Source organism: Sphingopyxis sp. H073, assembly GCF_001468395.1.
In the GTDB taxonomy this organism is placed as follows: Bacteria; Pseudomonadota; Alphaproteobacteria; order Sphingomonadales; family Sphingomonadaceae; genus Sphingopyxis.
On sequence record NZ_LNSG01000005.1, the window covers coordinates 112,087 to 168,306 of the forward strand.

The following is a 56,220-nucleotide window of genomic DNA, read 5'->3' on the forward strand; positions in this document are numbered from 1 at the left end:
TCGTCTGGGCGCGCGACATCAAGTTCGACGATACGCCCGAAGATACGCTCAACTACGACATCCGCTTGCTCGGACGCGAAGGTGTGCTGAGCATGAACATCCTCGCAAGCATGAGTCAGCTCGACGATGTGCGCCAGGCGGCAAAGACCTTCGCCAGCGTCGGCAGCTTCCATACCGGGGCGCGCTATGCCGATTATAACGCGTCGACCGACAAGAAGGCCGAATATGGCCTCGCAGGGCTCGTCGCGGCCGGTGGCGCGGCGGCGGTCGCGAAGAAGGTCGGGTTGCTGGCGATCCTCGCCAAGTTCGGCAAATTCCTGCTGATTGGCCTCGTCGCGCTTTTCGCTGGCTTCCGCAATTTCATCGGCGGACTGTTCGGCCGCAAGCCCGCGATGGACGCCTCCGAATGGGAAGCGCTCGCCGACGAGGACAAGCGCGACTGACCTTCCTCGTCATGCCGGACTTGATCCGGCATCCACCGCCGCGTTCGACCGCTTGGACCCCGGATCGAGTCCGGGGTGACGAGGCAAGGACGTTGGGCGATAGCTACCGCCCGATACTGAGCCGAGCGAACACGGTCGCGCCGATCGGGTTCTTGCCATAAGCGGCATCGAGCAGTCGCGGCTTGTCGAACGCCGCGACGCTGCCGCCGAGCGCGAGGTTCAGCGGCCCGGTGAGCGGAATGCGATAGGCATAGCCCGCCTGGAATTTGGTTACGCGGAACGGCACATCGTGAAGCGGGTCGTCATGGTCCGAAAACAGTTCGTCATTTTTCACGTTCTCGATCCGTCCGAACAGCGTGTGATGATCGTCGATGTCCCAATTCACCTCGACGAGATATGCGGTGAGCGTGTCGCCGGGGTCGCGGTTCTTGGCGCTGAACGCTGCGGTCGCCGACAGGCCCCGGCCGTTCGCATATTGGATGCTCGCGGTCGTCCTATGCTCATTCTCGCCCGGATGCTGCGCCTCGGGTTGCTTGAGGCGCGCATGGCTGACCTGCAGCGCCCAGTCGGGCGTTGGGGTCCACGTGCCACGCACTGCCCAACTGTCGAAGCGCGGCGTTTCGATGTTCCAGCGCTTCTCGTCAGGCTCGCGGCCGGTGAAGAGCGAGCCCTCGAGTTGAAACGCCCGCGTCTGATAGCCCAGCGTCGCGACGCCATAGGTGATGTGCGTCGAATCGAACCAGTGGTGGGTGATCGGCGCCTCGGGATTATAGCGGGCGCTGCCGCGGTGCATGAAGGCGCTCGGCCCGATGGCTGGCTCGCCGACGGGACCGCCATAGAGGAAGATGCGTTCGCCATTGTCGCCGACATCGATGTCCACCCGAGCCGCCAGTTCCATGAACAGGTCGTGCGGATGTTGGCGATCGACGAGCGGCTCGCCGCCTGCGGTCTCGCCGGTCGCGAACAGGTTGGGGTAGCCGCGGTTCGACATCAGCGGCTCGAGGCTCATCATCGATTTGAGCTGGATGCGGCCCCATCCGGTGTCCTTTTCGCCCGACAGCATCAGCATCGACTGGATAGTGGCCTTGTCGTCGCCGCGCGGCCCCGACTGGTCCGAATAGACGCCCCAGGCGAAGCCGTGCGCCATGACCATCCAGTCATCGCCGGCGTCGATATGCAGCCCGGTGTGGCCGCCTTCGTTGGCGGGCAGGCGCGCGGTTCCCGACCCCTCGGCGGGGCTCGCCGGATCGCCGTGGCTCACCGCCGAATGGTCCATCGCCGAATGATCCATCCGCGCATGATCCATCGGTTCGTCGCCTGAGGCCGCTCCGGCGGACATGTCATGTCCTCCATGATCCTGCGCGGCTGCGGATGGGGAAAAGAAGGCAAGCGCCGCGGCGCCCGCCAGAAAAGGCAGTTTCGACATATAAATTTCCTGACAAAGAACGGGAATGGGGTTTCCGTCTTCGTCAGATGCGGGGGGGCGGGGTGCTCGGCGGCGCATTGGCGCCCGCGAGCGCCGTCATCGGCTGCGCAACGGGCGCGGCAGCGGGAAGGGGAAGCGGCGCTTCCGCGGCTGGCAGCGCCGGATTGGCGACGCAGCCGATGCAGAAATGGCCCACTTTGCCGGCATTGCCGTCAGGCTTGTGCGTGGGTTGCGTGCCATGACAATCGACCGGCGCGCTCTGCCCCCGCGCCGGCAGCGCCATCGCGGGCAGCGACAAGCCGATCAGGAACAGCGCGAGGAGCAAATGCCGCAACATCGCGCCGCCCATAGCACGGCCGAACGGGAAGAGAAAAGGCGGGGCCGTCAAAACCAAATCCGCATCATCCAGAACGCCATCGCGACCATCATGACATTTTCGGTCAGCGAGACGAAGCCCAGCGGCACCTTGCTGCTGCCACCGACGCACGCGCATTTGATGTCGCGTCTGTCGATATAGACGGCTTTTAACACGGATGCCGCGCCGATGCCGCCGATGAAAAGCGCGATCGGGATCGACAGTCCGGGCAGCGCGTGCGCGGTCATCAGCACGCCAGCGAGACCTTCGGCAAACGGATAGATGCTGGCATAGGGCACCCAGCGCCTGGCGAGCAGGTCGTAGTTCAGAAACATCGTCGCAAACCGGTCGACGTCCTGTAGCTTGAGCAGCGCCAGCACGACCATGCTGAACGAGATGAACCATTCGGCGGCGCGGAGCGTGAAGGCGCTGCCCTCGACCGCGAAGCTCGCCGCCAGCGCCATCAGCCCGGTCATCGTGAACAGCGCGATGACCGGGGTATAGCTGGTGGCGTTCGCGTCGGCGACTTTCAGTCCGAAATGATGACGGAGATCGTCGTAGCCTCCGACGCGGACGCCATCGATGAAGGTTTGCGGCGTTGTCTTGACGCCATGTTTCGCCTTGAAAGCGTCGGTTTCTGTGCGCGTCGTCAGCCAACGGTCATCGACGGTATAGCCCCGGCGTTCGAGTAGATGCTTCGCCTTTAGGCCAAAGGGGCAGATGTGGTCGGGAAAGACCATGCGATGGAGGGTTGCTTGCTTCGTCATGCGACCCATATAGCTTCTGTACCATGGTACGGAGTCAAGCGATGCAACTCACGATCGGTAAATTGGCGGCTGCGGGCGGCGTCGGGGTCGAAACGATCCGCTATTATCAGCGGCGCGGGCTGATGGGCACGCCCGCGCGCAGCGGCGGCGACGGCTGGGGTGGCGGCATCAGGCGCTACGATGCGGACGATGTGCGCCGCCTTAAGTTCATCCGCTCGGCGCAGACCTCGGGCTTCACGCTCGACGAGATTTCCGAACTGCTCGAGCTCGATCAGAGCGACGATCGGCCGCGCGTGCGTGCGCTGGCGCGCCAGCGGATCGAGGTGCTCGATGAGAAGATTTCGCAGATGACCGAAACTCGGGCTGCTCTCGCGCGCCTCGCTGATCAGTGCGCGAAGAGCGACAAGGGGCCGTGCCCGATTCTGGCCGCGTTCGACCCGGCCTAGCTATGCAGGAAGTGCATCACGTCGCCGTCGTGGACGACATAGGCCTTGCCCTCGGCGCGTAGCTTGCCGGCTTCGCGCGCCTTCGCCTCGCCGCCGAGCGTGACATAATCGTCATAGGCGATCGTCTCGGCGCGGATGAAGCCCTTCTGGAAATCGCTGTGGATCTCGCCCGCGGCTTCGGGCGCGGTCGCGCCGGTGCGGACGGTCCACGCGCGCGCTTCCTGCGGGCCGACGGTGAAGAAGGTGATGAGGTGGAGCAGCTCGTAGCCGGCCCGGATGACGCGCGCGAGGCCGGTTTCGTGCAGGCCCATCTCTTCGAGGAATTCGAGCCGGTCGGCCATGTCCATCGTCACCAGCTCGCTCTCGATCGCCGCCGAGACGACAACGGCCTGCGCGCCCTCGGCCGCGGCCTTGGCGAAGACCTTTTCCGAAAAGGCGTTGCCCTTCGCCGCGCTGCCTTCGTCGACGTTGCAGACGTATAGGACGGGCTTCGAGGTCAGCAGCTGTGCGGTCCGCAGCACACGGGCTTCCTCGTCATCCTTGGGTTCCACGAGGCGTGCGGGCTTGCCGTCACGCAAAAGGTCGAGCGCCTGGCCGAGGACCGACGCGGCGATCTTCGCCTCCTTGTCGCCCTGTGCGGCCTTCTTGGCAAAGGCGGGAACGCGCTTTTCGAGGCTTTCGAGGTCGGCGAGCAGCAGCTCGGTCTCGACCGTCTCGGCGTCGGCGACGGGATCGACGCGGTTTTCGACATGCTGGATGTCGTCATCTTCGAAACAGCGCAGGACATGGACGATCGCATCGACCTCGCGGATGTTGCCGAGGAACTGGTTGCCCAGCCCTTCGCCTTTCGACGCGCCGCGCACCAGCCCGGCGATGTCGACGAAGGCGAGCTGCGTCGCGATGATCTTCTTGCTGCTCGCGATGGCGGCCAGCTTTTCCAGCCGGTCGTCGGGCACCGCGACATTGCCGATGTTCGGCTCGATCGTGCAGAAGGGATAGTTTGCCGCCTGCGCCGCCGCGGTTTCGGTCAGCGCGTTGAACAGGGTGGACTTGCCGACGTTGGGCAGGCCGACGATCCCGCATTTGAAACCCATAAAAACTCCGTGAGGTTTGGCGCGCTGCTGGATGGAACGCCATGTCTTGCCCGCGCCCCTAGCGCCAAGTCGCGTCCGATGCCAGCCATATGGCGCGCCAGACCGGCTGGAGGGCGATGCACGTGGCCCGGCGACGATGGAGTTCGCGGTGCAATGGCGCGTGGGTGCGCCGAACCGAACGAGGGACTGGACGAAAGATGCAGGAAATTCAGACGCGGTGCGCTACGTCCCGGTTATGCGAAACCGATTCCTGATCGCGGGTCTCGCTGCGATGGCGGTGTCTGCCGCCGCCTCCGCCGCGCCCTCGGGCTTCGAGGCGGCGGTGTTCAAGGATCTCAACCATTTCCGCGACGATCCCGCGGCCTATGCCGATGACCTGACCGGCTATCGCGATCGCTTCGACGGCAAGCTGCTGATCGCCGAAGAGGGCGAGGACATCGACATCATGACGAACGAGGGCGTCGCCGCGGTCAATGAGGCGATCCGTGCGTTGCGATCGGAGGCGCCGCGACCGTCCTTCGTCTGGAGCGACCTGCTCCAGCGGGCTGCCGCCGACCATGTCGCGGTGCAATCGCGGTCGGGTGCCGTCGGCCATTATTCGAACAACAGCGATCCCGGCGTCAGGATGCGCGCGCGCGGCGGCGGCCCCTACGTCAGCGAGGTCATCACCTATGGCCATCAGACGCCGCCGGGGGTTATCCACCAGCTACTGATCGACGACGGCGTTCCGGGGCGCGGCCACCGCTTCAGTCTGCTGCGCAGCGACCTGCGCTATGCCGGCGTCGCCTGCGGGTCGCACCCGCATTATCGCCTGATGTGCGTGATCCTGATGTCTCCGACGCGCGACGGCTCGCCGCCACCTCCCCCGCAGCGATCGGCGCCATAGCCGCCTTGTCAACTGTATTGCCATAATATAACAGTGATCTCGCTGAAAACAGGAGCGATCATGATCCGACGTGCGAAAATGGCCCTGATCCTGCCGCTGCTTGCCGGGGCCATGCCAGCCGAAGCGAAGCCGCTCCCCGACAAGGCCGCGATTGCGTCGACCGCGCAAAAGGCGATGGCCGCGACGGGCGCGCGGGGCCTGGCAATTGCGGTGATCGATCGCGGGAAGGTCGTGTCGGTGCAGAGCTTCGGCGCGCGCAACGCCAAGGGCGATCCGTTGACGCCTGACACCGTCATGTACGGCGCCTCGATCACCAAGGCGCTCTTCGGCTATTTCGTGATGCGGCTGGTCGACGAAGGAAGGGTCGATCTCGACCGGCCGATCGCCGCGATGCTGCCGAAGCCGCTTCCCGATTACGGCAATCTCGACGCCTATGGCGCGTGGGGCGATCTGGCGGGCGACGATCGCTGGCGGGCGATCACGCCGCGGATGACGTTGCAGCACAGCACCGGCTTCGCCAATTTCTCCTTCCTCGAACCCGATGGCAAGCTCCGCATACATTTTGCGCCCGGCAGCCGCTACAGCTATTCGGGCGAGGGGATGATCCTGCTCCAGTTCGCGCTCGAGCAGGGACTTGGCCTCGACATGGACCACGAACTGCAGCGGCTCGTCTTCGATCCGCTCGACATGCCCAGGACCAGCCTGAAATGGCGCCCCGATTTCGCCGATAATCTGGCCGACGGCTGGCGGCTCGACGGCAGCGTCGAACCGCACGACGAGCGCAGCCGTATCCGCGTCGCAGGGTCGATGGATACGACGATCACCGATCTCGCCAATTTTGTTGCAGCCTTCGTGTCGGGAACCGGTCTGGGTGAAGCCGCGCGCGCCGAACTTGTGCGGCCGCAATTGCCGATCCGGTCGGCTACGCAATTTCCTGTCTTGCAGGAGGACGCGCCGGCGTCCGAACAGATCGAGGGTCTGTCGGCGGCGCTTGGTGTCGTGACCTTTGCCGGGCCGCAGGGGCCGGGTTTCTTCAAGGGTGGGTACAATGATTCCACCCGCAACATGCTCGTCTGCCTCGAACGCGGGCAGCGCTGCGTGCTGTTGCTGTCGAACGACGCGCGGGCGGAGGCGGCGTCGCCGATGATCCTGCGGTCGATCCTCGGCGAAACCGGAATGCCGTGGGGATGGATCTATCCCGGCGTCAAATTTCTCTGACGCCGGGACGCCCCTTTTTGATCAGTTGCCGACCGGCTGATTGTCGGTGCGGCGAACGACGATCGTCGACGAGCGCGGTTGCTCGCCCGCGACCGGCCAGTTTCCGGTCGGGTGCTGGATGTTGACGAAGAAGGTCGTCAGATCCGGCGTATAGGCGATGCCCGTGATCTCGCAGCCGACCGGGCCGACGAGGAAGCGTTTGGACTGCTTCGTGGTCTGATCGACGTAGAACATCGCGTTGTGGCCGAACGCCTGGTCGATCGTGCGGCCCGACACGCCCGAGTTGCCCGGCACGCTATGATCGGTCTGCACCCACAGGCGGCCCTGCGGGTCGATGCGGAGGCCGTCGGGGCTGGAGAAGGTGTCGCCGTTGATGTTGCCGACCAGGTTGGCGCCGCCCGACGACAGCGACGGGTCGCCGGCAAGGAGGAAAATCTCCCAGCTGAACTTCGTCGCCAGCGGCGAGTCGCCTTCCTCGCGGAACTTCAGGATGTGCCCGTGCAGGTTGGTCACGCGCGGGTTCATCGGATCGGTGACGCGGCGGCCGCTGTTATTGGTGAGCGTGACGAACACCGACTTGTTGTCGGGGGCGACGGTCAGCCACTCGGGGCGGTCCATCACGGTGCCGCCGGCGACGCGCGCCGCCGACTGGGTGTTGATCAGCACGTCGGCCTGGTTGTTGAAGTTGACCGTCGTCGGGGTCGGCGGCGTCGTGCTCTGGCTGACGTTGCCCGGATCCTGCGCGCCCGCGGTCAGGCCGTTCTGGCCTGCGACCAGCGCGCGCCATTCGCCGCTGCCATCGGCATTGAAGCGCGCGACGTAGAGCGTGCCATAGTCGAGCAGGTCGGCGTTCGCCGAACGGATCGTGCTGTACGCGCGGTCGGGGACGAATTTGTAGATGCAGCCCGGCGTCGAATCGTCACCCATATAGAAAGCGACGCGGCGGTCGCTGTTCTGCATGAAGGCGACATTTTCGTGGCTGAAACGGCCCATCGCGGTGCGTTTGGTCGGCGGCGACAGCTCGCGCAGCGGGTCGATTTCGACCACCCAGCCATAGTTGGTCGCGGGCTGCGTCGGGTCGAGGTAATTGTCGGTCGTCTCTTCGCACGTCAGATAGGTGTCCCACGGCGTCCGGCCGCTCGAGCAATTGTTGAGCATGCCCTTGATCGTACCCGACAGCAGGCCCGCGGCGGGGCCACCGGCGCGGTAGCTGCTGTTGCCGGTATAGCGCTTGTTGTAGGTCGATCCCGCGCGCACCGCCCATTTGCCGTCGCTGCCCTTGGCGATTTCGATCACCGCGATGCCGACTGCCGACAGCGCCAGCGCCTTCTGGTCGGCGGTCGCGGTCGCCGCGTTGTAACTTCCGGCCATCAGGATGTTGAAGTCGGGATATTCGAAATTGAGCGCGAGGAGCCCGCCAAGGTTCGGATCGGTGCCGGGCAGGCGGAAATATTCCATCCCGTCGTGATTGCCGCCGGCCCATTTCTCGGCGACGGCGGGGGTCGGGAAGCTGCCCGCATAAGCCGCGCCGGCCTCGACCGAATCGCCGGCTTTCAGCAGCACGTCGACCGTATATCCGGCGGGCACCGTCACGCCATCGTTCTGGTTCGCTGCGACCGACGCGAAATTGATCGCATAGCTCGCGGTCGGGGTAGGGGTCGGCGTCGGGGTCGGCGTCGGGGTCGGGTTCACCGTGACAGGCGGCGTGCCGTTATCGTCGCCGCAGGCGGCAAGCGCGGCGACGGGCAGCACCGACAGGCCGAACAGCCCGTTGCGAAGCAGCGAACGGCGCGACGGATTTTCGGCGACGATTGCTTCCAGGCTGTTCGGTCCGTGAAGGTCGTCGGTGTCGCGGCGATAAGGCGCGCGCGCTTCGTCGGTGAGATGTGACATGCAGTCCCCTTTTTCGGTTGAGCCCCGGGACCCGGCGTCCCGGCCTTTTCCAGGTAGCTCCCGATTGCAGAGGGAGGTGTCAGGGGTGTTGCGTCACCGTGTCGCGAAGAAAGGATTTATATTACAATGTTCTGACAATAGGTCAGTCAAGAATGGTGCGGACCGGCAGACCCGCCGCGCCGCCGGCCGGAACCCGGCGGTCGTGCACGTCTCACCCGTTCAGGCGCAAGGCAAGGTCGCTCTGAAAGCGGGCGTCGTCGCCGTCCGCGAGCCATGCCGCCTCGGCCGAAATCGCGCCGAGCAGATCGGTCAGCGGCTCGACTTCGCTCTTGTGATAATTGCCGAGGACATGGCCGGTGACGCGGTCCTTGTGTCCGGGGTGGCCGATGCCGATGCGCACGCGGCGGAAATCGTCGCCGATATGCTGGATCAGGCTGCGGATGCCGTTGTGGCCCGCCGCGCCGCCGCCCTGCTTTACCTTTACCTTCATCGGCGCGAGGTCGAGTTCGTCGTAGAAGACGGTGACGTCCTGCGGCGTCAGCTTGTAGAAATCCATCGCGGCGCGCACGCTGCGCCCGCTTTCGTTCATGAAGGTGCCCGGTTTGAGGAGCAGGATGCGGTGCCGTCCGATGCGGCCGTCTTGGAACCAGCCCTGGAATTTCTTTGCCGGGGCCGGAAAGCCATGCATGTCGGCGATGACGTCGACGGCCATGAAGCCGACATTGTGACGATGCATCGCATATTGGGGCCCGGGATTGCCGAGGCCGACCCAGAGCTGCATGGCGCTGACTTTCTGGGGAAAGAAGAAGCGCCCCTCCCATCGGGAAGGGCGCTCCCAAAAAGGGCTTAAGCTTCAGCCGTCGCTTCGCCGTCGTCCTTCGTCGTGTCGCCGTCGCTCGACTTGAGCGCCGACGGGGCGACGATGGTCGCGATGGTGAAATCGCGGTCGGTGATCGCGCTTTCGACGCCCTTGGGCAGGGTGACGTTGCTGATGTGGATCGAATCGCCGACGTCGAAGCCGGTAACGTCGATCGAGATTTCGTCGGGGATCTTGTCCGCCTCGCAGACCAGTTCCAGCTCGTGACGGACGATGTTCAGCACGCCGCCGCGCTTCAGGCCGGGCGAGGCTTCCTCGTTTGCGAACACGACCGGCACTTCGACATGGACCTTGGCGTCCTTCGAGATGCGCAGGAAGTCGGCGTGGATCGGACGATCCTTGACCGGGTGGAACGCAACGTCCTTGGGCAGGGTGCGAATGGTCTTGCCGCCCACTTCGATCATCACGACCGAGTTCATGAAGTGACCCGTCATCAGCTGCTTCATCAGCAGCTTTTCTTCGACGTGGATCATCAGGGGTTCTTCCTTGCCGCCATAGACGACGGCGGGGACACGACCGTTGCGACGCAGGTCACGCGAGGCTCCCTTGCCTCCGCGTTCGCGCGTCTCGGCCGTCAGCGTCAGCTGATCGCTCATAGTTTTTCTCCGAGTACGGTTACACAGTTCCGCCACGCCTCCAGGGATGACCATGACGGAAGCGCGGGCGCATAGCGGGGAAGCGGCGGAAATGCAAGCGCCGCGGCGGCTATTGGACGCGCCGGACCTTGTAGCCCTGCGCTTCCAGCATCGCCGGAACGCTGTCGCTGCCCACAAGATGTCCGGCGCCGACCGCCATCAGCACGGTGCCCGGCCGCTTCATCCGCCCCTCGATCCACGCGCTCCAGCGCCTGTTGCGGTCGGTGAGGATCGCCTTGCGCGCGGCGGGAACGCGGTCGACGTCCTCGTTGACGATCTTTGCCAGCGCATCGGCGTCGCCGCGCGACCAGTCGGCCGCCATCGCCTTGACATCGCGGACGGCGTCGCCCGCATGTTCCGCCGCGCGGACGAGCATCGCACGCTGCGCAGCAGGATCGAGCGTTTCGAACAGCATCAGCTGGATCTCGGCGCTTTCGAGGCCCGATATCGGTTTGCCTGCCTTGTCAAACGCCGCCGTCAGGCCGGCCTCGACGCCGTCGGATGGCGAGAGCGCGGCCTCGTCGGCGACGCGCTGTCCCATCAGGACGAGGATGGCCCAGTCGTCGAGCGCGTCGCCGCCGAAGTCGCGCCCGGCTTCGAGCTTGCGGTAAGCTGCGAGCGCGGTGGGAGGCAACCGTGCATCCATCGCGAGCGGCTTTTCGCGCGGTGCCAGTTGGCGGAAAACCCGCCCCGCCTCGGCAAGTTGCCGCGGCGAGAGTTCGAGCACAAGCTCGTCCGCCGCCGCGACAGCCGTTGCGACCTTGCCGCCGTCCCAGTCGGTCCCGGCGGGCAGCGCGTGCATCGTGCCGAGCATATAGATATGCGTGTCGCCGTCCTCGACGAGCCACATCGCCGGGCGAGCCTCGACAGCCGGCTGGCTGCCGCACGCTGCGAGCAGCAACGGGAAAAGGGCCGCCGCGATGCGGCGACCCCCGTGCCGGAAGGGGAAGACCCCGGCCCGCATCACTGGATGCGCTGCGCCTTGAGCCCGCGCTCCGCTAGATAGTCCTGCACGCTCTTCTCGCCCGCGAGATGACCCGCGCCGACCGCGACGAACACGGTGCCCGGCTTGTCCATCCGCGTCTTGATCTGGTCGGCCCAACGCGCATTGCGATCGAACAGCAGCGTCTTGGCGAGTTCGGGCGTCGCCTCCATGCTCTCGTTCATCGTCACGGCCAGTCCGTCGGGGTCGCCCTTGCCCCAGAGCAGGACCATCTTGTCGAGTTGCGGCCCCAGCTTGTCGATGTCCTTGACGACCGACTTCAGGAAGCTGACCTGCTCGACCTCGGGCAGCGTATCGAAGAATCCGAGCTGTTCGGTGAGCGTCTCGAACCCCGAAATCGGCTTGGCCCCCGCCTTGGCCTTTGCCGTGAGCTGCTTTTCGACGCCCTGATTGGGGTCATAGCCGTGCTTGGTCAGCGGCAGCACCGACAGGGTGACCCCCGCGAACCAGGGTTCGAAGGCGTCGAACGCGTTGGCGGGCAGGCCGAGCCCGGTGAGCGTCGCCTGATAGGCGGCGAGCGTTTCGGGATCGAGCTTCTGCGGCAGCGGCTTGCCGCTCTGGTCCATCGCCATCGGAAGGGTCGCCTTGGCAACCTCGGACTGATCGTCGGGCAGGACGAGTTCGAGCACCAGTTCGTCGGACTTGTCGAACGCCTTTTGCACCGCACCGTCGAACCAGCTGAGGCCTGGCTTCAGGACGTGGACAGTGCCGAACAGATAGACGGTGGTGTCGGCATCCTTCACCGCCCACAGGGCGGGCTTGACCTTGACGGTCGTTTCGGCGGCGGCGGGCTCCTTGGCCAGCGCGATGCTTGCGGGCTGCGCGGCATAGAAGGCGACGGGCAGGATCGCACAGGTCGCGGCAAGCGTCTTGAACCAGGTCTTCATCGAAAAACACCTTTCTTGATGGGCCTTATGGCCGGTGGAGTTGGGGAAGGGGAGAGGTGAGATCAGCGAAATTTGAACCAGAGATAGGCCAGCGCATTGGCGGTGAGCGACAGGGCGAAGAGCGGCATGGCCTCGACCGGCGGCGCGAGATCGGCTCGCGCCAGCACCCACCAGACGGGGCAGGGGAAAATGAAGGCGTAAAATCCAGCCAGGCCGCCTCGACAGTACGCCAGCATTTCATGGTCGTCGACATTGCGGTGATAGATTATCAGCGAGACCATCAGTCCGACGGTCCACAGCAGCGACAGGAGAATCGCGACCGCTGGGCTGATGGCCTCATCGTTGAAAAGTCCGCCCGTGCCCGTCGACTGCAACAGGATCGCGGTCACAAAGCCGAGCGCCCCGGCCAGGAGCAGGCTGATCCAGTACAGGCGCTTGCGCGGCGACCAGCTGCGCAGCCAATCGGCGTGACGCCGGAAATAATAGGCGATCGCCGCAGCCCCGATCGCGAGCGCGACCAATGGGCCGATCCATGTCGCGAGCGGCTTGCCGCCTGCCTCGACGGTCGATTCATTATATCCCGCGAAAGCTCCGGCGAGCATCGCGGTGCCGATGCCGATGGCGATCGGGATTCCCATGCCCGGGGCTCCGCCCTGCTTGCGATCATTCGCCATTTTCCGCTCCCTTGAAACCGTCATCGAAAATCTCCTCGATCGGCATCTCGAACAACCGCGCGAGCTTGAAGGCGAGCGGCAGCGACGGGTCGTATTTTCCCGTTTCGATTGCGTTGACCGCCTGCCGCGAAACGTCGAGCCGGTCGGCGAGTTCGGCCTGGCTCCAGTTTCGCATCGCCCGAAGCACCTTGAGCCGGTTCTCCATGCATCACCTTTAGTCATCCAAGCATGACATTGTGTCAGCTGTTATTGACTAAATGACATGATTCGCTGACTGTGTCAACAACGCCTTACATTTTGCAATGCGAGGGTGACATTGCCCACATCATGGACGCGCCGTCCCTTGACCCTGCGGCCCCGCTGCGCCAAGGGCGACGACACTTGTTGCACCTGCGAAAGACGGAAAAAAGGTGACCGAAGGGGCGGAAAAGAAAGTCCTGAGCTTTCAGGACATGATCCTGACGCTGCATGCCTATTGGAGCGCGCGCGGCTGCGCGATCCTGCAGCCCTATGACATGCGCGTGGGCGCGGGCACCTTCCACCCCGCGACGACCTTGCGCAGCCTCGGTCCCGAGCCGTGGAACGTCGCCTATGTCCAGCCGAGCCGCCGGCCGACCGACGGCCGCTATGGCGAGAACCCCAACCGCCTCCAGCATTATTACCAGTATCAGGTGATCCTGAAGCCGTCGCCCGCCGACCTGCAGGACCAATATCTGGGTAGCCTCGCCGCGATCGGCATCGACCCGCTGCTCCACGACATCCGCTTCGTCGAGGATGATTGGGAATCGCCCACTTTGGGAGCGTGGGGATTGGGCTGGGAAGTCTGGTGCGACGGGATGGAAGTCACCCAGTTCACATATTTCCAGCAGATGGGCGGCTTCGACTGCAAGCCCGTCGCGGGCGAGCTCACCTACGGCCTCGAACGCCTCGCCATGTACATCCAGAATGTCGACAATGTGTACGACCTGAAGTTTTCGGACGCGGTCGGCGATGTTGCGGCGGTCAGCTACGGCGATGTGTTTCTCGAAAACGAACGCCAATTCTCGAAATGGAATTTCGAGGTTGCCGACACCGATACGCTGTTCGCGGGTTTCAAGGCCGCCGAGGACGAGTGCAAGCGCGCGATCGACGCGGGCGTGCCGCTCGCGGCCTACGATCAGGCGATCGAGGCGAGCCACCTCTTCAACCTGCTCCAGGCGCGCGGCGTGATCAGCGTGCAGGAACGCGCCAATTACATGGCGCGCGTCCGCGACCTCGCGAAGGGCAGCTGCAAGGCGTGGATCGACAGCCAGTCCGAACGCTGGACCCAAAACTATCCGGGGTGGACGCTGTGAACGACTTTCTTCTCGAACTGCGCAGCGAGGAAATTCCGGCGCGGATGCAGGCCGGCGCGCGCGCCGAGCTTGAAAAACTGTTCCGCGCGCAATTGAGCGCCGCGGGCCTCGCAACGGGCGAGCTGACCGTCTGGTCGACGCCGCGGCGTCTGGCGCTAATCGCGCGCGACTTGCCCGAGGCGACCGCTGCGGTCAGCGAAGAACTCAAGGGGCCGCGCAGCAGCGCGCCGCCACAGGCACTCGAAGGCTTCCTTCGCAAGACCGGCCTTCGCCAAGACCAGCTCGAGGATCGCGACGGCGTCTGGTTCGCCGTGATCGACAAGCCCGGCCGCGCGACCGCCGAGGTGCTGGCCGAGGCGATCCCCGCGATCGTCCGCGGCTTTGCGTGGCCCAAGTCGATGCGCTGGGGCAAGGAAAGCGCGAGCAGCGAAAGCCTGCGCTGGGTGCGCCCGCTGTCGGGTATCGTCGCGATCTTCGGCGAGGAACTGGTGCCGTGCGAAATCGGAGGCATCGCGAGCGGCTTCGCGACGCGCGGCCATCGCTTCCACTGCCCGGGCGAGATCACCATCGGCTCGGCATCGGACTATGCCGAGAAGCTGCGCGCCTGCCACGTCATCGTCGACCATGAAGAACGGCAGGCGATCATTCGCGACGGCGCCGCCAAGGCCGCGGCCGATGCCGGGCTGAGCCTCGTCGAGGACGAGGGGCTGGTGATCGAGAATGCCGGGCTGACCGAATGGCCGGTTCCCTTGCTCGGCCGCTTCGACGAAGCGTTTCTGGAGGTGCCGCCCGAGGTCATTCAGCTCACCGCGCGCGTGAACCAGAAATATTTCGTCGTAAACGGGGCCGACGGGAGGCTTGCCAACGGCTTCGTCTGCACCGCGAACATCGACGCGGTCGACGGCGGCGCGGAGATCGTCGCGGGCAACCGCAAGGTGCTGGCGGCGCGACTTTCGGATGCGCGCTTCTTCTGGGAGCAGGACCAGAAAAAGACGCTTGCGCAGCATGGCGAAAAGCTCGCGAACATCACCTTTCATGAGAAGTTGGGGACGGTCGCGGACAAGGTCGAGCGCGTGGCGAAGCTGGCGCGCTGGTTGGTCGAAGAGGGGATCGTCACATCGTGCTCCCCGGCGAAAGCCGGGGCCCATGGCGACGGTGCAACTGGACCCCGGCTTTCGCCGGGGTGCACGGAGTTGGCCGACCAGGCCGAACTCGCCGCGCGGCTGGCAAAGGCCGACCTCGTCACCGAAATGGTCGGCGAATTTCCCGAATTGCAGGGCCTGATGGGCGGCTATTACGCCCGCGCCGAAGGCCTGCCCGATGCCGTCGCCGACGCGATCCGCGACCATTACAAGCCGGTCGGGCAGGGCGATGATGTGCCCACGGCGCCGGTGACGGTGGCCGTGGCATTGGCGGATAAGCTGGATACGCTGACTGGCTTCTTCCTTATTGATCAGCAGCCGAGTGGTTCGCGAGATCCCTTTGCGCTGCGAAGAGCGGCTCTCGCAATTGCAGCTCTACAGACGCGAGGCGAGTTTCGTCTGCCATTGCTGATTGTTTTTGCGAACGCGATCATTGGATACGCCGAGACCGCTATCAATTGGGCTGAGCGTGCTAAGCCACCAGCACAGCGCCAAACGGCCGCCCTTAATCGGTGGACTGCGGCGAGAGAGTTCGCGACGCAGGTTGGTTATTTGGACCAGTTCCCTCCGCAGCCGAAGGTCGAAACCGCCGAACTGCGCGCAGTATATGATCTGATGCAAGCTGTGAGGTTTGATACGCCGGAGGCGATGCTTTCACGTGCTCGTACTCTCGTGACGTTCATGTTCGACCGCCTCAAGGTCCAGCAACGCGAAGCCGGCGTCCGTCACGACCTGATCGACGCCGTATTCGCGCTCGGTGGCGAGGATGATCTAGTACGCCTGCTCGCGCGCGTGAAGGCTCTGCAGGCGTTCATGGCGACCGAGGACGGCACCAACCTGCTCGCGGGCTACAAGCGCGCGGCGAATATCCTGAAGCAGGCGGGCAAAGATATCGTCATCCCAGCGAAAGCTGGGATCGCTGGCGATCGTGCGCCGACGATGGCGGCCCCAGCTTTCGCTGGGGCGACGGAGATGGACAAGGCCCTCCTCGCCGCGCTCGACACCGCCGAACCCGCCGCCTCCGCCGCCGTCGCCGAGGAACGCTTCACCGACGCGATGGCCGCACTTGCATCGCTCCGGGCCCCGATCGACGCCTTTTTCGAGGGCGTAATGGTCAATGATCCCGATGAAGCGGTCCGCGCCTATCGCCTCGGCCTGCTGTCGCGCTTTACCGGCGCGGTGCATGGCGTCGCCGATTTCTCGAAGATCGAGGGCTGACGGCGGGCTATGCGCCGCAGCTTATAACGAACGAAGTAAAACTGAATCGACGAAGTGCGATTGCATACCTACCCAGCCGCAACCTCCTCCCCGGGGCAGCAGGAGCAAGACATGACGAAGTTGGTGCATTTGTTCGGCGGCGACGCGACGACGCGCGAGCGGTCGAAGGAATTGCTGGGCGGCAAGGGGTCGAACCTCGCCGAAATGGCCTCGATCGGCCTGCCGGTGCCCCCGGGCTTTACGATCACCACCGACGTCTGCACCCAATATTATGCCAATGGCGAGCAATTCCCGGCGGGTCTCGCCGCGGAAGTCGCCTCGGGCATCGCGCATATCGAGGGGATCACCGGCAAGAGGTTCGGCGACGCCGCCGATCCTTTGCTCGTCTCGGTCCGCTCGGGCGCGCGCGTGTCGATGCCGGGGATGATGGACACCGTCCTCAACCTGGGGCTCAACGATGCGACCGTCGTCGGCCTGGCGCAGGCGTCGGGCGACCCGCGCTTTGCGTGGGACAGCTATCGCCGCTTCGTCCAGATGTACGCCGACGTCGTCATGGGGCTCGACCATGCCGAGTTCGAGGAGGCGCTGGAAATCGCCAAGGAGGACCGCGGCTTCTATCTCGACACCGAAATGTCGGCTGAAGACTGGCAGGCGCTGGTCAAGGACTATCAGGCGATCGTCGAGCGCGAGACCGGCGCGCCCTTTCCGCAGGAGCCGAACGACCAGCTGTGGGGCGCGGTCGGCGCCGTCTTCGCGAGCTGGGAAAGCGACCGCGCGAAGGTCTATCGGCGCCTGAACTCGATCCCCGGCGAATGGGGTACCGCGGTCAATGTGCAGGCGATGGTGTTCGGCAATATGGGTGACACCTCGGCCACCGGCGTCGCCTTCACCCGCGACCCCGCGACCGGCGAGCGCGCCTGGTACGGCGAATGGCTGATCAATGCCCAAGGTGAAGATGTCGTCGCAGGCATCCGCACCCCGCAGTATCTGACGAGACAGGCGCGCGAAAAGGCGGGCGCCAAGCCGCTCAGCATGGAAGAGGCAATGCCCGAAACCTTCGCCGAGCTTGGCCGCGTCTTCGATACGCTCGAAACGCACTACCGCGACATGCAGGACATCGAGTTCACCGTCGAACGCGGGACGCTCTGGATGCTCCAGACGCGTAGCGGCAAGCGCACCGCCAAGGCGGCGCTTCGCATCGCGGTTGACATGGCGGCCGAGGGGCTGATCTCGGAAGAGGAGGCCGTCGGTCGCGTCGATCCCGGCGCGCTCGACCAGCTGCTCCACCCGACGCTCGACCCGAAGGCGCCGCGCGACGTGCTGACCAAGGGGCTCCCCGCAAGCCCCGGCGCCGCGTCGGGCAAGATCATGTTCGACGCCGACAGCGCGGAAAAAGCCGCGGCGATGGGCGAGGCGGTGATCCTCGTGCGCGTCGAAACCTCGCCCGAGGACATTCATGGGATGCACGCCGCGAAGGGCATATTGACCGCACGCGGCGGGATGACCAGCCATGCGGCGGTGGTCGCGCGCGGCATGGGCCGCCCCTGCGTCTCGGGCGCGGGCGGGCTGTCGATAGACGGTGCGGCGCGGGTGCTCCGCGTCGGCGGGCGAGAACTGCGCGAAGGCGATATCCTGACGCTCGACGGCTCGACCGGCGAAGTGATGGCGGGCGAGGTGCCGACGCTTTTGCCCGAACTGGTCGGCGATTTCGGCACCCTGATGAACTGGGCCGACAAGGTGCGCCGCATGAAGGTGCGCACCAACGCCGAGACGCCGCAGGACGCGCAGGTCGCGCGCGACTTCGGCGCCGAGGGCATCGGGTTGTGCCGCACCGAGCATATGTTCTTCGACGCGGCGCGTATCACTGCGGTGCGCGAGATGATCCTCGCTGACAGCGAGGACGGCCGCCGCGCCGCGCTCGCGAAACTGCTCCCCGAACAGCGCGGCGACTTTGCCGCCATCTTCCGCGTCATGGCGGGCCTCCCGGTCACCATCCGCCTGCTCGACCCGCCGCTGCATGAATTCCTGCCGACGCGCGAGGAGGATTTCGCCGACGTTGCCGAGGCTGCGGGCGTCGGGATCGAGGCGCTGAAGGCGCGCGCGAACGAGCTGCACGAATTCAACCCGATGCTCGGCCATCGCGGCTGCCGCCTCGGCGTGACCTATCCCGAAATCTACGAGATGCAGGCGCGCGCGATCTTCGAGGCGGCGTGCGACGTCGCCGCCGAAACCGGCGCCGCGCCGATCCCCGAGGTGATGATCCCGCTGGTCGCGACGCGGCGCGAGTTCGACCTGATGAAGGCGGTCGTGGATGCGCAGGCGAAGGCGGTGTTCGCCGAAAAGGGCCGCGAGATCGCCTATCTCGTCGGCACGATGATCGAACTGCCGCGCGCCGCGCTGATGGCGGGCGAGATCGCCGAAACCGCCGAATTCTTCTCGTTTGGCACCAACGATCTCACCCAGACGACGATCGGCATCAGCCGTGACGATGCAGGGCGCTTCCTGACGCAATATGTCGACAAGGGCATCTTCGTCACCGACCCGTTCGTCAGCCTTGATGTCGAAGGCGTCGGTCAGCTGATCGAACTCGCCGCCGAACGCGGCCGCGCGACGCGCAACGGCATCAAGCTCGGCATCTGCGGTGAGCACGGCGGCGACGCGCCCAGCATCCATTTCTGCGAAAAGACCGGCCTCGATTATGTCAGCGCCTCGCCCTACCGTGTGCCGATCGCACGGCTGGCGGCGGCCCAGGCGGCGCTGAAGAGGGGGTAGGAAGGCGCCACGACGAGCTGACGCAGCTCGCGCGTCCTCGCCCTCGATCCTCTATTGCCGAATCGGCTTGAGCGTCCCCTGCGGGGCGCTGCCGGCCTTCGATCCAACGAAATGTCGCTCCACAAGCGACCAGCTTAGCGCGCCTGCTATCATTGCGAGGACAAGCGACGCCGCCACATATGCCGGAAATGGTAGAGGCAGGGAGGTGACAAGCACCCGTTGGCATGGAAATGCGTAGAGGTAGGTGCCGTACGATATGTCGCCGTATCGAGCGGCGTCCGGCACCTTTATCGGGCTGAAGGCCATATAGAAAAGCGCATAGCCCATTGTCGGAATGAACAGTAAGTCGAATGGCACCCGGCTGGCGAATAGATGGGCGGTGGCGATCGTTGCCACGACGAGCCCGACCAGAATCCATCGCGATCGAGGGATGTGTTCGCCGAATTTGAGCGTCACGACACCGACCAGAAACGATGGAGCCATCGAAAACCAAAGATAGGGCCAGCCGAAGATCTTATGCACAAACGGGCCGCCTATCTCGCGACCCGTGGCGTCGAGCCATGCCTTGACGAGAATTATCGCGATGAGCGCGAAGAGCGGGAACCAGCCGCGGCCGATAAGCCGCGTCAGGCCTAGCGCCGCGACGGCAATGTAGCACCAGAACTCAAACGGGATGCTCCATAGCGAGCCGTTGATTGCAAAAAGCGGATCGCCCGGAAATGCGTCCGACGCCGGGATGAAGTTCCGCATCAGCAGATTCTTCCATGCCCACTCCCCGATAAGGTTCGGGGTGATGATAGAAAATCCCTGCGAAGAATATGCAGGAACGATCACGAACGAACAGATTGCCAGGGCGACAAGATAGCCGGGATATATTCTCTTCACGCGCTTTTCGAAGTACGAGCGGGGCGATGAGGTGCGTTCCCAGCTTTGAACGATCAGAAAACCGCTGATGGCGAAGAAGACGCGGACGCCTATGTTGCCCGCATTATATTTTCCGTCGAGCAAAAGAGAGACGGGTTCGAAATCCTCGGTTCCATAGTAGATCGCGAAGCTGTGCGACCAAACTACCAGCAACGCCATCGCAAGGCGAATCGTGTTGAAATGATTGGCCGAGGTCGTGCCGGTCGGGACAAGCTCTTGCCACACCGTACCATCCGCAGGCGTTGTCATGGGGCTTTGCTACCTGTCGCGTGCCATCCTGCCAACACTTGGTTTCAGGCAATTGCGCAAATATGGCACAATCATCCTCCCGCACAAATTTCGCGGCGATCCTAGCCCGAACCCGGCCTAGAAGGTGCTGCAAGATAAACCTGCTGAACCGGTCGCGCTGCCATGAATTTGAAATTTTCTGACGCGGCGGGTTGCGAATCACGAGGGGCAAGTCTAGAGCGCCCCTCGTTGAGTCGTTGGAACCCCGGCATCGGAGTGGCTGGAGCATCCCACGAGTTGACGACATAAGTTGTTGAAAAACAACCACGCACCCGTAGCTCAGCTGGATAGAGCATCAGACTACGAATCTGAGGGTCGGACGTTCGAATCGTTCCGGGTGCGCCATTTTCCCGAACATTGCTCGATTTGCCGCGTTGCCGCCGTTCGCCGGACGCTGCGCATAGCTATGCCCTGTTGCTTCGGCCCCGCCTATGCGACATTCGGGCCGTCGAACCGGCCCCCGCACGCCGGCAAGGGAGAGTCATGAGCGAACAGATCGTCACGGTCGATATCGGCGGCACGCACGCGCGATTTGCGATCGCCGAAGTGGCGGATGGCCGCGTCGTCGCGTTGGGCGCGGAAACGACGCTGCATACGAAGGATCATGCGAGCTTCCAGACGGCTTGGCAGGATTTCGAGCACCGGCAGGGCGGAACGCTGCCGCGCGCGGTCGCGATTGCGATCGCGGGCCCGACGCGCGGCGAGATCATCCGTTTTACCAACAATCCCTGGATCATCCGTCCGGCGCTGATCGGCGAGAAGCTGAACGTCGATCGCCATGTGCTGGTCAATGACTTCGAGGCGGTGGGCCATGCGGTCGCGCAGGCCGGGCCCGAATATTTCGCCCATCTGACGGGCCCCGACGCGCCGTTGCCGGATGACGGCACGATCAGCATTATCGGCCCCGGCACGGGGCTCGGTGTCGCCCACATCTGGCGTGGGAACGGCAGTTACCGGGTGCAGGCGACCGAGGGTGGGCATCTGGATTTCGCGCCGCTCGACAGCATCGAGGATGCGATCCTCGCGCGTCTGCGCAAGCGGCATCGCCGTGTGTCGACCGAGCGTATCGTGTCCGGCCCGGGCATTGTCGATATCTACGAAACGCTCGCGAGCCTGGAAGGGCGAGCGATCACACCGCTCGACGATCGCGAAATCTGGTCGCGCGGCATGGCTGGCGAAGACAGCCTCGCTGCGGCGGCGATCGACCGTTTCTGCCTGTCGCTCGGCAGCGTCGCGGGCGACCTCGCGCTGGCTCAGGGGGCGAGCGGGGTCGTGGTAGCAGGCGGGCTCGGTCTCCGCATACGCGACCAGCTTCTCCGTTCGGGCTTCCCCGAACGCTTCGTCGCCAAGGGACGGTTCGAGAATTTCATGGCGGCGATTCCGGTCAAGCTGATCACGCATCCGCAGCCCGGCCTGTTCGGTGCGGCAGCGGCGTTCGCGCGCCAATATGCGTGAAATTTCGCTGGCGCCCGGCGGCTAAAATCGGCAGCAAGGGGCATGTCCTCGCGCCCCGTCCTCGGCATCATTGCCTGCAACCGCACGGTCGGAACCGAGATCGCGCAGGCGGTGATGAACCGCTATGCGATCGCAGCGATGCGCCACGCCGACTGCGCGGCGCTGATCATTCCGTCGCTGCCCGAATTTATGCGCGCGGACGAGATTGTGGGGCGGCTCGACGGGGTTCTGCTGACCGGTACGCCCTCGAACGTCGAACCGGCGCGCTATGGCGACGAACGCGAGGGGGAGGGGCCGTTCGATCCCGAACGCGACCGGATGATGCTCGACCTCGTCGACGCGGTGATTGCGGCGCAGCGGCCACTTTTCGGCATCTGCCGCGGCTTCCAGGAGATCAATGTCGCGCTTGGCGGGACGCTGCGGCGCGACACATCGGCGAGCGAGGCGCTGCTCGCGCATCATGCGCCCGAAGGCACGGCGTTCGATGCGATGTTCGACCATCATCACAAGGTCGATCTGGTTGCGGGCGGCTTGCTCGCCGCAGCCTATGACACGCCGTCGCTCGACGTCAATTCGGTCCATTATCAGGGCATCGGCGAGCTCGCGGACGGGCTGGCGGTCGAGGCGCGCGCGCCCGACGGGCTGGTAGAGGCGTATAGCGCGCGGCCGAACGGCGCCCCGTTGCTCGCCGTCCAATGGCATCCCGAATGGGGGACCGATGCGAACGGGCAGAGCCAGACCTATTTCCACCTTCTCGGGCGCGCGCTAAGGGGCGAATTATGAACCGCCGCGTCACCCGATATGATCGCTATCTCGCGCGGATCAGCTTTTCGCCCTGATTTTCCGGAAGCCGGTTTCTTTCCGTTTCCCGACAATCAGGAGTTTTATTGATGCCCCGCAATCACGACATCGCCGAACTGCGCCGCCTCGACGTCGCGCACCATCTTCCCGCGCAGGCCGACTGGGCCGAAATCGAACGGCTGGGCGGCAGCCGGATCATCACCCATGCCGAGGGATGTTATATTACCGACGGTGATGGCCATCGCATTCTCGACGGCATGGCGGGCCTGTGGTGCGTCAACGTCGGCTATGGTCGCGAGGAGCTGGTCGAGGCGGCTGCGGCGCAAATGCGCGAGCTGCCCTTCTACAACACTTTCTTCAAGACCGCGACGCCGCCGACGGTGACGTTGGCGGCAAAGATCGCCAGCCTGACGCAGAACCGCCTGCCGCATGTCTTCTTCAACGCCTCGGGCAGCGAAGCGAACGACACTGTCTTCCGTATGGTGCGCCACTATTGGAAGCTCAAGGGCGAGCCCAAGCGCACCGTCTTCATTAGCCGCTGGAACGCTTATCATGGCTCGACCGTCGCGGGCGTCTCGCTCGGCGGCATGAAGGCGATGCATGTGCAGGGCGACCTGCCGATTCCCGGCGTCGAGCATGTTCGCCAACCCTATGCTTTCAATGAAGGCCAAGGGATGACCGAGGAAGAGTTCTGCGACGCCTGCGTGCAGGCGATCGAGGACAAGATCCTCGAGGTCGGCCCCGAAAATTGCGCCGCCTTCATCGGCGAGCCGGTGCAGGGCGCGGGCGGCGTGATTATTCCGCCCAAGGGTTATTGGCCGAAGGTTGAGGCGGTGGTGCGCAAATATGGCTTGCTGCTCGTCGCCGACGAAGTGATCTGCGGCTTCGGCCGCACGGGCAAGATGTGGGGGCATGAGACGATGGGCTTCTCGCCCGACCTGATGCCAATGGCGAAGGGGCTGTCGTCTGGTTACCTGCCGATCTCGGCGACCGCGGTCGCGAGCCATGTTGTCGATGTCCTTAAGACCGGCGGCGATTTCGTTCACGGCTTCACCTACTCGGGCCACCCGGTCGCAGCGGCGGTCGCGCTCAAGAATATCGAGATCATCGAGCGCGAAGGCCTGGTCGAGCGCACCGGCAGCGTCACGGGGCCGCATCTGGCGAAGGCACTCGCGACGCTGAACGACCACCCGCTTGTCGGCGAGACGCGCTCGGTCGGCCTGCTCGGCGCAGTCGAGATCGTTGCGGACAAGGAAACCCGTGGGCGCTTCGGCGGCGCGGAAGGGACGGCGGGACCGATGGCGCGCGACGCCTGCATCGCCAATGGCCTCATGGTGCGCGGCATCCGCGACAGCCTGGTCATGTGCCCGCCGCTGATCATCACCACCGAACAGATCGACGAGATGGTTGCTATCATCCGCAAATCTCTGGATGAGGTGATGCCGAAGCTCCGCGCGCTTTAACAAAGGAAGAAATCTCTCCCATGCCTTCCGGCCTATTTGCCCTGCTCGACGACGTCGCCACCATCGCAAAGGTGGCGGCCGCGAGCATCGACGACGTCGGCGCCGCGGCGTCGAAGGCGGGGGTCAAGGCGGCGGGGGTCGTGGTCGACGATACCGCGGTAACGCCGCGCTATGTCACCGGCTTCACCCCCGACCGCGAACTGCCGATCATCTGGCGGATCACCAAGGGATCGATCTTCAACAAGCTGGTGCTGATCCTGCCCGCGCTGCTGTTGCTGTCGACCTTCGTGCCTTGGGCGATCACGCCGCTGCTGATGATCGGCGGCGCCTATCTCTGCTTCGAGGGCGCCGAAAAGGTGCTCCACTCGTTGCAGGAGGACAAGACGAGCCTGGCCGAAGACGCCGAGATCGTCGCCGACAAGGATCATGAAGAGACGATGGTGAAGGGCGCGGTGCGCACCGATTTCATCCTCTCGGCCGAGATCATGGTGATCGCGCTCAACGAGGTGCTCGACGAGCATCTGGTCATGCGCGGCGCGACGCTGGCGCTTGTCGCGGTGCTGATTACCGTAGCGGTCTATGGCGTCGTCGGACTGATCGTGAAGATGGACGACATCGGCCTCCATATGGCTAAGGAGGGCAACAAAGCGCGGCAGGCGATCGGGCGCGGGCTCGTGGCCCTGATGCCCAAGCTGCTCGCGACGTTGGCGACGATCGGGACCGCCGCGATGCTCTGGGTCGGCGGGCAGATCGTGCTCCACGGCCTCGACGAATATCATATCGGAGGGATCGGTCACTGGCTGCACGACACGGCGCATGCGATCGGCGGCGGTCTCCCGGTCGCGGGGCTGTGGGAGTGGCTGATCAACGCCGGCGGCGCGGGCTTGTTCGGCTTATTGCTCGGCGGGCTGATCGTCGGCGGGCTGCACTTCCTTCCAGGCAAGAAGGCGGCTCATTAATCTCTTCATCCCGGACTTGATCCCGGATCCACAGCAGCACCGAAGTCATGGAACCCGGACCAAGTCCGGGATGACGAAGATTTGGAGGGGGCGGGAGGTCTAACCCAGCAGCACGACCGGGCTATCGGCCCGCCAGTGCATCGAGACCTTGTCGTCCCAGGTGAAATCCTCCTGGTCATGGCGCGACAGGTTGGGGCGCGAGACACGCAGGCGCGCGCCCGATTCGAGCAATATGTCGTACAGGGTGATGTCGCCGAGATAGGACATGCCCTTGATGCAGCCGCGCGCGAAGTTGTGCCCGTCGGGGGCGTCCTGCGCCGCCGCGCGCACCGCCTTGCCCTCGCCGGGGACGTGGAGGTAGATTTTCTCGGGGCGCAGCGCGACCCACACATCGGCGCCGTGCGGACCGGTGACGCCGTGGTTGAGGTAAACCTTGCCCAGCCCCGGACAATCGACCGCTGCGCGGTCGGGCTCGTCCAATGTCAGCTTGCCCTCGAAGATGTTCACCGACCCGACGAAATCGGCGACGAAGCGGTTCGCCGGATATTCGTAAAGGTCGGATGGTCCCGCAAGCTGCGACACCTCGCCCTTGTTGATCACCGCGATCCGGCTCGCCATCGACAGAGCCTCGTCCTGGTCGTGCGTCACCGTGACGAAGGTGATGCCGACCTGGTCCTGCAGCTCCGCGAGCTCGAACTGCATCTGCGCGCGCAGTTTGGCGTCGAGCGCCGACAGCGGCTCGTCGAGCAGCAAGACCTTGGGCCGCATGATCAGACTGCGCGCGAGCGCGACGCGCTGGCGCTGGCCGCCCGACATCTGGTCGGGCATGCGGTCCTCGAACCCGCCGAGTTTGACGAGGTCGAGCGCCTCGGCGACGCGGTCCCTGACCTCGCCGCCCTTCACGCCCGCAATCTTCAGGCCATAGGCGACATTATCCGCAACGCTCATGTGCGGAAACACGGCATAGCTCTGGAACACCATGTTCACCGGCCGCTTGTTCGGCGGGATGCCGGCCATATCCTGCCCGTCGATCAGGATCGTGCCTTCGGTCGGCAGCTCGAACCCGGCGATCATGCGCAGCAGAGTGGTCTTGCCGCACCCCGAGGGGCCGAGCAGGACGAAGAATTCGCCGGCCAGGATATCGAGACTGACATTATCGACCGCGGCGACCCGGCCGAAGCGCTTGGTGACATTCTGGATCTGGATGATCGGCTTTTTCGGCGCGTCGGTCATGGTCAGTGGGTTTCCGCGATGGCCTTTACGCCCTGAAGCTTTAGGGCGACGGCGGTCAGAACGATGGTGAGAAGAATGAGCAGGGTCGAGGCGGCATTGACCTCGGGCGTCACGGAGAAGCGCACCATCGAATAGACCTTCACCGGGAAGGTGATCGTGTCAGGCCCGCTGGTGAAATAGGTGATGACGAAATCATCGAGGCTCAGAGTGAAGGACAGCAGCGCCCCCGCGACGAGCGCCGGCTTCATATGCGGGATCAGCACGTCGCGGAACACCCCCCATTCGCCCGCGCCGAGATCCTTCGCGGCCTCCTCCTGCTCGCGGTTGAAGCTCGCGAGGCGCGAGCGCACAACCATCGTCACGAAGGGGAAACAGAAGGTGATGTGCGCGATGATGATCGCGCCGAGGTTGAACGGCCAGATGAGGTCGGTCGGCCATTCGAGCCACTTTGCGAAGAAGATCAGGAAGGCGACCCCCATGCAGATTTCGGGAACGATGATCGGCAGCGAGATCGTTCCGTCGACCGCGCCCTTCAGCGGGAAGCGAAAGCGCCAGAGCATGACCGCGGCGACCGCGCCGAGGATCAGGCTGGCGATCGTCGCAAGCGCCGCGATCGTCAGCGAATTGACCAGCGCCTCGACCAGCACGTCGTTGCCGAGCGCCTTCTCGTAATATTTCGTCGTGAAGCCGCGCCACACGACATTGCGCTTGCTGTCGTTGAAGCTGAAGATCATCAGCACGATCAGCGGCGCATAGAGGAACAGCATCACCAGCCCGACCCACGCGCGCATCCACAGGGTGCGGCTATATTCGAGCGGTGCGAGCGGCGTGCGGGCGAACAGGGCCATCAGCGAACCTCCGGCACTTTCTTGCGCATCGCCTGCAGCGCAATCAGGATGAACATGGCGTAGATGAGGATGAAGGAGAGCGCGGCGCCGAAGGGCCAGTCATTCGCCTTCTTGAACTGGCGCTCGATGACGTTGGCGATCATCTGGCTGTCGGTCCCGCCCATTAGGTCGGGGGTCAGATAGGCGCCGAGCGCCGGGATCAGCGTGATCATCACCCCCGCGACGATGCCGGGCGCGGCGAGCGGCACGACGATGCGCATGATGGTGCGGAAATGTCCGGCGCCGAGGTCGAGGCTGGCCTCGATCAGGCTGCGGTCGAGCCGGTCGAGCGCCGCGTAAAGCGGCAGGACCATGAAGGGCAGGTGGACATAGACGAGCCCGAAGACGACCGCGAAATTGTTGAAGAGGAGTTGGACCGGCTCCCACGTCGGCAGCGGCTGCAACCCGACGAGCGTCTTGAACCAGCTCGCGCCGCCCCACAGCGTCTCGAGCCCCTTGTTCGCGAAGCCCTGGCTGCCGAGCAGCATCATCAGCGCATAGGTGCGGATCAGCAAATTGGTCCAGAAGGGCAGCATGACGCCGAGGAGCAGCCAAGGCCGCCATTTCTCGCTTGCGAAGGTGATCGCCATTGCAACCGGGAAGCCGATGATCAGGCAGATCAGCGTGACCAGTGCCGCGACCGCGAAACTCTTTCCGAAGATACTGAGATAGAGATATTCGGTCGCGCGCTTGTAATTTTCGAGCGTTCCCGAAAATTCGATTTCGGTCAGTCCCTTGTTCTCGCCGAAGCTGTAGAACCAGACGATCGCCATCGGGATGACGAAGAAGAGCAGAGTCCAGAGCAGGGTCGGCAACGAAACCGCCGCGAAGACCCGCTTGTTTGCTTTCCAGTCCTGCTCCGCCATCCCCCATGCCCCCCTTCAGGATGTTACGACGCGCGAACCTTCGTGAACGCTTCCTCGTAGAGCGGCTGAAGCTTTTCGTTGAACTTCGCATATTCGCATTTCGCGAGGATATCGGCGGGCGGGAAAATGACCGGGTTGTTCTTGTACGTGTCGGGCATCAGCGCCTTCGCCGCGAGGTTCGGGGTCGGATAGAGGATCGTCTCGGTGATCTTCTTGCCCACCTCGGCATCGAGCATATAGTTGATGAAGGCGTGCGCATTCTTCGGATGCGGCGCGCCCTTGGGAATACAGAGCGTATCCGAATTGAGCTGGCTGCCTTCCTTGGGCACGATGAAGTCGATGTCGTCGTCCTCGACCATCGCCTGCGCGATATCGCCATTATATTCGAGCACGACATCGACATCGCCCTTGAGCAACAGATCCTGTCCGTCGTCTTCGTGGAATTTCTTCACATTCGGCTTCTGCTTGATCATCATCGCCGAGATTGTTTCGATGTCGGCGGGGGTCAGCGCGTTGACCGATTTACCGAGATATTTGCCGTAGAGGCGGAACATGTCGCCCGCTTCCGACAGCCAGGCGATGCGGCCGGCATATTCGGGGCTGTCGAACAGCACTTTCCAGCTGTCGGGCTTCGCCTTCACTTTCGATTTGCGATAGCCGATGCCGAGGACAAGCCAGGTATAGGGAAGCGAGAATTTGCGGCCCGGATCGTAATCGACATTGATGAAGCTCGGGTCGACATTTTTGATGTTCGGAATCTGCGCGTGATCGAGCGGCTGGAGCATGTCGGCGCGGACCATCCGCTCGACGAAGTCGTTCGAAGGCACGATCACATCGTATCCGGGGTTGCCTGCCTTGAACTTCGCGAACAGCGTATCGTTGCTGTCGAAGAGGTCCATCGTGACCTCGACACCCGTCGATTTCTTGAAATCGTCGAGCGTCGTCTCGCCGATATAGGTGTCCCAGTTATAGAAGTTGAGCTTGGCTTCCTCGCCGTTCGAGAGCTTTTTGCCTTCGCCCTTGCTGCACGCCGCAAGGCCGCCAAAGCTGATCCCGATGGCGGCCACCCCCATGGCCTGAAGCAGCGAGCGACGGTTGCGGCCCTGCGCGAGCAGTTCGTTCAAATCCATTGACGGCCTCCCTTTTTGTGACGTCAAGCTGACTCAATAATGTCACCTTGGGAAGAGGCTTTTTTGCGCTGCACCAACAAATTCTGGAACATTCATGCGTTGCGCAGGTACCAGTCGTAATCGAGTGTCGGAACGACGCTGAAATAATTGTTCTGTTCGACGCGCTTCACGATGCTGAACATCTCGACGAACCGTGTCCCGAGATAATCGCGCATCAGGCTCGACGCCTCGAAACGGTCGACTGCGGCGAACCAGTTCGAGGGCGGCTTGTCGTCGCCGCTGTTGTCGCGTTCGTAGCCGTTGCCGACCACCGCCGCGCCGGGATCGGTGCGGGTCGTCATACCATGATGCATCCCGGCAAGGACGGCCGCGACCGCCAGATAAGGGTTGGCGTCGGCGCCGCACGCGCGATGCTCGACATGACGGCTCGCCGGCGGGCCGGCAGGGATGCGGAACGAGACGGTGCGGTTGTTGACGCCCCACGTTGGCGCGACCGGGGCATAGCTATTCGCCTTGAACCGGCGATAGCTGTTCGCGTGCGGCGCGAAGAGCGCAAAGGCATCGCCGACGGTGCCGATCATCCCGCCGATCGCGTGGCGCAGCGCGGGGGTGCCTTCCGGCTCGTCGCTCGCGAAGATGTTGCTGCCGGTATCGTCGTTGACCGAGACGTGGATGTGCATGCCGCTGCCCGCCTGCTCGGCGAAGGGTTTGGCCATGAAGGTCGCTTCGAGCCCGTGTTGCTGTGCGGTCGCCTTGACGAGGCGCTTGTACATGATCGCATCGTCGCAGGCGCGGAGCGCGTCGGGCTTGTGGCGCAATGTGAGCTCGAACTGGCCCGGCGCGAATTCGGAGATCGCGCTTTCGAGCGGCAGGCCCTGCACGTCGGTTGCGGCGTAAAGCGCGTCGAAGAAGGGACGGAAATCGTCGAGCTCGCGCAGGCCATAGACCTCGACATTGCGCGGCGTGTCGCGGCTGTAGGCGGGGCGGGCGGGGCGGACTTTGCCGTCGCGCGCGCGGCGCGGATCGAGCAGGTAGAATTCGAGCTCGACCGCCAGCACCGGAGTCAATCCATCGTCGGCGAAGCGGTCGATCACGCGGCCGAGGACGTGCCGCGGGTCGAGGTCGTGCGGCGTGCCGTCGAGCTCGTAGAAATCGACGAGGAACTGTGCGGCCGTGTCACCGCCCCACGGGGTGCGGACGAGGGTGCCGGGGATCGGCTTCATCGAGCGGTCGGCGTCGCCATCCTCCCAGACGAGGCCCGTTTCGACGGTGTCCTGTCCGGTGATGTCGACGACGGTGATCGAGCCGGGGAACATGCGGCCGCTATCGTAAACCGCCATCACTTCATGCTGGCGCAGGCGCTTGCCGCGCGGAACGCCGCCCATGTCGGTGTAGATCATCTCGATCGAATCGACGTCGGGATTGGCCTGGAAGAACGCCTCGGCCTCCGAACGCGGCGCGATCACGCCCGATGATTTCGACATCGCCCCTCTACTCCTTCAACGCTCTCATGCAGTCGGCGAAGGTGCCGACGAGCCGGTCGATCTGGTCGTCCGACGTGACCGGGCTCACCAACATCATATTGTGGAACGGCGCCAGCAAAATCCCGCGATTGGCAAGGAAGAGGTGGATCGCCGCCTCGAGTTCGGGATGCATCGCCGCCTTGGCTTCGCCGCCATTACGCGGCGGGGTAGGGCAGGTCAGGAATTCGACGCGGGCGCCAACCTGCGTGACGTGCCAGTCCAGCCCGGCGCCCGCGATCTCTGCTTCGAGACCCGCGACAAGGCGCGCAGCGCCGCGCAGCATGGCATCGTAGGCGGCCGGGGTGATGACATCTCCGAGCATGATATCCATTGCCGTGATCGCCAACGCATTGGCCGACAATGTGGTGCCGATCCCGCTATGGCCGGATGAGCGCGACCGGTTGAGCTCGGCCATGCGTTCGGCAACCTCGGTGCTGAAACCATAGACGGCACAGGGAACGCCTCCGCCGATCGATTTGCCGATCACCATCAGGTCGGGCTTCGGGCCGTGCGTGAGGCTGTGGCCGCCATAGCCTGACGAAATCGTGTGCGTCTCGTCGAAGACCAGCAGCGTCCCGGTCTCGTCGCAAAGCGCGCGCAGCGTCTGCAGAAACCCCGGTGCGTCGCGGACCATGCCGACGTTGGTCATGACGGGCTCGGCGAGGACGCAGGCAATGTCGCCGCCGCGCAGCGCAGCCGCGAGCGCCGCTTCGTCGTTGAACTCGACCACCGCCGTGGTGCCGCGCAGATCGTGGACCTGTCCGACCAGACTGGCGCGCATCGCCGGCGCGCCGCCTTTCAGGTCGACGAAGGCATCGTCGACCGCGCCGTGATAAGCGCCGTCGAAGATCAGGATCTTGCGCCGCCCGCTGATCCCGCGGCACCAGCGGATCACGGCGCGATTGGCCTCGCTGGCGGTCGTCGTGACCTGCCATTGCGGCAGGCCGAACATCGCCGCGAGCCGTTCGGACAAGGCCGCGCCGCGGTCCGTCGGGAGCATATAGCTCAACCCTTGGCCTACCTGCCTCGCCAGCGCGGCGGCAAGAGCGGGGGGCGAATGGCCGAACAGGCTCGCGGTGTCGCCGAGGCAGAAATCGTCGTAGGTCTGGCCGTCGATGCTGGTCAGCATCGCGTCCTTCGCCGAGGCGGCGACGATCGGCACCGGGCTCGGCCAGTCCTTCATCCAGTGAAAGGGCACCGACTGGAACCAGCCGGTTGCGGAAGCATGGTGTGCGAAAGCATGCGGGTTGGCACCGCGAAACCGCTCGGTCTCGCGTTCGGCGATGCGCGCGATGGCGGCGTCGGCGATCACCCGAGCCTGTCCTTCAGCGCATAGTAGAGCAGGCCCAAGGTCGCGAGCGGCCGGCGCAGCCATTTGCCGCCGGGGAAGGGCTTCGCGGGGAGGTTCGCGAGCACATCGAAGTGTTCGGCCGTGCCTGCCAGCGCCTCGGCGATCAGCTCGCCGGCAGTTGTCGTGACCAGCGCGCCGTGCCCGGAGAAGCCGTGCGCGAAAAACACATTCCCGCGCCGCCCGATGTGCGGCAGCCGGTTCATCGTCACCGTGACCGCACCGCCCCAGCCATAGTCGATCGTCGCGTCGGCGATTTGCGGGAAGACCTCGGCCATGAACGGTCGCACGAATGCGGCGATGTCGCGCGGCGGAGTCTGCGAATAGCGCTCGCCCCCGCCGAAGATCAGGCGTTTGTCGGCCGAGAGGCGGAAATAGTTGAGCACGAAGCGGCTGTCGGCGACCGCGGCATCTGTTGGGAGCAATTCGTCGGCGCTCGCGAGCGGAGCGGTCGCGATGTTGTAGTTCATGATCGGCACGGTGTGGCGGCCGAGATCGGGCTCCACCTCGCCGATCCAGCTATCGGTCGCGTCGATGACGTAGCGCGCAGCGATATGCGCGCGGTCGGTCATCACGCCCGGCCCCTCTCTATTCTCGGTGATGCGATGGGCGCGCTCGCCCTCCCAGATCCGCACGCCGGCCGCTTCGGCCGCCTGCGCAAGCCCGATCGCATAGTTCAACGGGTGGAAATGCCCGCCCTGCGGGTCATGGACCCCGCCATGATACAGCGGGCTCGCGATATGCGCGCTCATATCAGCCTTCGCGACGATATCGGTCCGATAATCGAAGCGGTTTGCAAGATGGTCGGCCTCGCGCCGCATCGCATCGAAATCCGTCGGCGTCCACGCCGCTTCAAGATGGCCCGCTTTCAGGTCGCAGGAGATGCCATGCTTCTCGATCCGCGCCTTCACGCGATTGTCGCGCCAGCAAAGATCGAACAGCGCGTCGGCGCGCTCGCGACCGAATTCCGCTTCCAGTTCGGATGCGGTCCAGCGCAGCCCCGGGATCAGCTGCCCGCCATTGCGGCCAGACGCCCCGAAGCCGATATGTTCGCGATCGAGCAGGATCACCGAAAAGCCGCGCTCGGCGCAGGCGATCGCCGCGCTGACACCGGTGAAACCGCCGCCGATGACGGCGACGTCGCACCCGCAATCCGCGCCGTCGAACGCGCGCGGCCGCCACGCATTCGCCGTCGCGACGTAATAGCTATGGTTCAGCGGGTCTGTCATGATCGGGGTCCGGGTCAGACCCGCATCAGCAGATGTTCGCGCTCCCAGCTCGACACCACCGACTGATAGTTGAACAGCTCGTAATCCTTCACCGCGAAGAAGATTTCGAAGAAATCGTCGCCCAGCAGATTACGGACCTTCTTGCACGAGCTGAACCGGTCGAGCGCCGCCTCCAGCGTGCGCGGTAGCGTTCGCGCACGGTTGTACGCGCTGCCGGTGATCGGCTTGGGTGGCACCATGCGGTCGACCATCCCGATATAGCCGCACACCAGCGACGAAGCGATCGCGAGATAGGGGTTGCTGTCGGCGCCCGGCAGGCGGTTTTCGACCCGGCGGTTGTTCTTGTCCGACACCGGCACGCGGAAGCCGCACGACCGGTTGTCGATACCCCATTGCACATTGATCGGCGCCGCGCTGTCGGGTCGCATGCGGCGGAAGCTGTTCACATTGGGCGCCCACATCGGCGAAATCTGCGGCATGAAGCGGATCAGGCCGGCGACATAGGAACGGAAAGCCGCGCTGTCGCGGCCGTTGGCGGTCGAGAACAGGTTGCGTCCGGTGTCGGCGTCGACGACCGACTGGTGGATGTGCATCGCGCTGCCCGGCTGGCCCGCCATCGGGTTCGCCATGAAGGTCGCATAGACATTATGCTGCTTCGCGACGTTGCGCACGGCGCGCTTGAACAGAAACACCTCGTCGGCGAGGCGCAGCGGGTCGCCGTGGATGAAGTTCACCTCGAGCTGCGCGGCGCCCATTTCGTGGATCATCGTGTCGATATCGAGCCCCATAAGCTCGCAATCGTCGTAGATGTGATCGATGATCTCCTCATATTCGTTCATCGCCTCCAACCCATAAGGCTGGCTCGCGGTTTCGCTGCGGCCCGACTGGCCGACGGGTGGTGTCAGCGGGAAATCGGGGTCGGCGTTCTGCGAGACGAGATAGAATTCGACCTCGGGCGCGATGATCGGCTTCCAGCCCTTGTCCTCGTACAGGCCGAGAACCTTTTTCAGGATCGTGCGCGGCGCGATGTCGACTTCGGTCCCGTCGCCGTTGAAGGCGTCGGCGATCACAAAGGCGGTGGGCGAGGTGAAACCTGGCGCGACGCAGATCGTGCTCGGGTCGGCGATCAATATCTTGTCGGGGTCCTTGTCCCAGATATCGTCGATGTCCTCGGGATAATGGCCGTCGATCGTGCAGATGAAGACACTGCCCGGAATACGGAGCGACTTGTCCTTGACCGAGGAGAGGAACTTCTTGGCCGGCAGAACCTTGCCGCGCTGGACCCCGTTGATGTCGGGGACGATACATTCGACTTCGTCGATTTTATGGTCGCTGATCCATTGTTCCAGATTGACTGACATGTGCCCCCGATTGGGCCGAGGAGCCGACCCGTTTGTGGAAGGCCAGCCTATCGCGAAGTTCGGCGAAGCGCCAGAGGGGCCGGTATCGGCCATTTTTCTGCGGCCATGCAGTGGGCGACTGTCTGGAGACGACCGGAGCACGACATTTCTAGTATCGTCATCCTGAACTTGTTTCAGGATCCATGGTCCGCCATTTCCTTAGGGTCAGGACCCATTAATTCCGCGATCGAGGTTTGAAGCGATTTTGCCTGGGGCGAGGAGAAAAGGCGCAGGAATATGTCGATATTTCCAGACTTTTCGACGAAGCCACAGGCAAAATCGGTCAAATCCCGGAGGGACGCCGAAATGGCTTCGATCTCAGGCCCGGGCGGCCTTGCGGGTAGCGATGCTACCCGCTGCACCCGCCCGAACCCGATATCTTCGCATTTCGACGCCTCGAACGCGGAATTAATGGGTCCTGACCCTAGGCGCCGCGCCGGACGATCGCTCAGTCCATGGATGCTGAAACAAGTTCAGCATGACGAGGTTTAAGGACGGCTCCCCACCCCAAAGCCGCCATCCTGCCGCGCGATTTTTCACTGTCCTACATCATCCGGGCGCGATAGCTTCGCGCAATGTCCGTGTCCTGTCCTTGTGCCGTGATCGCGCTGTCTGCCGCACCTCTTGTTTCGCGTCGAGAGCGGACGGCAAAAGTTGGTCGCACAAGGCTGAACTTTGCTGAACTTTGGGGCGGACAAGCCAATGTCCTGCCACCGCATGGAGACGATCGATGAGGGGTGACAACGACCAGCTGGCGTCTTTCTGGATGCCGTTCACCGCCAACCGCGCGTACAAGGCGAACCCGCGCCAGCTCGTATCCGCGAGCGGCATGTATTACCGGTCGAGCGACGGGCGCGAAATCCTCGACGGCACCGCGGGCCTCTGGTGCAGCAACGCCGGTCATTGCCGACCCGAGATTGCCGAGGCGATCGCGAAGGCCGCATCGACGCTCGATTTCGCGCCGACCTTTCAGCTCGGCCATCCGTTGCCGTTCGAACTCGCCCAGCGTGTCGCGGCGCTGATGCCCGACGGTCTCGACCGCATCTTCTTCACCAACAGCGGGTCGGAGTCGGTCGATACCGCGCTCAAGATCGCGCTCGCGATCCAGCGCGCGAAGGGACAGGGAACGCGCACGCGCCTGATCGGCCGTGAACGCGGGTATCATGGCACCGGTTTTGGCGGGATCACGGTGGGCGGGCTCGTCAACAACCGGCGCGTCTTTTCGACGCTGCCCGGCGCCGACCATCTGCGCCATACGCACGATATCGGACGCAACGCCTTCACGCGCGGCTTCCCCCAACATGGCGCCGAGCTGGCCGACGATCTGCAGCGCCTCGTCGACCTGCACGGCGCAGAGACGATCGCGTCGGTGATCGTCGAGCCGATGGCGGGCTCGACCGGGGTGCTCATCCCACCGGTCGGCTATCTCCAGCGGCTGCGCGATATTTGCGACCGCAACGGCATCATCCTGATCTTCGACGAGGTGATCACCGCTTTCGGCCGCGTCGGCGCGGCGACCGCATCGGAAGCGTGGGGCGTTACACCCGACATCATCACGATGGCGAAGGGGTTGACCAACGCGGCGGTTCCGATGGGCGCGGTTGCGGTGAAGCGCGAGTTGCACGACGCGGTGCTGGACAGCGTCGCGGGCGGCATCGAGCTGTTCCACGGCTACACCTATTCGGGCCATCCGCTCGCCAGCGCCGCGGGGCTTGCGACGCTCGACCTCTATGCGCGCGACGGCCTGTTCGACCGCGCTAACGACCTCGCCGCCTATTGGGAGGATGCGGCGCACGGCCTGAAGGGGCGCCGCCATGTCATCGACATCCGCACCATCGGCCTTGTCGCGGGGATCGAACTCGAACCGCGCCCCGGCGCCCCGACCGCGCGCGCGATGGAGCTGTTCCACGCCGCCTTCGACGATGGCCTGCTCGTCCGCGCGACAGGCGACATCATCGCGCTGTCGCCGCCGCTGATCGTCGAGAAGGCGCAGATCGACGAGATGTTCAGCCGTATTGCCGACCTGCTCGATACGATCGACTAGGTGCTTGCCAGCGGGAAGGTCACCGAAACCTTTGTGCCCTTCCCGAGCTCGCTTTCGATGTCGAGCTGCCCCTGGTGGCGCTCGCTGATATGTTTGACGATCGCAAGGCCGAGCCCGGTGCCGCCGACCGAGCGGCTGCGCGCTTCGTCGACGCGGTAGAAGCGTTCGGTCAGGCGGGGCAGATGATCGGGGGCGATGCCTTCGCCCTCGTCGCTGACCGAGAGCCGGACGCGTTGTCCCTCGCGCGCCAGTTCGACCGTGACGGGCGTTCCGGGGCGGCCATATTTCATCGCGTTGGAAATGATGTTGTGGGTCAGTTGTCCGAGCTGCGCCTCGTCGCCGAGGACGGGCTGCGCGCCGCGGCCGAGCCGCGCGATGATATCCTTCGGACGCGAGGCCTCGCTGTCCTGCAATTGGGCGATCGTCGCCTTGACGATCGCGGCCAGATTGACCGGACGGGTGGGGCGGCGGAAGCGGTCCGCCTCGACGCGCGAGATCGAGAGGAGGTCGATCACCAGTTGCTGCATCCGCCGCGCCTCGCGCTCGATGATCGACAGGAAACGGTGGCGCATCGGTGCGTCGCCTTCGCCGTTCATGTCCTGCAGCGTTTCGACATAGCCGAGGATCGCCGCAAGCGGCGTGCGCAGCTCGTGACTGGCGTTGGCGACGAAATCGGATCGCATCCGGTCCGCCGCGTCGATCGCCGAGCGGTCGGAGAGGAAGATGATCCGTTCGCTGCCCGACAGCGTGGCGATGCGCATCGTCCAGCGCTGGCCGGGGCGGGGGAAGTCGACGAGATTGAGCGTTTCCAGCGGTGCGTCGCCCCCGATGCGCGCCAGCCATTCGGTTGCGGCGGGATGGCGAATCGCGGTGCGGATGTCGGCGCCGACGATGTGGCGGCCGAGCAGGCGCACCGCGGCGTCGTTGACGATCGTGACGACGTTGTCGGCAACGCCGATCAACGGTTCGTCCTCCTGGTCGACCCACAGCGCAAAATCGGGATGGCGGAGCAGCGAAACCGGCGGCTCTTCGATCGTGGGGGGCCCTTGCGGGTCGGGGATCGGTGAAGGCAGGGCGCCGTAGACAATCGCGACGCCGGCGACGCCGGCCACGGCGATAATCGCGATCGAAAGCGCATCGCCGCCCGCCAACGCCGCGAAGATGGCCGCGATGGCGACCAGGGTGAGGGCAGCAACCAGGCTCGAGAGGCGGTCGAACATCGCTCGCGCGCCCTCGCACGAAGCCGGGCATGCCGCAAGGATGTTCACGGTAATTAACCCCCGCCGCGCGAATGTCCCAAAGAGGGAAGCGGACGGGGCGAGGCGGTCTTTTGCTTTTCCGCGGCGCTTCATTGGTTTATGCGCTGCGCGATGGAAGACAGCTCGATCCCCGCCGAAAATGCCACCGATCCAGCCGAAGCCGCGCCGTCGCGGCGCAGGATGCTGGCGCTCGGTGCCGTCGGCGTCTCGGCGGCGCTGACGATCCGTCCGGCCTTTGCCCAGACCGCCGTGTCGGTGATGAACTGCCAGATTCCCGTGCCCGGTCCGACCGCGGCGGGGAAATATATCGACGCGCAAGGCAAGCTCGTGCCGCCGGGCACCAAGGGCGCCTTCCCGGGCTCGCCGCGCCCGTTCACCGGCGAGGAAGTGAAGCGCGCCTTTCGCGGCCAGACGCTGCCGGGCACAAGCTACAATCAGTCGCAGGCCTATCTGCAATATATCCGGCGCTTGCAGGCGGGGCAGAGCGGCTTTACCTGTTTCGCATCCATCCAGATGCCGCGCTGATCGTCGCTCCCCCGATCATGCGATGCGCGGCGTCGCAGAAAAAGGGACAGATGTGAAACTCGCTTCGCTCAAGCACGGCCGCGACGGCCGGCTCGTTGTCGTCTCCGACGACCTCGCCTGGTACGCCGACGCCGGCGCGATCGCCCCGACGCTGCAGGCCGCGCTCGACGGTTGGGAGGATGCGGCACCGCGGCTCGCGGCGCTGGCGGAGGATGTCAACCACGAAGCCATCCCGCGCGAACGCTTCCACGAACGCGACGCCGCTTCGCCGCTGCCGCGCGCATACCAATGGGCCGACGGCAGTGCCTATGTGAACCATGTCGCGCTCGTCCGGCAGGCGCGCAATGCGGAGATGCCCGAAAGCTTCTGGCACGATCCGCTGATGTACCAGGGCGGCAGCGATGCCTTCCTTGGCCCGCGCGATCCCATTCCGCTGGGCGATCCGGCGTGGGGATGCGATATGGAGGCGGAGGTCGTGGTGGTGACGGGCGATGTTCCTGCCGGGATCGATGCGGTCGCGGCGCGCGGCAAGATCCTGCTCGTCGGCCTCACCAACGATGTGTCGCTGCGCGGCCTGATCCCGGCCGAACTCGCCAAGGGTTTCGGTTTCTTCCAGTCGAAGCCGTCGAGCGCGATGTCGCCGGTTTTCGTCACCCCCGACGCGTTGGGCGCGCGGTGGAAGGACGGCAAGCTGCACGGCGTGCTGTCGGTCGATCTCAACGGCAAGCCGCTCGGCCGCGCCGACGCGGGCGTCGACATGACGTTCGATTTCGGCGCGCTGATTGCCCATGCAGCCAAGACGCGCAACCTCGGCGCCGGCACGATCATCGGGTCGGGCACCGTTTCCAATCGCGACGTCGACGGCGGTCCGGGCAGGCCGATTGCCGAGGGCGGGCTCGGCTATAGCTGCCTTGCGGAAGTCCGCACGGTCGAGACGATCCTGCAGGGCGAACCGAAGACGCCGTTCATGCAAAAGGGCGACGCCGTCCGCATCTGGATGGACGACGACCATCATCACAGCATTTTCGGGGCGATCGAGCAGACCGTCGCCTGATACGAAAAGGGGCGGGATTGCTCCCGCCCCTCGATCGTTCGTGCTGGCGAACAGGGGTCAGCCGCCCCCGCGACCGAAGCCGCCGCCCGACATCGCATCGCTGAGCGCGCAGGCCGCGGGCCCCAGGATGACGATGAACAGCACCGGCAGGATGAACAGGATCAGCGGCACCGTCATGATCGCCGGCAGGCGCGCGGCCTTTTCTTCGGCGCGCATCATGCGTTCGTTGCGGAATTCGGCCGACAGGACGCGCAGCGCACTGGCCAGCGGCGTACCATATTTTTCGGTCTGGATCATGGTCGTCACGACGCCCTTCACCGAATCGAGATTGACGCGATAGGCGAGGTTCTCGAACGCCTGACGGCGCTCGGTCAGGAAGCCGAGCTCGATCGAAGTGAGCGCGAACTCCTCACCCAGCTCGGGATAGGCGCGGCCGAGTTCCTTCGACACGCGCGAGAAGGCGGCGTCGACGGTAAGGCCGGCTTCGGCGCAGATGACGAGCAGGTCGAGCGCATCGGGGAGTCCCTTGCGGATCGCATCGGTGCGCTTCTGACGCTTGTTGTCGACGAACAGATCAGGCGCCTTGTAGCCGAGGATCAGCGCGGCCATCGTGAAGCCCGCGCGCTTGACCGTCGTCAGGTCGGGCCACATGTCCATGCCATAGATCAGCGTCGCGGCGATGCCGCCGAACAGGATCGGCAGCACGAGGCGGCCGAAGATGACGGCAACAGCCAGGTCTTTCGACCGGATGCCCGCCTGCGCCAGCTTCTGCTGAACGTCCTTGATCTGCTCTTCCTGCAGCACCTGAAGCTTGCCGAGGAAGGTACGCATCCGGTCGGCGGTCTGGTTTTTGCGGACCAGTTTGGCGCGGCGCTTGGTGGTCGACGCCGTGATGCCCGCCTTGAGCTGTTCGCGGCGCTCGTTGAGCGCCTTGACCCGCTTGGTCATCGGATTGCGGACGGTCAGCGCGCCATAGATGGCGAAGAGCACTGCGCCGACACCGACCGCGGCCAGCATCGTCGCAGCCCAGACGACATCGACCCCCATCAGCTTGGGGCCGCTCTGGGCTCCGGAGAAGGCGGCGGTAAGAAGGAAATTGCTGTTCATCGGTCCGCGCCCCTCAGATCTCGAAGCTGATCATTTTTTTCATGATGAGGGCACCGATGCTCATCCAGATGAGCCCGCCGACACCCGCGATGATCAGCCGTTGCTCGGTAAAGAAGCCGGCGAGATATTGGGGGTTCATCGACCAGACGATGCCAAAGACGAAAAAGGGCAGCGCGCCAACGATGTACGCCGAGGCTTTGGCTTCCGAAGACATCGCACGGATCTTCAGCTTCATCTGCGCGCGCTTGCGCAGAACGTCGGACAGATTCGCGAGCGTTTCGGCAAGGTTGCCACCCGTCTCGCGCTGGATCTGGATGGTGATGCAGAAAAACTGGAACTCCGGCGTGCCAAGCATTTCGGCCGATTCCTGCAGCGCTGCTTCCATCGTGTTGCCGATGCGGATGCGTTCGACGACGCCCTTGAATTCGTCGCCGACGGGGCCGGGCAGTTCCTGGCTCACAACCTGGAAGGTTTCGGTCACGGGAAGACCCGATTTCAGGCCGCGGACGAGCAGGTCGATCGCGTCGGGAAAGCGGGTATTGAAGGCGTTGACGCGCTTCTTGATCAGGTGCCCCACGACCATGTGCGGCAGGCCGACGCCGCCCATCAGCCCGACAAGCGCGGCGAGCAGGAACGGGGTCCGCAGCACGAGCAGCGCGCCCGTCACGACAACGAACAGCCCCATGCACCAGAGCATATACTGGCTGAGATTCCAGCCCTTGCCTGTACGGCGCAGACGTTTTTCCATCAGTTCGCGCCGCGGCATCAGGTTGGAGATGCTCGCGGCGCCGCCGCTCCGGGCCTGGATCGTCTTGCGCATCTGCGCGGCGACGACGGCTTCGGTCGAGGCGGCGTGACGGTCGCGCACCGACGACAGCCGCCGCTTCTTCACCCCGCTGACCGACGGACCGGCAAGCGCCATGACCAGCATTCCGACCGCGACGAGGGCGGCAACAACGACGAGGATCAATTGCAGGTTCATGTTCGCCCTTTGTCCGCCTTATCCCTGGGTGGCCCGAGCAACCTGCCACCCGGCAAGCCGCTCTGGCCGGTTCACTTGGCCTTTTTCGTCACCAGCGTGCCGAGCCCGCCGATTTTGTCGAACAGCGAGCCACCCGACTTGGCCTTTGCCTTTGCCTTTGCCGGCGCAACCGGCGCCTCTTCGGCGCTTTCGTCGGCACCGTCGATGACGAGGCGCATCAGGCTGGTCCAGACCTGACCGGCCTTTGTGCCCTTGCAGATTTCGGCATAGGATTTGCCGAGTTTCGCCGACTGGCTGACCAGCTTGGGATCGAACGGAATGGTGAAGTCGATCGGACGTTCGATCGACGATTCGAATTCCTTGCGCGACAGCTCGCCAACGGCGTTCTGGAACTTGTTGGCGACCAGGATCACCCGCGCACCCGGAACATTCTGCTTGAACCAGGACAGCAGACGGATCGTGTCGCGCGCGGAGGCGAGCGTCACGTCGCTGACCAGCAGGATCGTTCCGACTTCCTGCACCAGGTGCGGGAAGGGGATCAAAACGTGCCGGGGGATATCGACGATCGTCATCTCGAACGCGTTGCGCAGCTCTTCCTCCAGCTGGAAGAAGGCCGAGCCGTCGGTCATCACCGGCTGGTGGATCGGCGCTTCGGCCGACAGCAGGCTGAGCTTGTCCGACGCGCGCACCATCGCACGTTCGATGAACAGGCCGTCGATCCGACTGGGATTGTCGATCGCGTCGATCAGGCCGCGGCCGGGCTCGAGGTCGAGCGTCAGCGCGCCGGTGCCGAAATGCACATCGAGATCGAGCAGCGCGGTCTGGCGGTCGGCCTGTTCGCTGATCGCCCAGGCGAGCGAGGTCGAAACGAGCGACGCGCCGACGCCGCCGCGCACGCCGACCACCGCCATCATGTGATGCGGCTTGTCGTCGTGCATGTCGGCATGTTTCGGCGCCGACAGCATCGCCTGCGCCATGGTCAGCGATTCCCGCACCTGATCGAGCGACAACGGTTTCAGCAGATAGTCCTGGATACCGCTCGACAGAAGGTCGCGGTACAGGCGGACGTCGTTCACCTGACCCGCCGCGATCACGACGGTGCCGGGTTCGCAAACCTCGGCCAGCGCGTTGATGTCGTTGATCGGGTCACCCGATTCCGACATGTCGACGAACAGGATGTTCGGGCTCGCCGAGACCGACAGCGACTGGACGGCGTTGCGCAGCCCGCCCTTGTTGCACTTCTCGGTCGGCCAGCCCATGTCTGCGGCCGCGACGCGGATCAGCTCCAGCGTATCGTCGTCGCAGACGAACGCGTTGAAGGGGTCACGCAGCCCTGCTGCTTTGAAAGGAGCGTTCACTGGCTGCCTCCGCTGTTGGTGGTCTGTTGAGCCTTGAGATCGCCGGCGCCGGTCTGCGGCCGTTCACGATAGGTCTTGATCGCGCGCGTTGCGGCATTCGGATCATTGCCGGTCGAGGTCGAACCCTTGATCAGATCGTTGGGGTCGGCGACCATCGAGGCGAGGTTGCCGTTCGTCGCGCAGCCATAGTTCGACGAGGTGGCATTGGTGAAGTTGATCGCCGACTTGCTCGACCAGTCGGGGCATCCTGGGACATGCGCAGTCGCGCGCGTCACGACGACGCGGATCGATCCAGGGGGAACGGCACCGGTGGTCACGGGCACGTCGTTGCTGAGTAGCAGCCCGCGGCGCTCCACCATCGCGCGGACGGTCGCCTGCGCCTCGCTGGCGCCATAGACCGACGGATCCTCGATGGCGATGCGGTCGCCGTAGCGCACGCCCAGAGCGTCGAGCCAGCCCTGGAGCCGGCCCTGCTCGCTCGGCGCGATGTCGCCCGATCCGGCAGCAACATCGAACTGATAAATGGTGTTCCGGACCACCGGCTGGTGGACCGATTCGAGGCCGCGATTGCCATTTGCCGCGCCTGTACATCCGGCGAGCGTGGTTGCCAGTGCCAGGGCGGTCCAAGTTGCGATCTTCTTCATCACTTTGCTCCTGAAAACCGGCGTGTCACTTGCCGACGCTGAAACCCGGCGCGGCCGTGCCGGCAGCGCGCGGACGGTCGGCATCGCCCACCGTTGTATCGAGCTTCGGTTTCGGCCGGTCGCCGCCCGTCACGCCGTCGCTCGTCTGGTTGAGGAGCAGGCGCTGCAGGTCGTTCGAGTCCTGATAGGCATCGGTCGGCAGCTTGATCTCGTTCGCCGTGACCGGCTGGACGAGATAGGGCGTCACCACGATTACCAGCTCGGTCTCGCCACGGCGGAAGCTGTCCGATTTGAACAGCGTGCCGAGAAGCGGAACGTCGCCGAGGCCGGGAACCTTGTCGATCGCGCCGATCGAACGGTTGTTCATCAGGCCCGCGATCATGAAGCTTTCGCCCGAACCGAGTTCGACCGTCGTCTCTGCGCGGCGGATCGTCAACGCCGGGACCTGGAAGCCGTCCATTTCGATGGCGCCTTCGGTCGACAGTTCCGACACTTCCGGGCGCACGCGCAGGCTGATGCGGCCGTTCGAAAGAACGGTCGGCGTATAGGCCAGGCTTACGCCATATTTGCGATACTCGATCGTGGTGCTTGCGAAATTGCCCGGGATGGGAACCGGGAATTCACCGCCCGCGAGGAAGTCGGCCGTTTCGCCCGAAATCGCGGTCAGGTTCGGCTGCGCGAGCGTGACGACCATGCCCGACCGTTCGCCGATGTCGAGCGAGGCCATGACATCGAGGCCGAATAGGCGGCCGGCGGCGCCGAAGCTGTTGACGCCGGCAGGCGTAGTGAACTGATAGGTGGTCCCGGTCGCGCCCGAGGAACCCTCGCCCGGGTACGTGATCGTACCCGCCGTGCGGCCCCGTACCACGCTGCCGAGGAAGCCGTTGCCGAACTGGCCGTCGCGGTCGCGGGTCAGCAGGTTTCCGCTGATTTCCTTGAGAAGCGTGCGGTTCACTTCGGCGATGCGGACCTGCAGGTTGACCTGCAGCGGGGTTGCGGTGCGAAGGCGCGACAGCACCTTGGTCTGGTCGCCTACGAACGCCTGGACGAGGCGCTCGGCCTCCGCTGCATCGTCGGGCGAAGGCACGGTGCCGGTCAGCAGGATGAAGCCGTTCATCGTGTTCGACGCGATCTTTGCATCGGGCATTGCGAGCGACAGCATCTGGTCGATCGTCTCGATGTTGTTGCCGACACGGGCGACGGTCGAATAGACGACCCGGCCGCTGGCATCGGTCGCATAGATGCTCGTTTCGCCGGGCGCCTTGCCGAAGACATAGAGCTGGCGGCTGGAGCGGACCTGGACGTCGGCGACCTTGTCGTCGGCGACGAACACGTCGGTCATCGGCGCGCTCAGGCTGATCAGGCGGCCGCGACCGACCGACAGGTCGACGCTGCTGCTGGCGTTCTGCGTCGCCTGCGCCGCCGCCTGCTGCACCGGGGCCGAGACCAGGGTCGCTGCGACCAGGCCGATGGCCAGGGTGCGGGCGAGCGCCGCGACCTTGAAAGTGGCTTTGCTGTTCATCTTATTTACCCCCAACCGTAATTTCGGTCACCTTGTCACCGCGGGTCACGCGAACGACCGGACCCTGGGGCGCCGCGGGGCCCATCGAAACGGGCGCGCCGCTGTACGACTGCTGTTGCTGCGGCTGGCGCGGAGCCGACACGCGGCCACGAACCGGAACCCAGAAGCGCGAGACGTCGCCACCGGTCGTCGCCGACGACTTGGCCGAGGTCGGACGCGCGGCAGCTTCGGCCAGCATCTTCTTTTCGGCGGCGGTACCACCGCCGGCGGGCACGTTCACTTCGCCCGAAGCAATGGCCGCCTCAAGGTCGCCGCTGTTTTCGGCGAGCGGGCGGAGCGCCAGCGAGAGCTGGCCCATATTCTGGGCGACGGCAATCTTTTCGGCGATTTCCGGCGTCGCTTCGAGCGTTACCGAGCCGAAAGTGCGGACGGGCGTCTTGCCGGTTTCATCTTCGGCGTCGTAGCGCTGGTCGGTCGCGAGGACGCGGACGTTGCGCACGATCGTTTCGGCGGTGTAAAGCTCATCGTCGGGATAGGCGCTGCCTTCCTTGATCGAGAGCTTCTGCGCGAGGACGACGTCGACGCGGTCGCCGGGGAAGACGAAGCCTGCGACACCTTGTTCCTGGCTGACCTTCACCGTCACGGCGCGCATCCCCGGCCCAAGCGCGGCGGCGAGGAAGCCGCGATCGTCGGGATGGACGAGCGCGCCCTGCGTCAGCGGCTGCCCTGCGGTGATCGGATAGCGAACGACCGTGCCGACCAGATTCTGGACTTCGGTCTCTTCCTTCAGGAAATAGGCCTTCTCGACCAGTTCCTTCGGCCAGGGCTGGAAACGGAAGCTGTCCGGACCGATAATCGTGCCCGCCGGCAGCTGCCGCGTTGCGACGAGGATCATGGGGCCATTGATTTCCGGCGCGGCCGCGGCGCGTGCCTGCGGCGCTGTTGCGCCCCGCATCATCTGGTTGACCCCGAACGCCGCGCCGATGGCAATCACCAGCGCGCCGACGATCAGCATAATCTTTCGCGTATCCATGACGATTTTTCGCCTCCTGCGCCAACCAGAGGTGGTGGCGCTTGCCCTCAACTCACAGCGATAAACTGAAACTGGTTAAGATAGTGTTGGTGAAGCGCCCAAAGTCCGGCTGCGGCGATAGCGACCCCATAGGGAACCTCTATCATCTTGTCCGAAGGGCGAATTTTCGAGTGGATCAGCATCACGGCCGACAGGATCCCGCCGCCGATTGCCATGAGCGTCAGCATCGGAATGAACAGCGGGAGCGGAATCCACAGCATCACGCCGCCGATCATCTTCACGTCGCCGCCGCCCATCGCGCCCAGCGCGAACAGACCGGCGAAGACCATAAACACCGCAAAGGCGGCGCCGAACTGGAGCGGGATTTCGGGCCAAAGTGCCAGACCGCTGGTGATCCAGAAGGGGATGGCGAGCAGCGCGATCCCGGCATTCAGGCGGTTCGATATCGTGCGGGTACGCAGGTCGCTGACCGCCGCGACGATCATCAGCACCGCGAGAAGCGCCATCAGGCCAAGCGTGATAGAACCGTTTTGCATCGGACTTCTCCTAGTGATCATGGCTTACCAAAAAGTAACCATGATCGGGCCGCGCGCCGCTTGCATTCCGCTAGCCAGCCGATATGCGGCGGCTATGACCGGTTCGCTCCCTTCCTCCATCGACATCCTGATCGTCGGCGCGGGCATTGGCGGGGCCAGCCTCGCGGCGTCGCTGGCCCCGCACCGGCGGGTGCTGCTGATCGAGGCCGAAGCCATGCCGGGCTATCATGCGACCGGCCGGTCGGCGGCCTTCTGGCACGAAACCTATGGCGGCCCGGCCATCCAGCCGCTGTCGAAGGCATCGTTCGACCTGCTGCGCGATCCTCCGGCTGATTTTTCCGAGCGCGGCTTCCTGTCGCCGCGGGCGGCGTTCAATCTGGGACGGCGCGACGAGGCCGCGGTTGTGGACGAATTTACCGCGGGCTTCGCGGCGAAGGGCGTCGATATCCAGCGCATGAGCGGGGTTGAGGTGGCGCGTATCGTGCCCGGCATCCGGCCCGACTGGAGCGAGGCGGCCTATGAGAGGGCCTGCAGCGATATCGATGTCGGCGCTTTGCACGCGGCCTTTCTGCGCACGGCGAAGCGTGCGGGCGCGCAGCTTGCGACCAGCGCCACGCTGACGTCCGCCCGGCGGACGGCCTCCGGCTGGGAGGTACAGGTCGGGACGGACATGTTGCACGCCAATGTCATCGTCAACGCGGCGGGGGCGTGGGCCGATACGGTCGCGGTGCGATGCGGCGCCCGTCCGCTCGGCATCCAGCCCTATCGGCGGACGGTCTTGCAGTTGCGGCTGGGCGTCCCGGTTCCCGCGTCGCTGCCGCTCGTGATTCACGTCGGCGGCAGCTTCTACTTCAAGGGCGAGAGCGAGGGACGGGTGTGGCTCAGCCCGCATGACGAGACGCCGTCCGCGCCTTGCGACGCCGCGCCGGAGGAACTCGATGTCGCGATCGCGATCGACCGGCTGCAAGAGGTCGTCGACTGGCCGATCGCCGCCGTCGAACGCAAATGGGCGGGCCTTCGCAGTTTCGCCCCCGACCGGCTGCCCGTCTTCGGTGCCGATCCGCACGTCCCCGGCTTCGTCTGGTGTGCGGGGCAGGGCGGGTTCGGCATTCAGACATCGCCGGCGATCGGCGGGCTGCTCGCGGCGGAGCTTGGCGCGCCGCGGCCGGGTGGCGCGATCGGTGAAGTCGATCCTGCGCCTTTCGCGCCCGCGCGTTTTGCCTGACCAATCTATCGGCTTGCGCGGGGAAAAAGGCGCATTAGCATGGGTTTGGCTGCGTCACCCCCGGCACGGCCCGACCTGTGGAGGATGGCATGGCCCATTATTTCGAGATCAAGAAGAACAAGGCCGGCGAATTTGTCGCCTATTTCAAGTATAATAGCGAAGCGATCTTCTGGACCGAAGGCTATAGCAGCAAGGCATCCGCGAAGAATGCCATCGAGTCGATTTTGAAGAATGGCCCCGGCGCGGAAGTGCGCGAGACCGAATAATCGACGGTGCGCGGGCGTTCAGCGCGCCCGCGCCGCCTCCAACGCCGCATCGCTCGCCAGTTTGTCAGCCAGTTCATTGTCGCCATGCCCCGCATGGCCCTTGACCCAGATCCATTCGATCTTGTGCCGTTTCGCCTCGGCGACCAGCCGCTGCCACAGGTCGGCATTGGCGACCGGTTTTTTTGCGGCAGTCTTCCAACCGTTCTTCTGCCAGCCGAAAACCCATTTGGTGATGCCGTCGCGGACATAGACGCTGTCGGTCGACAATTCGACGTTGCATGGCCGCCTGAGTGCCGCGAGCGCCTCGATCGCTCCCATCAATTCCATGCGATTGTTGGTCGTGTCGGCTTCGCCGCCCGAAAGCGTCTTCACGACATCGCCCCAGCGCAGCACCGCGCCCCAGCCGCCGGGCCCCGGATTGCCCTTGCACGCGCCATCGGTGGCGACGATCACAGTCCGGCCCTCGGTCATGCGGCGAACAGGCTGGCGGCGTCGGCGGCCTGATAGCGGCGCAGACGGTTCAGGAAGGGCGCGGGATCCTTGCGCGTGACCAGCGCGTCGGCGGGCGTATGGACCCAGTCGTGCGCGCGCGTCAGCAGGAAGCGCAGCGATGCGCCGCGCGCGAGCAGGGGCAGGGCTGCCGTCTCGGCCTCGGACAGCGCGACCGCCTTTGCATAACCCCGCATCAGCGCGCTTGCTCGCCCGGTGTCGCAGGTCGCGCCGTCGTCCGAAAAGGTCCAGGAGGCATGCGTGACCGCGACGTCATAGGCACGAAAGTCGCTGGCCGCGAAATAGAAGTCGATGAGCCCCGTCACCGTGTCGCCGAGCATCAGCACATTGTCGGGAAACAGGTCGGCATGGATCACATGGGCCGGCAGTCCCGACGGCCAGTGGGCGTCGAGATAGGCGAGTTCGTCGTCCACGACCGCTTGCAGCCCCGGAATTACCGTATCGAGATCGCCCGTCGCTGCTGCGACACCGCGCCAGTGGCGGTGCCCCATGCTGTTTTCGCGCCCCCCCGCGAAATCGGCGACCGCGCGATGCATCGTGCCCAGCGCTTCGCCCGCCGCCTCGCATTGGCGCGGCGAGGGGTGGGTCAGCGAAATGCCTGGCAGGAACTGGATGATGCAGGCGGCGCGTCCGGAGACGCGCTGGATCGTGCGGCCTTCGCGATCCTCGATCATCGCGGGCACGGGGCTGCCGCGACGCGCGAGATGATTCAGCAAGTCGACGAAGAAGGGTAGGTCGCCTTCGCTCACCCGCTTTTCGTAGAGCGTCAAGATGAAGCGGCCACCGGTCGTTTCCAGCAGGAAGTTGCTGTTCTCGACGCCCTCGGCGATCCCTTTGCACGACAGGACGGTGCCGATGTCGTAGCGCGCGACGAGCGCCGCGAGGTCGTCGGGGTCGACGTGCGTATAGACCGCCATCAGTTCGCCGCCGGTTCGAGCCCGCGCGGCAGCTTGAAGACCATATTTTCTTCGGCCGTCACAACGACCTCCTCGCGGATCGGCCGATGCGCCGCGACGGCGTCGATCACTTCACGGACCAGCATCTCGGGGGCGCTCGCGCCTGCGGTGATGCCGAGCGTCGCGATATCGCGCAGCCAGTCTGAATCGACGTCGGTTCCGCGCTGGACCAGATGCGCCGGGGTGCCCAGCCGCTCGGCGACTTCGACGAGGCGCAGGCTGTTCGAGCTGTTCGGCGCGCCGATCACGATCATCCGGTCGCACCGTCCGGCGATCGCTTTCACGGCGTCCTGCCGGTTCGATGTCGCGTAACAGATATCTTCGCCGCGCGGGCCACTGATCGACGGGAAACGATGTTGTAGCGCGGCAATGATGTCGCGCGTGTCGTCGACCGACAGCGTGGTCTGCGTCAGGAAGGACAGATTTTCCGGATCGGGCGGCGATAGCGCCGCCACGTCGTCGACCGATTCGACCAGCGTCATCGCTCCTTGTGGCAACTGGCCGAGCGTGCCGATGACCTCGGGATGGCCCGAATGGCCGACAAAGACGATGTGGCGTCCGGCCTCATGCGCACGCTCGGCCTGACGATGCACTTTTGACACCAGCGGGCAGGTCGCGTCGATATAGTCGAGCCCGCGCGCTTCGGCCTTGGCGGGCACTGCCTTGGGCACGCCGTGCGCGCTGAACACGACCGGGACGCCGTCGGGGACCTGGTCGAGCGATTCGACGAAAATCGCTCCCTCGGCCTTCAGCGATTCAACGACGTAGCGGTTGTGCACGATTTCGTGACGGACATAGACCGGCGCTCCATAGCGTAGCAGCGCCAGTTCGACGATGCGGATCGCGCGGTCGACGCCGGCGCAAAAGCCGCGCGGCGCCGCGATTAATACATTGAGGATCGCGCTTTCGCTGCCTTGCGGGCGCACTATATTGTCGGGAGCGTTCATGGTCCGCGCGCTCTAGCGCAGCACAACTATCGCGGTAAAGCGGCTTCGTCCGTGTTGCGCCTCGTTCATCGCACCGATAAGAAGCGGCGCGCATGGAAGGGCGAGCAGCCCTTCGATGCCTCCGCGCGAGTTTGGAAAGTCCGGTTTTTATGATGTCATCTTCGTTGTCCTCCCGTAAATTTGTTGCCCTGCTCGGCGGAGCCGCTGCGCTGGCGACGGTGGCGGGCTGCGCAAAGGACAATGATATCGACGTTTCGTCGGGGGTCGGCATCACCTCGACGCGCAGTGCGTGCCCTGCGATCGCCGTCCCGACCTATACCGGCGACATCACCCTCTTCGATCCCGCGACGAGCCGCGATGCGAGCGCGATCGACGTCGTCGCGACGATCACCAACCTGACGCCGCAGTGCAATGAAGAAGGCGAGAAAGTCTATCAGCTCGCCAATTTCGACGTTATCGCAACGCGCCGCGATGCCGGCCCGGCGCGGACGGTGACCTTGCCCTATTTCTCGACCGTCGTGCAGGGCGGCACCGCCGTCGTGTCGAAGCGGATCGGCCAGGTGACGGTCAGCTTTGCCGACGGCCAGGTGCGCGGGACGGGCCATGGTCAGGCGGCCGCCTATGTCGACCGCGCGGCCGCGACGCTGCCTGCCGACATCCAGGAACGCATCACGCGCAAGCGTAAGGCAGGCGAGGAAGACGCAGCGGTCGACCCCCTGAGCATCCCCGAAGTGCGTACCGCGGTGCAACGCGCCAGTTTCGAACTGCTCGTCGGCTTCCAGCTGACCCAGGACCAGCTCGAATATAACGTCCGACGATAAGCCGCGCGGCGGCGCCCGTTCGCGCCCTGCGCTTCGTTCGTCCCTGCGACGCCTTTTTGGCGGCGCAGGGCTTTTCGCGTTGCCCCGCCTAGGCTAGGGCGCCCCGACGATATTTGACCCAAAGCTAGGATCCGCCGTGACCCTGTTCAGCCGTTTCTCCGACCATATCGGCACCGCCCTCGATGCGCTTGTCGCCCGCGATGCCTTGCCTGCCGGCCTCGACCGCAGCGCGATCAGCGTCGAGCCGCCGCGCGACCCTTCGCACGGCGACGTCGCCACCAACGCCGCGATGGTGCTTGCCAAACCCGCGGGCACCAACCCGCGCACGCTTGCCGAACTGCTCGTCGCCGAACTCGGCGCGCTCGATGAAGTGACCGAGGCCAGCGTCGCCGGCCCGGGTTTCATCAACCTGCGCCTCGCCGATGACAGCTGGCGCGACGAACTCGCGCTCATCCATGCCGATGCAGTGGATTATGGCCGCTCGAAAATGGGTGAAGGTCGCTCGGTAAATGTCGAATATGTATCGGCGAACCCTACGGGACCGATGCACGTCGGCCATTGTCGCGGCGCGGTCGTCGGCGACGCGCTGGCCGCGTTGCTCGAATATGCCGGGTACAAGGTCATCCGCGAATATTATGTCAACGACGCGGGCGCGCAGGTCGATGTGCTCGCGCGGTCGGTGCACATGCGGTACCGAGAAGCGCTTGGCGAAGAGATCGGCGCGATCCCGGAAGGGCTCTATCCCGGCGACTATCTGAAGCCCGTCGCGGCGAAGCTGGCGGCCGAATATGGCGAGCGGTTCGTCGGCGCGCCCGAGAGCGAATGGCTCGTCCCGTTCCGCACCGCCGCGGTCGCGGCGATGATGGACATGATCCGCGCCGACCTCGCAAAGCTTGGCATCCATCACAATCTCTTCTCGTCCGAGGCCGAATTGCAGGCCGAAGGCAAGCCCGCGGCTGCTGAAAAGTGGCTGCGCGATCATGATCTCGTCTATGATGGCGTGCTGGAAGCTCCCAAGGGCGAGACACCGGAGGATTGGGAGCCGGTCGAGCTGCCGCTGTTCCGCTCGACGCAGTTCGGCGACGACCAGGATCGGCCGATCAAGAAATCGGACGGCAGCTGGACCTACTTTGGCGCCGACCTCGCCTATCATTTCCAGAAAAGCCAGAACGCCGATGAATTGATCGACATCTGGGGCGCCGACCATGCGGGAACGGTCAAGCGGATCAAGGCCGCGGTCGCGGCGCTGACCGGCGGAAAGACCCGTTTCGACGTCAAGCTGGTGCAGATGGTCCGGCTGCTCAAGAATGGCGAGCCGTTCAAGATGTCGAAACGGGCGGGCAATTTCGTGACCCTCGCCGACATCGTCGACGAGGTCGGCAAGGATGCGGTGCGCTTCACCATGCTGACGCGCAAGGCCGACGCGCAGATGGACTTCGACTTCGCGAAAGTGGTCGAGGCGTCGCGGGACAATCCGGTCTTTTATGTCCAGTACGCCCACGCCCGGATCGCCTCGCTGAAGCGCAGGCTCGCGGACGCAGGCGTCGCGCCGGCCACGCCGAACACGGCGCGGCTCGATGATTACGAGCTGGGGCTCGTCAAGCTGCTCGCGCAATTCCCGCGGATCGTCGAATCGGCCGCCTCGGCGCGCGAACCGCACCGGATCGCCTTCTTCCTCGGCGAGATCGCGGCCGCGTTCCATGCCTGGTGGAACATGGGTAACGATCGTCCCGACGCCCGTATCATTTTGGTAAATGACCCCGAATTGACCGCGACCCGCCTTTATCTCGCCGATGGAATCGGGCAGGTTATCCGCAACGGGCTCCACCTGATGGGGGTAGAGGCGCTCGAGGAGATGAATTGATGGCGGAGGACAAGGACGCGGGACTGGGCCTGGAGGACGAAGATCGGCTTCCCTGGCTCGAAGCGGCCGACGATCTGGGCGACGATGGCGAGGTATCGCCGGTTCGCCTGCTCGTCATGGTGCTCGGCGGTCTGATCCTGATCGGCGCGGTGCTTGGCGGCCTCTGGTGGCTGCAGAATGGCGGCGCGCGCGGCGATGGCGAACTGATCGTCGCGCAAAAGGGCGCCTACAAAGTCGCGCCGAAAACCGATGGCGCCAAGATGTTCGAAGGCGAGGGCGATGCCAGCTTTGCCGCAACCGAAGGCGCCGAACCTTCGGGCAAGGTCGACGCGAGCCGGATGCCCGAAGAGCCGGCGGTGACCCCGGCCGAGCGCGAAGCCGCCGCAAAGGCCGAAAAGACCAGATCCGAGGCCGACAAGGCGGCTGCCGCCAAGGACGAGGCCGCGCGCATTGCCGCCGCCGACAAGGGCAAGCCCAAGCCCGCAGCCATGTCGGTCAAGACGCCCGGCGCCAAGGAAGCCGACAAGGCGGCGACGGGCGGCTCGGCGATGATCCAACTCGGCGCCTTCAGCAGCGAAGCCGCAGCGGGCAAGGCGTGGACGAACCTGTCGAAGCGTTTTCCCTATTTGGCCGATCTCGGCAAATCGGTTTCGCCCGTGAAGCTCGGCGATAACACCGTCTATCGTCTGCGCGCTTCGGCCGGTTCGGCTGGCAATGCCTCGGCCGTGTGCGGAAAATTGCGGGTGGCGGGCGAAAATTGCGTCGTCGTCCGCTAAATTTGCGCATTTTACCGCAGAAAGCGTTGGTTCGATAGGAATGCCGTGTCATCATGCATGCATTGGCCGGGCTGCGCGGGAAGTACCGGCCAGTGGAGTTTGACGCATGATACCGGCGATTTTCGGCCTTTCGGGCCTGACCCTGACCGACGACGAGCGCGCTTTCTTCCGCGACAGCAACCCTGCGGGCTACATCCTGTTCGGGCGCAATATCGAAAACCGCGAGCAATTGCGGCGCCTGACCGACGAACTGCGCAGCCTCGCCGGCCGCGCCAACCTGCCGATCCTGATCGACCAGGAGGGCGGCCGGGTCGCGCGGATGAAGGCGCCCGAATGGCCCGATTTCCCGAGCGGCGCCGCGTTCGATGCGCTGTATGAGCGTGCGCCCGCCAGCGCGATCGAAGCCGCAAGGCTCAATGCGATGGCGCTCGCGTCGATGCTGGCCGAGGTCGGCATCACGGTCGACTGCCTGCCGCTGCTCGACGTGCGCCAGCCGGGGGCGAGCGACGTCATCGGCGACCGCGCGCTCGGTAGCGAGCCGATGCGCGTCGCCGCGCTCGGGCGGGCGATCCTGTCGGGGTTGCAGGACGGCGGGGTCGTCGGGGTGGTGAAACATATCCCGGGCCATGGCCGCGCGCTGCTCGACACGCACGAGGCGCTGCCGACCGTCACCGCACCGGACCGCGACCTGCAGACCGACCTCGCCCCCTTCGCGGCGCTGCGCGATGCGGCGATGGCGATGACCTGCCATGTGGTTTTCGAGGCGTGGGACCCCCACCGCCCCGCAACCCTCTCGCCGCTCGTCATCGACAGCATCATCCGCCAGCGCGTCGGCTTCCATGGCTTGCTCATGACCGACGATCTCGACATGAAGGCTCTGTCGGGCGATGTTCCCTCACGCGCCGCCGACGCGATCGCCGCCGGGTGCGATATCGCGCTCAATTGCTGGGCGAAGATGGACGATATGATCGGGATCGCGAAGGCGCTCGATCCGATCAGCACCGTGTCGCTCGCGCGGCTCGAAGGGGCGATGGACCGGATCGTTGGCGCGCACGATTCGCGGGCGTTCGACGTGCTCGTCGACCAGCGCGACGCGCTGCTGGCGCTCGCCTGAGGGCGTCGATGGACGAACTGCCGCTCGATTTCGAACTGGCCCCGTCGGCGGCAAAGGAACGCGAGGATGCGCTGCAACTCAGCCTCGACTTCTGGGAAGGTCCGCTCGACCTGTTGCTGACGCTGGCGCGCGGGCAGAAGGTCGATCTCCGGCAGATTTCGATCCTCCAGCTCGTCGAGCAATATCTGGTCTTCATAGCCGAAATGCGCGCGAAGCTGGAGGTTGCGGCCGACTATCTCGTGATGGCGGCGTGGCTCGCCTATCTCAAATCGGCGCTGCTGCTGCCCAAGGATCCGCTCGAGGAGCCGTCGCCCGACGAACTGGCGCTCCGCCTGCAACTGCGCCTTCAGCGCCTTGCCGCAATGCGCGAGGCGGCGGCGCGGCTCCTTGCGCGCGACCGGATCGGCCGCGACGTTTTCCTGCGCGCGAAGCCCGAGGGACTGCGCGATGTAAAGTTGCGGCGCTGGGACGCCAGCCTTTATGACCTGCTTTCGGCCTATGGGCAGGTCAAGCTGCGCACCGAACCGGTCGTTCATATGGTCTCGCGGCGGCCGGTGGTGACGCTCGACGCGGCGCTGCACCACCTCGAACGACTGATCGGCGTGCAGCTCGACTGGGCCGAACTCTCCGACTTCCTGCCGTCCGATTATCGGGGGCCGCTCCGCCGCTCGGCGATCGCGTCTAGTTTCCTCGCCGCGCTCGAACTTGCGCGGCAGGGGCGCATCGACCTCAAACAGGAAGCCGCCTTCGAACCGCTCTATCTGAAAGCCGCAAAAGTATGATCGACGATCTGGAACGCGCGATCGAGGCGATGTTGTTCGCGAGCGACGAGCCGCTCGACGCGCGGCAGGTTGCGGGGCGGCTCGGGGATGACATGACACCGGGCGAGGTGCGCGCGATCATCCTCCGCATCGCAGAGCGCCATGATGGCAGCGGGGTCGAACTTGTCGAGCGCGGCGGCCATTGGCATTTTCAGACCCCCGCCGATCTTGCACACCTGCTCCGCCGCGAGCGTGACGACCCGCGCAAGCTGTCGCGCGCCGCAGCCGAAGTGCTGGCGATCGTTGCCTATCACGAGCCCGTCAGCCGCGCCGAGATCGA

53 protein-coding genes and 1 tRNA gene (2 of these 54 cut by a window edge) are annotated in these 56,220 nt (G+C 64.8%); 23 read left to right on the top strand and 31 right to left on the bottom strand.

The genetic code is table 11. The features are described from left to right. Positions 1-443, top strand: partial view of a DUF2167 domain-containing protein gene (locus ATE64_RS11050; RefSeq protein ID WP_082657776.1) — the 3' portion only. Its footprint begins 562 nt before the window's first position; only the last 443 of its 1,005 coding nucleotides appear in the window; its start codon lies beyond the left edge, outside the window; the stop codon is at positions 441-443. A gap of 103 nt (positions 444-546) precedes the next feature. Here ATE64_RS11050 and ATE64_RS11055 read toward each other — a convergent pair whose 3' ends face one another. Genes ATE64_RS11055 through ATE64_RS11065 form a run of 3 tightly spaced genes read right to left on the bottom strand, consistent with a single transcriptional unit; the run spans position 547 to position 2,991 of the window. Beyond that, complete coding sequence (locus ATE64_RS11055; RefSeq protein ID WP_231729169.1) at positions 547-1,869, bottom strand: hypothetical protein; 1,323 nt, start codon at positions 1,867-1,869, stop codon at positions 547-549. Positions 1,870-1,912: 43 nt separating this feature from the next. Continuing rightward, entirely contained in the window at positions 1,913-2,206 is a 294-nt protein-coding gene (locus ATE64_RS11060) for a hypothetical protein (protein ID WP_156416617.1), read from the bottom strand. 47 nt (positions 2,207-2,253) lie between these two features. Further along, entirely contained in the window at positions 2,254-2,991 is a 738-nt protein-coding gene (locus ATE64_RS11065) for a glutaredoxin family protein (RefSeq protein ID WP_197410157.1), read from the bottom strand. A 41-nt stretch (positions 2,992-3,032) separates the two neighbouring features. Here ATE64_RS11065 and ATE64_RS11070 point away from each other — a divergent pair, with 41 nt between their 5' ends. Continuing rightward, complete coding sequence (locus ATE64_RS11070; RefSeq protein WP_058456611.1) at positions 3,033-3,437, top strand: MerR family DNA-binding protein; 405 nt, start codon at positions 3,033-3,035, stop codon at positions 3,435-3,437. Here the strand turns inward: ATE64_RS11070 and ychF are convergent. Then, positions 3,434-4,531 (bottom strand): redox-regulated ATPase YchF, encoded by a 1,098-nt coding sequence (gene ychF / locus ATE64_RS11075; RefSeq protein WP_058456612.1) that lies wholly within the window; start codon positions 4,529-4,531, stop codon positions 3,434-3,436. The genes ATE64_RS11070 and ychF overlap by 4 nt on opposite strands. A 235-nt stretch (positions 4,532-4,766) precedes the next feature. On the opposite strand from ychF, the gene ATE64_RS11080 reads away from it, so the two are divergent. Continuing rightward, positions 4,767-5,417 (top strand): CAP domain-containing protein, encoded by a 651-nt coding sequence (locus tag ATE64_RS11080; RefSeq protein ID WP_058456613.1) that lies wholly within the window; start codon positions 4,767-4,769, stop codon positions 5,415-5,417. A 60-nt stretch (positions 5,418-5,477) separates the two neighbouring features. Beyond that, positions 5,478-6,635 carry a serine hydrolase domain-containing protein gene (locus ATE64_RS11085; protein ID WP_058456614.1) on the top strand — a complete coding sequence of 386 codons (1,158 nt, stop codon included), beginning with the start codon at positions 5,478-5,480 and terminating at the stop codon, positions 6,633-6,635. Positions 6,636-6,656: 21 nt separating this feature from the next. On the opposite strand, the gene ATE64_RS11090 is transcribed toward ATE64_RS11085, so the two are convergent. The 7 genes from ATE64_RS11090 to ATE64_RS11120 all read right to left on the bottom strand — a co-directional run bounded on the left by ATE64_RS11090 (position 6,657) and on the right by ATE64_RS11120 (position 12,809). After that, positions 6,657-8,528: a PhoX family phosphatase gene (locus ATE64_RS11090; protein ID WP_058456615.1), complete on the bottom strand. Its 1,872-nt coding sequence runs from the start codon at positions 8,526-8,528 to the stop codon at positions 6,657-6,659. A gap of 211 nt (positions 8,529-8,739) precedes the next feature. After that, entirely contained in the window at positions 8,740-9,309 is a 570-nt protein-coding gene (gene pth, locus ATE64_RS11095) for an aminoacyl-tRNA hydrolase (protein ID WP_058456616.1), read from the bottom strand. A 65-nt stretch (positions 9,310-9,374) separates the two neighbouring features. Further along, entirely contained in the window at positions 9,375-10,001 is a 627-nt protein-coding gene (locus ATE64_RS11100) for a 50S ribosomal protein L25/general stress protein Ctc (protein WP_197410158.1), read from the bottom strand. 109 nt (positions 10,002-10,110) lie between these two features. Beyond that, positions 10,111-11,004 (bottom strand): TraB/GumN family protein, encoded by an 894-nt coding sequence (locus ATE64_RS11105; RefSeq protein WP_058456618.1) that lies wholly within the window; start codon positions 11,002-11,004, stop codon positions 10,111-10,113. Next, positions 11,004-11,930, bottom strand: coding sequence for a TraB/GumN family protein (locus ATE64_RS11110; protein WP_058456619.1), 927 nt, complete (start codon positions 11,928-11,930; stop codon positions 11,004-11,006). Before ATE64_RS11110 ends, ATE64_RS11105 begins: the two co-directional genes overlap by 1 nt. A 62-nt stretch (positions 11,931-11,992) precedes the next feature. Next, positions 11,993-12,604 (bottom strand): hypothetical protein, encoded by a 612-nt coding sequence (locus ATE64_RS11115; protein WP_231729170.1) that lies wholly within the window; start codon positions 12,602-12,604, stop codon positions 11,993-11,995. Next, entirely contained in the window at positions 12,594-12,809 is a 216-nt protein-coding gene (locus ATE64_RS11120) for a helix-turn-helix transcriptional regulator (RefSeq protein WP_058456620.1), read from the bottom strand. The genes ATE64_RS11115 and ATE64_RS11120 overlap by 11 nt, the downstream gene beginning before the upstream one ends. A 247-nt stretch (positions 12,810-13,056) precedes the next feature. On the opposite strand from ATE64_RS11120, the gene ATE64_RS11125 reads away from it, so the two are divergent. From ATE64_RS11125 to ppdK, 3 genes are all read left to right on the top strand, one after another. After that, positions 13,057-13,938: a glycine--tRNA ligase subunit alpha gene (locus tag ATE64_RS11125; protein WP_058456661.1), complete on the top strand. Its 882-nt coding sequence runs from the start codon at positions 13,057-13,059 to the stop codon at positions 13,936-13,938. Next, on the top strand, positions 13,935-16,298 hold the full coding sequence (glyS, locus tag ATE64_RS11130) for a glycine--tRNA ligase subunit beta (RefSeq protein WP_058456662.1): 2,364 nt from the start codon (positions 13,935-13,937) through the stop codon (positions 16,296-16,298). Before ATE64_RS11125 ends, glyS begins: the two co-directional genes overlap by 4 nt. 111 nt (positions 16,299-16,409) lie before the next feature. After that, entirely contained in the window at positions 16,410-19,070 is a 2,661-nt protein-coding gene (ppdK, locus tag ATE64_RS11135; protein ID WP_058456621.1) for a pyruvate, phosphate dikinase, read from the top strand. Positions 19,071-19,121: 51 nt separating this feature from the next. Here the strand turns inward: ppdK and ATE64_RS11140 are convergent, their stop codons facing one another. After that, on the bottom strand, positions 19,122-20,243 hold the full coding sequence (locus tag ATE64_RS11140; RefSeq protein ID WP_058800331.1) for an acyltransferase: 1,122 nt from the start codon (positions 20,241-20,243) through the stop codon (positions 19,122-19,124). 307 nt (positions 20,244-20,550) lie between these two features. Between ATE64_RS11140 and ATE64_RS11145 the strand changes: the two genes are divergently transcribed. From ATE64_RS11145 to ATE64_RS11165, 5 genes are all read left to right on the top strand, one after another. Continuing rightward, positions 20,551-20,627, top strand: a tRNA-Arg gene (locus tag ATE64_RS11145). A 138-nt stretch (positions 20,628-20,765) separates the two neighbouring features. Next, a complete protein-coding gene (gene glk, locus ATE64_RS11150) occupies positions 20,766-21,737 on the top strand; it encodes a glucokinase (RefSeq protein WP_058456623.1) in 972 nt (323 codons plus the stop codon). Positions 21,738-21,779: 42 nt separating this feature from the next. After that, entirely contained in the window at positions 21,780-22,520 is a 741-nt protein-coding gene (locus ATE64_RS11155) for a gamma-glutamyl-gamma-aminobutyrate hydrolase family protein (protein WP_058456624.1), read from the top strand. A gap of 107 nt (positions 22,521-22,627) precedes the next feature. Beyond that, positions 22,628-24,001, top strand: a complete 1,374-nt coding sequence (locus ATE64_RS11160; RefSeq protein ID WP_058456625.1) for an aspartate aminotransferase family protein — start codon at positions 22,628-22,630, stop codon at positions 23,999-24,001. Positions 24,002-24,021: 20 nt separating this feature from the next. Continuing rightward, the gene (locus tag ATE64_RS11165; RefSeq protein ID WP_058456626.1) at positions 24,022-24,960 is read left to right on the top strand and encodes a DUF808 domain-containing protein; all 939 of its coding nucleotides are present in this window, start codon (positions 24,022-24,024) and stop codon (positions 24,958-24,960) included. Between the two features lie 99 nt (positions 24,961-25,059). Here ATE64_RS11165 and ATE64_RS11170 read toward each other — a convergent pair whose 3' ends face one another. The 8 genes from ATE64_RS11170 to ATE64_RS11205 all read right to left on the bottom strand — a co-directional run bounded on the left by ATE64_RS11170 (position 25,060) and on the right by ATE64_RS11205 (position 34,537). Further along, a complete protein-coding gene (locus ATE64_RS11170) occupies positions 25,060-26,193 on the bottom strand; it encodes an ABC transporter ATP-binding protein (protein WP_058456627.1) in 1,134 nt (377 codons plus the stop codon). A gap of 2 nt (positions 26,194-26,195) precedes the next feature. Beyond that, positions 26,196-27,041 carry an ABC transporter permease gene (locus ATE64_RS11175; protein WP_058456628.1) on the bottom strand — a complete coding sequence of 282 codons (846 nt, stop codon included), beginning with the start codon at positions 27,039-27,041 and terminating at the stop codon, positions 26,196-26,198. Then, positions 27,041-27,946 (bottom strand): ABC transporter permease, encoded by a 906-nt coding sequence (locus tag ATE64_RS11180; protein WP_058456629.1) that lies wholly within the window; start codon positions 27,944-27,946, stop codon positions 27,041-27,043. The genes ATE64_RS11175 and ATE64_RS11180 overlap by 1 nt, the downstream gene beginning before the upstream one ends. Before the next feature lie 23 nt (positions 27,947-27,969). Further along, a complete protein-coding gene (locus tag ATE64_RS11185; protein ID WP_058456630.1) occupies positions 27,970-29,076 on the bottom strand; it encodes a spermidine/putrescine ABC transporter substrate-binding protein in 1,107 nt (368 codons plus the stop codon). Between the two features lie 92 nt (positions 29,077-29,168). Beyond that, a complete protein-coding gene (locus ATE64_RS11190) occupies positions 29,169-30,560 on the bottom strand; it encodes a glutamine synthetase family protein (RefSeq protein WP_058456631.1) in 1,392 nt (463 codons plus the stop codon). A gap of 7 nt (positions 30,561-30,567) precedes the next feature. Next, entirely contained in the window at positions 30,568-31,911 is a 1,344-nt protein-coding gene (locus ATE64_RS11195) for an aspartate aminotransferase family protein (protein WP_058456632.1), read from the bottom strand. Further along, the gene (locus ATE64_RS11200; RefSeq protein WP_058456633.1) at positions 31,908-33,176 is read right to left on the bottom strand and encodes an FAD-binding oxidoreductase; all 1,269 of its coding nucleotides are present in this window, start codon (positions 33,174-33,176) and stop codon (positions 31,908-31,910) included. Before ATE64_RS11200 ends, ATE64_RS11195 begins: the two co-directional genes overlap by 4 nt. A gap of 14 nt (positions 33,177-33,190) precedes the next feature. Continuing rightward, complete coding sequence (locus ATE64_RS11205; RefSeq protein ID WP_058456634.1) at positions 33,191-34,537, bottom strand: glutamine synthetase family protein; 1,347 nt, start codon at positions 34,535-34,537, stop codon at positions 33,191-33,193. Positions 34,538-35,306: 769 nt separating this feature from the next. Between ATE64_RS11205 and ATE64_RS11210 the strand changes: the two genes are divergently transcribed. After that, entirely contained in the window at positions 35,307-36,620 is a 1,314-nt protein-coding gene (locus tag ATE64_RS11210) for an aspartate aminotransferase family protein (protein ID WP_058456635.1), read from the top strand. Here ATE64_RS11210 and ATE64_RS11215 read toward each other — a convergent pair. Then, positions 36,617-37,840, bottom strand: coding sequence for an ATP-binding protein (locus tag ATE64_RS11215; RefSeq protein WP_058456636.1), 1,224 nt, complete (start codon positions 37,838-37,840; stop codon positions 36,617-36,619). The two genes, ATE64_RS11210 and ATE64_RS11215, sit on opposite strands and share 4 nt — an antisense overlap. Positions 37,841-37,990: 150 nt before the next feature. Here ATE64_RS11215 and ATE64_RS11220 point away from each other — a divergent pair, with 150 nt between their 5' ends. Both ATE64_RS11220 and ATE64_RS11225 read left to right on the top strand, forming a co-directional pair. Continuing rightward, a complete protein-coding gene (locus tag ATE64_RS11220) occupies positions 37,991-38,404 on the top strand; it encodes a hypothetical protein (protein WP_058456663.1) in 414 nt (137 codons plus the stop codon). Between the two features lie 52 nt (positions 38,405-38,456). Beyond that, positions 38,457-39,458: a fumarylacetoacetate hydrolase family protein gene (locus ATE64_RS11225; protein WP_058456664.1), complete on the top strand. Its 1,002-nt coding sequence runs from the start codon at positions 38,457-38,459 to the stop codon at positions 39,456-39,458. Positions 39,459-39,515: 57 nt separating this feature from the next. Here ATE64_RS11225 and ATE64_RS11230 read toward each other — a convergent pair whose 3' ends face one another. From ATE64_RS11230 to ATE64_RS11260, 7 genes are all read right to left on the bottom strand, one after another. Continuing rightward, positions 39,516-40,505 carry a type II secretion system F family protein gene (locus ATE64_RS11230; protein WP_058456665.1) on the bottom strand — a complete coding sequence of 330 codons (990 nt, stop codon included), beginning with the start codon at positions 40,503-40,505 and terminating at the stop codon, positions 39,516-39,518. Positions 40,506-40,578: 73 nt separating this feature from the next. Continuing rightward, positions 40,579-41,547 (bottom strand): type II secretion system F family protein, encoded by a 969-nt coding sequence (locus tag ATE64_RS11235; protein ID WP_058456637.1) that lies wholly within the window; start codon positions 41,545-41,547, stop codon positions 40,579-40,581. Between the two features lie 71 nt (positions 41,548-41,618). Continuing rightward, positions 41,619-42,905 carry a pilus assembly protein CpaE gene (locus ATE64_RS11240; protein WP_058456638.1) on the bottom strand — a complete coding sequence of 429 codons (1,287 nt, stop codon included), beginning with the start codon at positions 42,903-42,905 and terminating at the stop codon, positions 41,619-41,621. Further along, on the bottom strand, positions 42,902-43,549 hold the full coding sequence (locus ATE64_RS11245; RefSeq protein WP_058456639.1) for a CpaD family pilus assembly protein: 648 nt from the start codon (positions 43,547-43,549) through the stop codon (positions 42,902-42,904). Before ATE64_RS11245 ends, ATE64_RS11240 begins: the two co-directional genes overlap by 4 nt. Positions 43,550-43,574: 25 nt before the next feature. Further along, a complete protein-coding gene (locus tag ATE64_RS11250; protein WP_058456640.1) occupies positions 43,575-45,071 on the bottom strand; it encodes a type II and III secretion system protein family protein in 1,497 nt (498 codons plus the stop codon). Position 45,072: 1 nt separating this feature from the next. After that, the gene (gene cpaB, locus ATE64_RS11255; RefSeq protein WP_058456641.1) at positions 45,073-46,104 is read right to left on the bottom strand and encodes a Flp pilus assembly protein CpaB; all 1,032 of its coding nucleotides are present in this window, start codon (positions 46,102-46,104) and stop codon (positions 45,073-45,075) included. Between the two features lie 47 nt (positions 46,105-46,151). Continuing rightward, on the bottom strand, positions 46,152-46,640 hold the full coding sequence (locus tag ATE64_RS11260; protein WP_058456642.1) for a prepilin peptidase: 489 nt from the start codon (positions 46,638-46,640) through the stop codon (positions 46,152-46,154). Between the two features lie 94 nt (positions 46,641-46,734). Between ATE64_RS11260 and ATE64_RS11265 the strand changes: the two genes are divergently transcribed. Further along, entirely contained in the window at positions 46,735-47,865 is a 1,131-nt protein-coding gene (locus ATE64_RS11265) for an FAD-dependent oxidoreductase (protein ID WP_058456643.1), read from the top strand. An 89-nt stretch (positions 47,866-47,954) separates the two neighbouring features. Then, on the top strand, positions 47,955-48,131 hold the full coding sequence (locus ATE64_RS21185; protein WP_082657774.1) for a DUF1508 domain-containing protein: 177 nt from the start codon (positions 47,955-47,957) through the stop codon (positions 48,129-48,131). A gap of 18 nt (positions 48,132-48,149) precedes the next feature. Here ATE64_RS21185 and rnhA read toward each other — a convergent pair whose 3' ends face one another. From rnhA to ispH, 3 genes are read right to left on the bottom strand one after another with little or no spacing between them, the layout of a single operon-like run. Next, complete coding sequence (gene rnhA, locus ATE64_RS11270) at positions 48,150-48,602, bottom strand: ribonuclease HI (RefSeq protein WP_058456644.1); 453 nt, start codon at positions 48,600-48,602, stop codon at positions 48,150-48,152. Continuing rightward, positions 48,599-49,558, bottom strand: a complete 960-nt coding sequence (thrB, locus tag ATE64_RS11275; protein ID WP_058456645.1) for a homoserine kinase — start codon at positions 49,556-49,558, stop codon at positions 48,599-48,601. Before thrB ends, rnhA begins: the two co-directional genes overlap by 4 nt. Then, positions 49,558-50,544: a 4-hydroxy-3-methylbut-2-enyl diphosphate reductase gene (ispH, locus tag ATE64_RS11280; RefSeq protein WP_058456646.1), complete on the bottom strand. Its 987-nt coding sequence runs from the start codon at positions 50,542-50,544 to the stop codon at positions 49,558-49,560. The genes thrB and ispH overlap by 1 nt, the downstream gene beginning before the upstream one ends. Positions 50,545-50,693: 149 nt before the next feature. On the opposite strand from ispH, the gene ATE64_RS11285 reads away from it, so the two are divergent. The 6 genes from ATE64_RS11285 to scpB form a co-directional block, all read left to right on the top strand. After that, positions 50,694-51,365 (top strand): hypothetical protein, encoded by a 672-nt coding sequence (locus tag ATE64_RS11285; RefSeq protein WP_058456647.1) that lies wholly within the window; start codon positions 50,694-50,696, stop codon positions 51,363-51,365. 136 nt (positions 51,366-51,501) lie between these two features. After that, the gene (gene argS, locus ATE64_RS11290; RefSeq protein WP_058456648.1) at positions 51,502-53,229 is read left to right on the top strand and encodes an arginine--tRNA ligase; all 1,728 of its coding nucleotides are present in this window, start codon (positions 51,502-51,504) and stop codon (positions 53,227-53,229) included. Then, on the top strand, positions 53,229-54,005 hold the full coding sequence (locus ATE64_RS11295; RefSeq protein ID WP_058456649.1) for an SPOR domain-containing protein: 777 nt from the start codon (positions 53,229-53,231) through the stop codon (positions 54,003-54,005). Before argS ends, ATE64_RS11295 begins: the two co-directional genes overlap by 1 nt. A gap of 106 nt (positions 54,006-54,111) precedes the next feature. Beyond that, positions 54,112-55,119 (top strand): beta-N-acetylhexosaminidase, encoded by a 1,008-nt coding sequence (nagZ, locus tag ATE64_RS11300; protein WP_058456650.1) that lies wholly within the window; start codon positions 54,112-54,114, stop codon positions 55,117-55,119. Positions 55,120-55,127: 8 nt separating this feature from the next. Next, positions 55,128-55,901: a ScpA family protein gene (locus ATE64_RS11305; RefSeq protein WP_058456651.1), complete on the top strand. Its 774-nt coding sequence runs from the start codon at positions 55,128-55,130 to the stop codon at positions 55,899-55,901. Further along, positions 55,898-56,220, top strand: partial view of an SMC-Scp complex subunit ScpB gene (gene scpB / locus ATE64_RS11310; protein WP_058456652.1) — the 5' portion only. Its footprint extends 271 nt past the window's final position; only the first 323 of its 594 coding nucleotides appear in the window; the start codon lies at positions 55,898-55,900; its stop codon lies beyond the right edge, outside the window. The genes ATE64_RS11305 and scpB overlap by 4 nt, the downstream gene beginning before the upstream one ends.

Bases quoted from the DNA above. Each gene is read 5' to 3' on its own strand.
- ATE64_RS11055 (WP_231729169.1), bottom strand. From the start codon at position 1,869: ATGTCGAAACTGCCTTTTCTGGCGGGCGCCGCGGCGCTTGCCTTCTTT.
- ATE64_RS11060 (WP_156416617.1), bottom strand. From the start codon at position 2,206: ATGTTGCGGCATTTGCTCCTCGCGCTGTTCCTGATCGGCTTGTCGCTG.
- ATE64_RS11065 (WP_197410157.1), bottom strand. From the start codon at position 2,991: ATGACGAAGCAAGCAACCCTCCATCGCATGGTCTTTCCCGACCACATC.
- ATE64_RS11070 (WP_058456611.1), top strand. From the start codon at position 3,033: ATGCAACTCACGATCGGTAAATTGGCGGCTGCGGGCGGCGTCGGGGTC.
- ychF (WP_058456612.1), bottom strand. From the start codon at position 4,531: ATGGGTTTCAAATGCGGGATCGTCGGCCTGCCCAACGTCGGCAAGTCC.
- ATE64_RS11080 (WP_058456613.1), top strand. From the start codon at position 4,767: ATGCGAAACCGATTCCTGATCGCGGGTCTCGCTGCGATGGCGGTGTCT.
- ATE64_RS11085 (WP_058456614.1), top strand. From the start codon at position 5,478: ATGATCCGACGTGCGAAAATGGCCCTGATCCTGCCGCTGCTTGCCGGG.
- ATE64_RS11090 (WP_058456615.1), bottom strand. From the start codon at position 8,528: ATGTCACATCTCACCGACGAAGCGCGCGCGCCTTATCGCCGCGACACC.
- pth (WP_058456616.1), bottom strand. From the start codon at position 9,309: ATGCAGCTCTGGGTCGGCCTCGGCAATCCCGGGCCCCAATATGCGATG.
- ATE64_RS11100 (WP_197410158.1), bottom strand. From the start codon at position 10,001: ATGAGCGATCAGCTGACGCTGACGGCCGAGACGCGCGAACGCGGAGGC.
- ATE64_RS11105 (WP_058456618.1), bottom strand. From the start codon at position 11,004: ATGCGGGCCGGGGTCTTCCCCTTCCGGCACGGGGGTCGCCGCATCGCG.
- ATE64_RS11110 (WP_058456619.1), bottom strand. From the start codon at position 11,930: ATGAAGACCTGGTTCAAGACGCTTGCCGCGACCTGTGCGATCCTGCCC.
- ATE64_RS11115 (WP_231729170.1), bottom strand. From the start codon at position 12,604: ATGGCGAATGATCGCAAGCAGGGCGGAGCCCCGGGCATGGGAATCCCG.
- ATE64_RS11120 (WP_058456620.1), bottom strand. From the start codon at position 12,809: ATGGAGAACCGGCTCAAGGTGCTTCGGGCGATGCGAAACTGGAGCCAG.
- ATE64_RS11125 (WP_058456661.1), top strand. From the start codon at position 13,057: ATGATCCTGACGCTGCATGCCTATTGGAGCGCGCGCGGCTGCGCGATC.
- ppdK (WP_058456621.1), top strand. From the start codon at position 16,410: ATGACGAAGTTGGTGCATTTGTTCGGCGGCGACGCGACGACGCGCGAG.
- ATE64_RS11140 (WP_058800331.1), bottom strand. From the start codon at position 20,243: ATGACAACGCCTGCGGATGGTACGGTGTGGCAAGAGCTTGTCCCGACC.
- glk (WP_058456623.1), top strand. From the start codon at position 20,766: ATGAGCGAACAGATCGTCACGGTCGATATCGGCGGCACGCACGCGCGA.
- ATE64_RS11155 (WP_058456624.1), top strand. From the start codon at position 21,780: ATGTCCTCGCGCCCCGTCCTCGGCATCATTGCCTGCAACCGCACGGTC.
- ATE64_RS11160 (WP_058456625.1), top strand. From the start codon at position 22,628: ATGCCCCGCAATCACGACATCGCCGAACTGCGCCGCCTCGACGTCGCG.
- ATE64_RS11165 (WP_058456626.1), top strand. From the start codon at position 24,022: ATGCCTTCCGGCCTATTTGCCCTGCTCGACGACGTCGCCACCATCGCA.
- ATE64_RS11170 (WP_058456627.1), bottom strand. From the start codon at position 26,193: ATGACCGACGCGCCGAAAAAGCCGATCATCCAGATCCAGAATGTCACC.
- ATE64_RS11175 (WP_058456628.1), bottom strand. From the start codon at position 27,041: ATGGCCCTGTTCGCCCGCACGCCGCTCGCACCGCTCGAATATAGCCGC.
- ATE64_RS11180 (WP_058456629.1), bottom strand. From the start codon at position 27,946: ATGGCGGAGCAGGACTGGAAAGCAAACAAGCGGGTCTTCGCGGCGGTT.
- ATE64_RS11185 (WP_058456630.1), bottom strand. From the start codon at position 29,076: ATGGATTTGAACGAACTGCTCGCGCAGGGCCGCAACCGTCGCTCGCTG.
- ATE64_RS11190 (WP_058456631.1), bottom strand. From the start codon at position 30,560: ATGTCGAAATCATCGGGCGTGATCGCGCCGCGTTCGGAGGCCGAGGCG.
- ATE64_RS11200 (WP_058456633.1), bottom strand. From the start codon at position 33,176: ATGACAGACCCGCTGAACCATAGCTATTACGTCGCGACGGCGAATGCG.
- ATE64_RS11205 (WP_058456634.1), bottom strand. From the start codon at position 34,537: ATGTCAGTCAATCTGGAACAATGGATCAGCGACCATAAAATCGACGAA.
- ATE64_RS11210 (WP_058456635.1), top strand. From the start codon at position 35,307: ATGAGGGGTGACAACGACCAGCTGGCGTCTTTCTGGATGCCGTTCACC.
- ATE64_RS11215 (WP_058456636.1), bottom strand. From the start codon at position 37,840: ATGTTCGACCGCCTCTCGAGCCTGGTTGCTGCCCTCACCCTGGTCGCC.
- ATE64_RS11220 (WP_058456663.1), top strand. From the start codon at position 37,991: ATGGAAGACAGCTCGATCCCCGCCGAAAATGCCACCGATCCAGCCGAA.
- ATE64_RS11230 (WP_058456665.1), bottom strand. From the start codon at position 40,505: ATGGGGGTCGATGTCGTCTGGGCTGCGACGATGCTGGCCGCGGTCGGT.
- ATE64_RS11235 (WP_058456637.1), bottom strand. From the start codon at position 41,547: ATGAACCTGCAATTGATCCTCGTCGTTGTTGCCGCCCTCGTCGCGGTC.
- ATE64_RS11245 (WP_058456639.1), bottom strand. From the start codon at position 43,549: ATGAAGAAGATCGCAACTTGGACCGCCCTGGCACTGGCAACCACGCTC.
- ATE64_RS11250 (WP_058456640.1), bottom strand. From the start codon at position 45,071: ATGAACAGCAAAGCCACTTTCAAGGTCGCGGCGCTCGCCCGCACCCTG.
- cpaB (WP_058456641.1), bottom strand. From the start codon at position 46,104: ATGGATACGCGAAAGATTATGCTGATCGTCGGCGCGCTGGTGATTGCC.
- ATE64_RS11260 (WP_058456642.1), bottom strand. From the start codon at position 46,640: ATGCAAAACGGTTCTATCACGCTTGGCCTGATGGCGCTTCTCGCGGTG.
- ATE64_RS11265 (WP_058456643.1), top strand. From the start codon at position 46,735: ATGACCGGTTCGCTCCCTTCCTCCATCGACATCCTGATCGTCGGCGCG.
- ATE64_RS21185 (WP_082657774.1), top strand. From the start codon at position 47,955: ATGGCCCATTATTTCGAGATCAAGAAGAACAAGGCCGGCGAATTTGTC.
- rnhA (WP_058456644.1), bottom strand. From the start codon at position 48,602: ATGACCGAGGGCCGGACTGTGATCGTCGCCACCGATGGCGCGTGCAAG.
- thrB (WP_058456645.1), bottom strand. From the start codon at position 49,558: ATGGCGGTCTATACGCACGTCGACCCCGACGACCTCGCGGCGCTCGTC.
- ispH (WP_058456646.1), bottom strand. From the start codon at position 50,544: ATGAACGCTCCCGACAATATAGTGCGCCCGCAAGGCAGCGAAAGCGCG.
- ATE64_RS11285 (WP_058456647.1), top strand. From the start codon at position 50,694: ATGATGTCATCTTCGTTGTCCTCCCGTAAATTTGTTGCCCTGCTCGGC.
- ATE64_RS11295 (WP_058456649.1), top strand. From the start codon at position 53,229: ATGGCGGAGGACAAGGACGCGGGACTGGGCCTGGAGGACGAAGATCGG.
- nagZ (WP_058456650.1), top strand. From the start codon at position 54,112: ATGATACCGGCGATTTTCGGCCTTTCGGGCCTGACCCTGACCGACGAC.
- ATE64_RS11305 (WP_058456651.1), top strand. From the start codon at position 55,128: ATGGACGAACTGCCGCTCGATTTCGAACTGGCCCCGTCGGCGGCAAAG.